The sequence below is a fragment of the Pontimicrobium sp. MEBiC06410 genome, assembly GCF_053601615.1.
In genome coordinates, this window is sequence record NZ_JBSHNT010000134.1 from 1 (window position 1) to 57,671 (window position 57,671).

Annotated in this window: 58 protein-coding genes and 1 tRNA gene (1 of these 59 running past the window's edge); 32 read left to right on the plus strand and 27 right to left on the minus strand. The window is 30.7% G+C overall.

All coding sequences use genetic code 11. The features are described from left to right. The first annotated feature begins 182 nt into the window (after positions 1-182). Positions 183-935, plus strand: a complete 753-nt coding sequence (locus tag ACVC08_RS02965; RefSeq protein WP_452600936.1) for a hypothetical protein — start codon at positions 183-185, stop codon at positions 933-935. Positions 936-1,115: 180 nt separating this feature from the next. Here the strand turns inward: ACVC08_RS02965 and ACVC08_RS02970 are convergent. Together ACVC08_RS02970 and ACVC08_RS02975 are read right to left on the minus strand one after the other, a co-directional pair. Next, positions 1,116-1,189: transfer RNA gene (locus ACVC08_RS02970), tRNA-Met, on the minus strand. A gap of 242 nt (positions 1,190-1,431) precedes the next feature. Beyond that, positions 1,432-2,964: a C1q-like domain-containing protein gene (locus ACVC08_RS02975; protein ID WP_452600937.1), complete on the minus strand. Its 1,533-nt coding sequence runs from the start codon at positions 2,962-2,964 to the stop codon at positions 1,432-1,434. Between the two features lie 532 nt (positions 2,965-3,496). On the opposite strand from ACVC08_RS02975, the gene ACVC08_RS02980 reads away from it, so the two are divergent. Both ACVC08_RS02980 and ACVC08_RS02985 read left to right on the plus strand, forming a co-directional pair. Continuing rightward, a complete protein-coding gene (locus tag ACVC08_RS02980) occupies positions 3,497-3,883 on the plus strand; it encodes an START-like domain-containing protein (RefSeq protein ID WP_452597978.1) in 387 nt (128 codons plus the stop codon). Positions 3,884-3,937: 54 nt separating this feature from the next. Then, positions 3,938-4,780: an aminotransferase class IV gene (locus ACVC08_RS02985; protein WP_452597977.1), complete on the plus strand. Its 843-nt coding sequence runs from the start codon at positions 3,938-3,940 to the stop codon at positions 4,778-4,780. On the opposite strand, the gene ACVC08_RS02990 is transcribed toward ACVC08_RS02985, so the two are convergent. The 5 genes from ACVC08_RS02990 to ACVC08_RS03010 form a co-directional block, all read right to left on the minus strand. Further along, positions 4,777-5,337, minus strand: a complete 561-nt coding sequence (locus ACVC08_RS02990; protein ID WP_452598300.1) for a YqgE/AlgH family protein — start codon at positions 5,335-5,337, stop codon at positions 4,777-4,779. The genes ACVC08_RS02985 and ACVC08_RS02990 overlap by 4 nt on opposite strands. A gap of 191 nt (positions 5,338-5,528) precedes the next feature. Further along, complete coding sequence (locus ACVC08_RS02995; RefSeq protein ID WP_452598299.1) at positions 5,529-5,801, minus strand: HU family DNA-binding protein; 273 nt, start codon at positions 5,799-5,801, stop codon at positions 5,529-5,531. Between the two features lie 191 nt (positions 5,802-5,992). Further along, on the minus strand, positions 5,993-6,940 hold the full coding sequence (gene fmt / locus ACVC08_RS03000) for a methionyl-tRNA formyltransferase (RefSeq protein ID WP_452600938.1): 948 nt from the start codon (positions 6,938-6,940) through the stop codon (positions 5,993-5,995). Positions 6,941-6,972: 32 nt separating this feature from the next. Beyond that, entirely contained in the window at positions 6,973-8,874 is a 1,902-nt protein-coding gene (locus ACVC08_RS03005) for a RecQ family ATP-dependent DNA helicase (RefSeq protein ID WP_452600939.1), read from the minus strand. Next, positions 8,874-9,416, minus strand: coding sequence for an AAA family ATPase (locus tag ACVC08_RS03010; RefSeq protein WP_452600940.1), 543 nt, complete (start codon positions 9,414-9,416; stop codon positions 8,874-8,876). The genes ACVC08_RS03005 and ACVC08_RS03010 overlap by 1 nt, the downstream gene beginning before the upstream one ends. Positions 9,417-9,510: 94 nt before the next feature. Here ACVC08_RS03010 and ACVC08_RS03015 point away from each other — a divergent pair, with 94 nt between their 5' ends. The 3 genes from ACVC08_RS03015 to murA all read left to right on the plus strand — a co-directional run bounded on the left by ACVC08_RS03015 (position 9,511) and on the right by murA (position 11,920). Continuing rightward, positions 9,511-9,804, plus strand: a complete 294-nt coding sequence (locus tag ACVC08_RS03015; RefSeq protein ID WP_452598151.1) for a DUF493 family protein — start codon at positions 9,511-9,513, stop codon at positions 9,802-9,804. A gap of 143 nt (positions 9,805-9,947) precedes the next feature. Then, positions 9,948-10,601, plus strand: coding sequence for a DUF4290 domain-containing protein (locus tag ACVC08_RS03020; RefSeq protein WP_452598152.1), 654 nt, complete (start codon positions 9,948-9,950; stop codon positions 10,599-10,601). Positions 10,602-10,609: 8 nt separating this feature from the next. Further along, complete coding sequence (gene murA / locus ACVC08_RS03025) at positions 10,610-11,920, plus strand: UDP-N-acetylglucosamine 1-carboxyvinyltransferase (protein WP_452598153.1); 1,311 nt, start codon at positions 10,610-10,612, stop codon at positions 11,918-11,920. Between the two features lie 68 nt (positions 11,921-11,988). Here the strand turns inward: murA and ACVC08_RS03030 are convergent, their stop codons facing one another. Continuing rightward, the gene (locus tag ACVC08_RS03030; RefSeq protein WP_452600941.1) at positions 11,989-13,731 is read right to left on the minus strand and encodes an FG-GAP-like repeat-containing protein; all 1,743 of its coding nucleotides are present in this window, start codon (positions 13,729-13,731) and stop codon (positions 11,989-11,991) included. 133 nt (positions 13,732-13,864) lie between these two features. Here ACVC08_RS03030 and aroQ point away from each other — a divergent pair, with 133 nt between their 5' ends. The 4 genes from aroQ (at position 13,865) to ACVC08_RS03050 (ending at position 15,935) form a co-directional block, all read left to right on the plus strand. After that, positions 13,865-14,284 carry a type II 3-dehydroquinate dehydratase gene (aroQ, locus tag ACVC08_RS03035; RefSeq protein WP_452596617.1) on the plus strand — a complete coding sequence of 140 codons (420 nt, stop codon included), beginning with the start codon at positions 13,865-13,867 and terminating at the stop codon, positions 14,282-14,284. A gap of 10 nt (positions 14,285-14,294) precedes the next feature. Further along, a complete protein-coding gene (locus ACVC08_RS03040; protein WP_452600942.1) occupies positions 14,295-14,780 on the plus strand; it encodes an outer membrane beta-barrel protein in 486 nt (161 codons plus the stop codon). Between the two features lie 173 nt (positions 14,781-14,953). Then, positions 14,954-15,463 carry an outer membrane beta-barrel protein gene (locus ACVC08_RS03045; protein ID WP_452600943.1) on the plus strand — a complete coding sequence of 170 codons (510 nt, stop codon included), beginning with the start codon at positions 14,954-14,956 and terminating at the stop codon, positions 15,461-15,463. Then, entirely contained in the window at positions 15,447-15,935 is a 489-nt protein-coding gene (locus ACVC08_RS03050; RefSeq protein WP_452600944.1) for a hypothetical protein, read from the plus strand. Before ACVC08_RS03045 ends, ACVC08_RS03050 begins: the two co-directional genes overlap by 17 nt. A 56-nt stretch (positions 15,936-15,991) precedes the next feature. Here the strand turns inward: ACVC08_RS03050 and lpdA are convergent, their stop codons facing one another. Beyond that, on the minus strand, positions 15,992-17,368 hold the full coding sequence (gene lpdA / locus ACVC08_RS03055; protein ID WP_452596613.1) for a dihydrolipoyl dehydrogenase: 1,377 nt from the start codon (positions 17,366-17,368) through the stop codon (positions 15,992-15,994). A 365-nt stretch (positions 17,369-17,733) separates the two neighbouring features. Here lpdA and ACVC08_RS03060 point away from each other — a divergent pair, with 365 nt between their 5' ends. Beyond that, positions 17,734-19,131, plus strand: coding sequence for a pentapeptide repeat-containing protein (locus ACVC08_RS03060; RefSeq protein ID WP_452600945.1), 1,398 nt, complete (start codon positions 17,734-17,736; stop codon positions 19,129-19,131). Positions 19,132-19,273: 142 nt separating this feature from the next. Here ACVC08_RS03060 and ACVC08_RS03065 read toward each other — a convergent pair whose 3' ends face one another. From ACVC08_RS03065 to msrB (ACVC08_RS03075), 3 genes are read right to left on the minus strand one after another with little or no spacing between them, the layout of a single operon-like run. Then, positions 19,274-19,825: a DUF1572 family protein gene (locus ACVC08_RS03065; RefSeq protein WP_452600946.1), complete on the minus strand. Its 552-nt coding sequence runs from the start codon at positions 19,823-19,825 to the stop codon at positions 19,274-19,276. After that, positions 19,818-20,219, minus strand: coding sequence for a peptide-methionine (R)-S-oxide reductase MsrB (gene msrB / locus ACVC08_RS03070; RefSeq protein ID WP_452599787.1), 402 nt, complete (start codon positions 20,217-20,219; stop codon positions 19,818-19,820). Before msrB (ACVC08_RS03070) ends, ACVC08_RS03065 begins: the two co-directional genes overlap by 8 nt. Continuing rightward, on the minus strand, positions 20,212-20,697 hold the full coding sequence (gene msrB / locus ACVC08_RS03075; RefSeq protein WP_452599788.1) for a peptide-methionine (R)-S-oxide reductase MsrB: 486 nt from the start codon (positions 20,695-20,697) through the stop codon (positions 20,212-20,214). Before msrB (ACVC08_RS03075) ends, msrB (ACVC08_RS03070) begins: the two co-directional genes overlap by 8 nt. Positions 20,698-20,908: 211 nt before the next feature. Here msrB (ACVC08_RS03075) and ACVC08_RS03080 point away from each other — a divergent pair, with 211 nt between their 5' ends. From ACVC08_RS03080 to ACVC08_RS03090, 3 genes are all read left to right on the plus strand, one after another. Next, complete coding sequence (locus ACVC08_RS03080; protein WP_452599789.1) at positions 20,909-21,739, plus strand: M48 family metallopeptidase; 831 nt, start codon at positions 20,909-20,911, stop codon at positions 21,737-21,739. Positions 21,740-21,802: 63 nt separating this feature from the next. After that, complete coding sequence (locus ACVC08_RS03085) at positions 21,803-23,197, plus strand: MFS transporter (RefSeq protein ID WP_452600947.1); 1,395 nt, start codon at positions 21,803-21,805, stop codon at positions 23,195-23,197. Positions 23,198-23,254: 57 nt separating this feature from the next. Next, positions 23,255-24,199 (plus strand): DUF6252 family protein, encoded by a 945-nt coding sequence (locus ACVC08_RS03090; protein WP_452599791.1) that lies wholly within the window; start codon positions 23,255-23,257, stop codon positions 24,197-24,199. Positions 24,200-24,277: 78 nt separating this feature from the next. On the opposite strand, the gene ACVC08_RS03095 is transcribed toward ACVC08_RS03090, so the two are convergent. From ACVC08_RS03095 to ACVC08_RS03135, 9 genes are all read right to left on the minus strand, one after another. Next, on the minus strand, positions 24,278-25,816 hold the full coding sequence (locus ACVC08_RS03095) for a polyamine aminopropyltransferase (protein WP_452600948.1): 1,539 nt from the start codon (positions 25,814-25,816) through the stop codon (positions 24,278-24,280). A gap of 5 nt (positions 25,817-25,821) precedes the next feature. Then, on the minus strand, positions 25,822-26,583 hold the full coding sequence (locus tag ACVC08_RS03100) for a hypothetical protein (RefSeq protein WP_452600949.1): 762 nt from the start codon (positions 26,581-26,583) through the stop codon (positions 25,822-25,824). Position 26,584: 1 nt separating this feature from the next. Further along, positions 26,585-27,070: a DUF4178 domain-containing protein gene (locus ACVC08_RS03105; protein ID WP_452600950.1), complete on the minus strand. Its 486-nt coding sequence runs from the start codon at positions 27,068-27,070 to the stop codon at positions 26,585-26,587. Positions 27,071-27,072: 2 nt separating this feature from the next. Next, positions 27,073-27,870: an ion transporter gene (locus ACVC08_RS03110; RefSeq protein WP_452600951.1), complete on the minus strand. Its 798-nt coding sequence runs from the start codon at positions 27,868-27,870 to the stop codon at positions 27,073-27,075. Between the two features lie 3 nt (positions 27,871-27,873). Then, positions 27,874-28,239: an adenosylmethionine decarboxylase gene (gene speD / locus ACVC08_RS03115; protein WP_452600952.1), complete on the minus strand. Its 366-nt coding sequence runs from the start codon at positions 28,237-28,239 to the stop codon at positions 27,874-27,876. Positions 28,240-28,646: 407 nt separating this feature from the next. After that, positions 28,647-29,378 carry a head GIN domain-containing protein gene (locus ACVC08_RS03120; RefSeq protein ID WP_452600953.1) on the minus strand — a complete coding sequence of 244 codons (732 nt, stop codon included), beginning with the start codon at positions 29,376-29,378 and terminating at the stop codon, positions 28,647-28,649. 30 nt (positions 29,379-29,408) lie between these two features. Beyond that, positions 29,409-30,497, minus strand: a complete 1,089-nt coding sequence (locus tag ACVC08_RS03125) for a hypothetical protein (RefSeq protein WP_452600954.1) — start codon at positions 30,495-30,497, stop codon at positions 29,409-29,411. Further along, complete coding sequence (locus ACVC08_RS03130) at positions 30,475-31,038, minus strand: hypothetical protein (RefSeq protein ID WP_452599799.1); 564 nt, start codon at positions 31,036-31,038, stop codon at positions 30,475-30,477. Before ACVC08_RS03130 ends, ACVC08_RS03125 begins: the two co-directional genes overlap by 23 nt. A 17-nt stretch (positions 31,039-31,055) precedes the next feature. Next, complete coding sequence (locus ACVC08_RS03135) at positions 31,056-31,613, minus strand: RNA polymerase sigma factor (protein ID WP_452599800.1); 558 nt, start codon at positions 31,611-31,613, stop codon at positions 31,056-31,058. 336 nt (positions 31,614-31,949) lie between these two features. Here ACVC08_RS03135 and lon point away from each other — a divergent pair, with 336 nt between their 5' ends. The 4 genes from lon to cmk all read left to right on the plus strand — a co-directional run bounded on the left by lon (position 31,950) and on the right by cmk (position 36,795). Further along, positions 31,950-34,400: an endopeptidase La gene (gene lon, locus ACVC08_RS03140; RefSeq protein WP_452599801.1), complete on the plus strand. Its 2,451-nt coding sequence runs from the start codon at positions 31,950-31,952 to the stop codon at positions 34,398-34,400. Then, positions 34,384-34,929, plus strand: coding sequence for a LysM peptidoglycan-binding domain-containing protein (locus ACVC08_RS03145; RefSeq protein ID WP_452600955.1), 546 nt, complete (start codon positions 34,384-34,386; stop codon positions 34,927-34,929). The genes lon and ACVC08_RS03145 overlap by 17 nt, the downstream gene beginning before the upstream one ends. A gap of 78 nt (positions 34,930-35,007) precedes the next feature. Continuing rightward, the gene (gene porQ / locus ACVC08_RS03150) at positions 35,008-36,027 is read left to right on the plus strand and encodes a type IX secretion system protein PorQ (protein ID WP_452600956.1); all 1,020 of its coding nucleotides are present in this window, start codon (positions 35,008-35,010) and stop codon (positions 36,025-36,027) included. Between the two features lie 75 nt (positions 36,028-36,102). Beyond that, on the plus strand, positions 36,103-36,795 hold the full coding sequence (gene cmk / locus ACVC08_RS03155; protein WP_452597180.1) for a (d)CMP kinase: 693 nt from the start codon (positions 36,103-36,105) through the stop codon (positions 36,793-36,795). Between the two features lie 79 nt (positions 36,796-36,874). Here the strand turns inward: cmk and ACVC08_RS03160 are convergent, their stop codons facing one another. Next, on the minus strand, positions 36,875-37,255 hold the full coding sequence (locus ACVC08_RS03160) for a LysM peptidoglycan-binding domain-containing protein (RefSeq protein ID WP_452600957.1): 381 nt from the start codon (positions 37,253-37,255) through the stop codon (positions 36,875-36,877). 429 nt (positions 37,256-37,684) lie between these two features. Here ACVC08_RS03160 and ACVC08_RS03165 point away from each other — a divergent pair, with 429 nt between their 5' ends. The 7 genes from ACVC08_RS03165 to ACVC08_RS03195 all read left to right on the plus strand — a co-directional run bounded on the left by ACVC08_RS03165 (position 37,685) and on the right by ACVC08_RS03195 (position 43,361). Next, a complete protein-coding gene (locus ACVC08_RS03165) occupies positions 37,685-37,870 on the plus strand; it encodes a hypothetical protein (protein ID WP_452600958.1) in 186 nt (61 codons plus the stop codon). Between the two features lie 199 nt (positions 37,871-38,069). Further along, on the plus strand, positions 38,070-38,249 hold the full coding sequence (locus ACVC08_RS03170) for a hypothetical protein (RefSeq protein ID WP_452598611.1): 180 nt from the start codon (positions 38,070-38,072) through the stop codon (positions 38,247-38,249). 279 nt (positions 38,250-38,528) lie between these two features. After that, a complete protein-coding gene (rpsA, locus tag ACVC08_RS03175) occupies positions 38,529-40,361 on the plus strand; it encodes a 30S ribosomal protein S1 (RefSeq protein ID WP_452598610.1) in 1,833 nt (610 codons plus the stop codon). Between the two features lie 162 nt (positions 40,362-40,523). Further along, positions 40,524-41,063, plus strand: a complete 540-nt coding sequence (pyrR, locus tag ACVC08_RS03180; RefSeq protein ID WP_452598609.1) for a bifunctional pyr operon transcriptional regulator/uracil phosphoribosyltransferase PyrR — start codon at positions 40,524-40,526, stop codon at positions 41,061-41,063. Between the two features lie 102 nt (positions 41,064-41,165). After that, positions 41,166-42,095, plus strand: coding sequence for an aspartate carbamoyltransferase catalytic subunit (locus ACVC08_RS03185; RefSeq protein ID WP_452600959.1), 930 nt, complete (start codon positions 41,166-41,168; stop codon positions 42,093-42,095). 3 nt (positions 42,096-42,098) lie between these two features. Beyond that, on the plus strand, positions 42,099-42,431 hold the full coding sequence (locus tag ACVC08_RS03190) for a ribonuclease Z (protein WP_452598607.1): 333 nt from the start codon (positions 42,099-42,101) through the stop codon (positions 42,429-42,431). Between the two features lie 24 nt (positions 42,432-42,455). Further along, a complete protein-coding gene (locus ACVC08_RS03195) occupies positions 42,456-43,361 on the plus strand; it encodes a ribonuclease Z (protein ID WP_452600960.1) in 906 nt (301 codons plus the stop codon). Here ACVC08_RS03195 and ACVC08_RS03200 read toward each other — a convergent pair whose 3' ends face one another. Then, a complete protein-coding gene (locus ACVC08_RS03200; RefSeq protein ID WP_452600961.1) occupies positions 43,362-43,793 on the minus strand; it encodes an SRPBCC family protein in 432 nt (143 codons plus the stop codon). It lies immediately after the preceding gene. Between the two features lie 72 nt (positions 43,794-43,865). On the opposite strand from ACVC08_RS03200, the gene pdxH reads away from it, so the two are divergent. Beyond that, entirely contained in the window at positions 43,866-44,513 is a 648-nt protein-coding gene (pdxH, locus tag ACVC08_RS03205) for a pyridoxamine 5'-phosphate oxidase (protein ID WP_452600962.1), read from the plus strand. A gap of 229 nt (positions 44,514-44,742) precedes the next feature. Beyond that, positions 44,743-45,243 (plus strand): CAP domain-containing protein, encoded by a 501-nt coding sequence (locus ACVC08_RS03210; protein WP_452600963.1) that lies wholly within the window; start codon positions 44,743-44,745, stop codon positions 45,241-45,243. Between the two features lie 52 nt (positions 45,244-45,295). Here ACVC08_RS03210 and ACVC08_RS03215 read toward each other — a convergent pair whose 3' ends face one another. The 4 genes from ACVC08_RS03215 to ACVC08_RS03230 are packed head-to-tail and all read right to left on the minus strand — an operon-like array spanning position 45,296 to position 52,087. Then, positions 45,296-47,242 carry an OmpA family protein gene (locus ACVC08_RS03215; RefSeq protein ID WP_452600964.1) on the minus strand — a complete coding sequence of 649 codons (1,947 nt, stop codon included), beginning with the start codon at positions 47,240-47,242 and terminating at the stop codon, positions 45,296-45,298. A gap of 1 nt (position 47,243) precedes the next feature. Further along, complete coding sequence (locus ACVC08_RS03220; RefSeq protein WP_452597895.1) at positions 47,244-48,194, minus strand: PorP/SprF family type IX secretion system membrane protein; 951 nt, start codon at positions 48,192-48,194, stop codon at positions 47,244-47,246. An 11-nt stretch (positions 48,195-48,205) separates the two neighbouring features. After that, positions 48,206-51,637, minus strand: a complete 3,432-nt coding sequence (locus ACVC08_RS03225) for a gliding motility-associated C-terminal domain-containing protein (protein WP_452600965.1) — start codon at positions 51,635-51,637, stop codon at positions 48,206-48,208. After that, a complete protein-coding gene (locus ACVC08_RS03230; protein ID WP_452600966.1) occupies positions 51,638-52,087 on the minus strand; it encodes a hypothetical protein in 450 nt (149 codons plus the stop codon). A 301-nt stretch (positions 52,088-52,388) separates the two neighbouring features. Here ACVC08_RS03230 and ACVC08_RS03235 point away from each other — a divergent pair, with 301 nt between their 5' ends. From ACVC08_RS03235 to ACVC08_RS03255, 5 genes are all read left to right on the plus strand, one after another. After that, complete coding sequence (locus ACVC08_RS03235) at positions 52,389-52,874, plus strand: SixA phosphatase family protein (RefSeq protein ID WP_452600967.1); 486 nt, start codon at positions 52,389-52,391, stop codon at positions 52,872-52,874. Positions 52,875-52,914: 40 nt separating this feature from the next. After that, a complete protein-coding gene (gene ppk1 / locus ACVC08_RS03240) occupies positions 52,915-54,975 on the plus strand; it encodes a polyphosphate kinase 1 (RefSeq protein ID WP_452600968.1) in 2,061 nt (686 codons plus the stop codon). A gap of 1 nt (position 54,976) precedes the next feature. Next, positions 54,977-55,888 (plus strand): Ppx/GppA phosphatase family protein, encoded by a 912-nt coding sequence (locus ACVC08_RS03245; protein WP_452600969.1) that lies wholly within the window; start codon positions 54,977-54,979, stop codon positions 55,886-55,888. Positions 55,889-55,982: 94 nt separating this feature from the next. Further along, positions 55,983-56,516, plus strand: a complete 534-nt coding sequence (locus ACVC08_RS03250) for a porin family protein (RefSeq protein WP_452600970.1) — start codon at positions 55,983-55,985, stop codon at positions 56,514-56,516. Positions 56,517-56,803: 287 nt separating this feature from the next. Beyond that, a protein-coding gene (locus ACVC08_RS03255; RefSeq protein WP_452600971.1) for a serine hydrolase crosses the window boundary here: on the plus strand, positions 56,804-57,671 show its 5' portion. 71 nt of this gene lie beyond the right edge of the window; the window shows 868 of its 939 coding nt (coding positions 1-868); the start codon lies at positions 56,804-56,806; its stop codon lies beyond the right edge, outside the window.

Sequence of the window (57,671 nt, forward strand, 5' to 3'; positions counted from 1 at the left end):
CTTTTGCATAACTAAGCTCTACAGCTTTATGTTTAAATTCTTTGGTGTAAAAATTTCGTGGTTTTGACATTGTTATTTTATTAAAGTTTATAAATATATAAACTCGCTTCTTACTGTCCTGTCAAATATAGCATGTCCAAATTTTTGAAATACTATTAGCTAAGACTCTACAAGAAGGATATATGTTTGTACATCCCGACTTTTTTAAGTACGTCTATGAAAAACATTTAAGTTCATTTAAAGACAACATTGAACTTATTAAAAATATTTATCTAAACTTAGATAAGAAAAGCAAGCATTTTGATTACGAATTAGAAGTTTTAAAATTAATTCTTAGTTATGATAGTACATTTATAACAGATTTACTTTTTTCTAATTTCAATGAACAAACTCGCATAAGTAAAAGAGACTTGTCAGAAAATGATTTTTCTAAATTATGGGATATGGATAATTACGAGATTATTTTTAAGCAGATCTTGGCTTACTTTATTTCTTACCCGATTATTTTTCTTCACACACCTTGTGAAGTTTCTAATGTATTTAAAGGAAATAGTCAAAAAGAAATTAAATTCTTGCAGAATGTACTAAATAAGGCCACAGATGAACGATTAATAAAACGAATATTCAATATTGTGGTTACTAAATATAATGATATGAGATTTAGTTTTTTAAAGATTATTCTAGCTAAAAATAATGATTTAGAATTCTTTAGAGAGCTAGATTTATATGTTCAAAGTACTGTTTATCATGGAGGCGAAATACCTAGAATACATTATAGAATAGAAGCATATAGGGAAACAAAGGATTTTATATTTAAACTTAATAATATTAGATACTTAGAACACATTAACTTATTAGAAAAAGCTATAACCAATTCTAGGGTAAGTATTGAGAATGCTAAAAAAAGAGATTTTATAGATAGATGGGGACTTTAATTTTCTAGCTACTGTGGAGGTGTAAATTTTAATTTGTTGTTCTTTATAAATACCCCCTTAACTTTATTAGTACGGTAACCTATGTTTTACGCATTTGTTTAAAAATAGAAATGTTTTATATATGTTTTACATAAAAATAAAAGGGACTTACATGTTTATGTATGTCCCTGTGTTTATTTGTAGCGAGAACGAGATTTGAACTCGTGACCTCCGGGTTATGAATCCGACGCTCTAACCAACTGAGCTACCTCGCCGTTTGCGGGTGCAAATCTAGTGTTTTTTAATAAATTGAACCAAATTATTTTCATTTTTTTTAATCATTTTTTTTGAAACTATAGACTTAATCATTTTTATAGTTCATACTCAATATGTTAATCATAAAATATAACTGGACTCTATTTAGTGTAAGTACTTTCAACAAGCTTTATAAATGAAAAAAAACCGAGTTAAACTTAACTCGGTTTTTTATTAAATATATTAATATTAGGTTATCGTATTATTGTAATCTCTTTATAGTTATACTAGAACCTTCTGCAATTGTGTCGATAGTAATACCGTTATTATTATTTGTTAATCTTGATTTTACTGAAATAGTTTGATTAACACTTAAGTCTAATATAACTGTTTTTGTAGCGCTATCTTGTCCAAAATTTCTTCTATGATAAGTGTAAGAAGTTGTTCCAGGAACTGTAGATCCATTTAAATCTAAAACCGTTTCAACATTAGCTCTAGAGTTTACATTCGCAGTATGATCAAAAGAGACTGTATAAGTGATTTCGTAAAGCCCTTTTTGAGGAATTGTAATAACTCCATTAGTCATTGTAAAACCATTTAAGTTTATCCTAGTTGTATTAAATGCTATAGTACTAAATGATGTAGTTATAGGAGTAGAACCTGTAGCATCGTATGCATCAAAATATCTAAAACCTAAATATGCGCCTCCATCTGAACCAACGGTTATTCTATTATTACTATCATTACTAACTACATTTGCTGTTTGAGATCCATTTTCTTCATTAACATAAGTAATAACACCGCTTACGGTATTTTGAGAAAGATTAGTTATAATATTTGTTGCTGGGTCTCCCTGAGGTCCTTGAGGTCCAATAAGATTTGGAGTAGTAAAATTAGTTCCATCAGTATAATTAAAAGTAAGTGTTCCATCACCATTATCTGTAGAATTAGAAATACCAACTCCTTGAAGACCTTGTGGCCCTTGCGGTCCATCTGCTCCAGTAGCACCTTGAGGTCCTGTTAAGTCAGATGAGGTAAATGTTGTCGTATCTGTATATGTAATAGTAAAAGTTCCATCTCCATTGTCAATTGTAGAAGTAATGCCTTTGCCATCTGTTCCAGCAGGTCCTTGCGGTCCTTCAGGTCCAACTGCGCCATCTACACCGTTTGTTCCGGCAGGTCCTTGTGGTCCTTGTACACCAGGGATTCCTTGTTCTCCTTGGAATCCTTGGTCTCCTTGATCTCCTTTAGGTCCAGCAGGTCCTTGCGGTCCTTCAGGTCCAACTGCGCCATCTACACCGTTTGCTCCGGCAGGTCCTTGTGGTCCTTGTACACCAGGGATTCCTTGTTCTCCTTGGAATCCTTGGTCTCCTTGATCTCCTTTAGGTCCAGCAGGTCCAACATTTCCTGAAGCAGCATACATAGCAAAAGGGACTGCTCTTAATTGTGATGCTCCTACTATATTATAATTAGTTCCTCCTGATTGATCTATTGCTATTTGAAGCCAGTAGTTATTGGTGCTCCAATCTATTAGAGAAAAATCACTGGAGGAGTTATTACCAGCACCAATGGCTATATCAAATGTACCATATGTATTTGTTGTTGGTGTATGATTTTCTGTATATATAACTGTGCCTGATGGTCCAGATTGTAATATAGAAATTTCAACACCTAAATTTTGATTAATAATTAGTTCTCCAGAATTATCTCTGGCAATAGCTTGATAGTTAAATGTTTGTGCAATAGCACTTGTGGCGAGGAGCAAAAATGCTACTATGAAAAGTAGTTTTTTCATTTGATTGTAGTATTAAGTTAGGTTAAGGAATTTTGAGAGTTTAATTTTAGTTTATAAACATTAATCTTTGTTAAGTTTTACATAAAGCATAAAACATTTGACTTGTTTTTTTTGTGATAATGCTTTTTTTGAAAGAAATTAAACTAAACTTGTAGTTGGGTTTTTTCATAATTTGGGAGTAAGTTTTAGTTGACTAGGGGATCAAATTTTTAAAAGATATTTCCTTAAAAATATACCTATAGAATTAAACAATATTATTACTATTAATGCTAAGCTTTGAATTTAGATGAAATGCATTTTTAATCGATAAAATGCATTTTATGTAATAAAGTTTCAAATTAATACGATAAAATGCAATTTTGCTAGTTTAAATGATGTATGATTAAAAATTAAAAAGGTTTTAAATTAAAAATTATTGCCTATATATTTAGCAGAATAAGCATTAGTTTTTTGTTTTTTTTTAAGATTGTGGTAATAATTTTTTTTACCAAAAATTAATGTATATATTGAACAAAATAATTATTAAGAATAGATAATGGAAAAAATTAAATATGAATTAGAGTTTCCTATTCATGCTTCGCCACAATTAATATATCAATATATATCTACGCCTTCAGGGTTATCAGAATGGTTTGCTGATAATGTAAACTCCAGAGGAGAATTATTTAAATTTATATGGGATGGAACAGAAGAGCAGGCTAAACTTTTAACTAAAAAAAGTGGAGAACGAGTGAAATTTAGATGGTTATCTGATGAGGATGAGCCTTATTATTTTGAAATGAGGATACAAGTAGATGAAATTACTAAAGATGTATCTATAATGATTGTGGATTATGCGGAGGAAGACGAAGTAGATGAAGCTAAGATGTTATGGGAAAATCAAATATCAGATTTAAAACAAGTATTAGGTTCTACATAATACCAAAGAAAGAATTTAAGTTTATATTTGTCCCGAAGAAATTCGGGATTTTTTATGATAAATTTTAATGGAACTTTACAGAGTGAAACAAATACTATTAGTATTAATAATAGAGGGTATACTTATGGAGATGCTTTGTTTGAAACTCTAAAAGTATCTTATGGTAAACTACTATTTTGGGAGGATCATTATTTTAGATTAATGGCTTCTATGCGTATTATGAGAATGGATATTCCTATGTCTTTTACCATGGAATTTTTAGAAGCGGAAATTATTAAATTACTTTCTGAGAGTAATATGATGAAGACTTCTGCCAGAGTAAAGTTGATGGTTCACCGTAACTCAGGAGGTTTATATTTGCCTACAGATAATACTGTAGGTTTTATTATTTCTGTAAAAACTATTGATAATGATTTTTATTTATTGAATGAAAATAATTATGAGGTTGATTTGTATAAGGACTTTTATGTTTCCCCAAGTTTATTGTCTACTTTAAAAACGAACAATAAAGCAATTAACGTTACTGGTAGTATTTATGCCAAAGAAAATATGTTAGATAACTGTTTATTATTGAATACTAATAAGCATGTTGTTGAAGCTTTAAACGGAAATTTATTTTTAGTTAAAGATAATATTGTAAAGACACCTCCTTTGGAAGATGGTTGTTTAAAGGGAATAATGCGTAAACAATTAATAGAAATTATTGGTTTAATACCAGAATTATCTATTGAAGAATCTTCTATATCGCCTTTTGAACTGCAAAAAGTTGATGAAATATTTATTACAAATGTAATTACAGGGATACAATCTGTAACAAAATACAGAAAGAAAACATATAGTAATGAAGTAGCTAAGCAATTACTTCAAAAATTGAATGTAAAGGTTAGATTAGGTTAATTATAATTAGGGTTTTCTGGAGCGTTAGACCAAATACTGTAATCGCCACCAAGTTCAATCATTTTTTCTTTCCAGAAAAATTCATAATCTTTTTCTATAATTGCATTTTTATGAACATTTTTGGTTACTACCCAGGCATTAGATTTTAACTCATTTTCAAGTTGATTAATTTCCCATCCTGAGTATCCTAAAAAGAACTTAATATCCTTTTCACTTATTTTACCTTCAGATATTAAGTTTACCACTTCAGAAAAATCTCCCCCCCAAAAAATGCCTAATGATATTTCTATACTATTTGGTATTAAGTTTGGGACTCTATGAATAAAATATAAATTATCTTGTTCAACAGGACCTCCATTATAAACTTTGTATGGTGCATCAATTTCTGGAATTAACTCCTTAATAGTATATTCTAAAGGTTTATTAAGTATAAAACCTATAGAGCCTTCTTCTGTATGGTCTGTTAATAGTACAATAGAACGATTAAATGATAAATCTCCTATTATTGATGGTTCTGCTATTAACAAATCTCCTTTTCTTGGTTTTGTTAAAATCATTTTAAGTGAGTTTTGTAATTAAATGTAACCTTTATTTATGTAATATACAATATTTTGTAAGGTAATAGTGTCCTTTTTAGAACAGAATAAAAGAATGTATGTTGTTTTTATATTAAAATTCGATGAATTATTTCTGTAATAAAAAAGCCTTCTTAATAGAAGGCTTTTTGTAAATTATTATGATGTAAAAATTAGTTTACAGCATTTGCTAAATCAGACCCTGCTTTAAACTTAACAACGTTTTTAGCTTTGATTTTGATCGTCTTTCCAGTTTGTGGATTTCTTCCATCTCTAGCAGCTCTTTTAGATACCGACCAAGATCCGAATCCTACTAATGAAACTCTGTTACCTTTTTGTAAAGCACCTTCAATTTCAATTAACGCACATTCTAAAGCTTTTTTTGCAGCTGCTTTAGTAATTCCTGCGTGTTCTGCCATTGCATCGATTAAATCTGTTTTGTTCATAATTTAAATTTTAATTATTAATAAAAAGTTGGTTAAACATAATTGTTAAATCCTTTACAAATTTATACGGATTATGCTACTATGCAAGTAATAGCAAGGGAAATACCTGTATTTGTTAATAACTTTGTTTATTTGTTAATAAAGAAAGTCGTTTTTTTCATTTTTTTGGTATCATCAATAATAATAAGGCTTTAGAGCATTTTAGCATCGTTTTTAAATTCATAACCGTTTAAGAGTGATTTTATGTCCATTGTTCGCTTTCCTGGCATTTTTATATCTATAATTTTTATAAAACCATTTTGCACTGCTACTTTAACTTCTTTTTTAGTAGCTATAATACTTCCAATTTCTAAATTATGAGTTTCTATTTCTTTTTCTACTGTATATATTTTAATGTCTAAAACATCATTATTATTTTTTAAGCTAGACCAAGCGGCAGGGTAGGGGCTTAATCCTCTTACTTTATTGTAAATACTATCTATTGTACTATTCCAATTTATTTTACAATTGTCTTTATTTAATTTGTAAGCAGTTTTAATAGTTGCATTTTCTGGTTGTGGAGTCGTTTTTACTGTATTATTTTGAATTAGTTCTACTGTCTTTAGTACTAATTTACTACCAACAGTCATTAACTTATCGTGTAAACTACCAGCATTTTCTGTAGCTTCAATGTAAATCTCTTTTTGAAGTATCATTGCTCCAGTATCTATTTTCTCGTCTATAAAAAATGTAGATACTCCTGTTTTAGTTTCCCCATTAATAATAGCCCAATTTATAGGAGCAGCACCGCGATAATTTGGTAATAAAGATGCATGTAAATTAAATGTACCATATTCAGGCATTTGCCAAACTACTTTTGGTAGCATTCTAAACGCAACTACTATTTGTAAATTTGCATTTAATGCTTTTAGTTCTTTTAAAAAATGGTCATCTTTTAGGTTCTTGGGCTGTAAAATATTTAGACCTTTTTCTTTGGCGTAAACTTTTACTGCAGATTCATTTAATTTTCTCCCTCTTCCTGAGGGTTTATCTGGAGCAGTAATTACTCCAACTACATTATATTTATTTGTTATTAGTGTGTTTAAAGTTGCTACAGCAAAATCTGGAGTCCCCATAAATACAATTCTTAAATTTCTCATAGGTATGTATTTTTAACTACTATAAAGTGCGTTTAGGTATGTGCTAATTTATAGGTGTTTGTTATTGTTATTGTAATGATATTATGTTCTAGTAATTCTTTTAGTGTATTTTTTATTTGTTCTTCGGTAAATGAAGAGCTTTCAAATAATTCTCTAGAGGATAAATGTTTTTCTTCTAGTGCTTCAAGAATATAGTTTTTAACAGATTTGTTTTTTTGTGTTTTCTTTTTACTCTTTTTTATACATACCGAACAAATGCCACAATCTTTAGTGTTTTTTTCTTGAAAATAAGTAAGAAGCTGTACGCTTTTGCATATAGTATTGTTGCTAACATAACTTAAAACAGATTCTACTTGTTTTTTGCGTAGATTGTTTTGCTGTTTTATAATAGTTGCTATTCTATTTATAGTTTTATTATCTTCTCTTGGCTCTATGTATGTAATTTGGGCATCGGTTTTTGAGCGTTTTAAACTAATAATTTCTGCTTTTTCTAATTGGGCTAAAACATTTATAACTACTGCTTCTTTTACAGATGCTTTTTCTGCTATAAGCACTGTGTTTATTTTAGTTTCTTGTTCAAAAATACCTCCATAAGTTCTTAGTATGGATTTTACTATAATATTTATTTCTGCATGAGTTTCTAAATACCTAAATAAAGATGCATTACTAACTATAAATTGAACTTGTGTTCTATTGTTAAATTGTTTAGACAGAGTAATTATACTTGTTCTGTCTAATAATAATAGGGCATTGTATGCTAATATGGGGTTAAAATTGTAAGTTTTACAAAAAAGATTGAAATTAAAATCGAAGGTTTGGTCTATGCCTTCTCCATAAGAGATTTGAAAATAGCTACTTAATTTTCTGTAGATTATTTTTATAAAGTCTACACTGGGTAATACTTTTAAAAATTGATTTGTTATTAACTGTTCGTCGTTTTTAGTTTTTAGGATAACTGCAAAAGCTTTTTTTCCGTTTCTTCCGGCTCTTCCTGCTTCTTGGAAATAACTTTCTATACTTTCTGGTAAATTTACATGGATTACTGTCTTTACATCTGGTTTATCAATTCCCATACCAAAAGCATTTGTAGCTACCATTACTTGTTTTTGGTTATGCATCCAAAGTTCTAAATTTTTATCCTTTTCTGCATTAGATAATCCACCATGATAATATGTCGCTGTAAAATTTTTTCTTTCTAGAAATTGACTAATATCTAATGTTGCCTTTCTATTCCTTACGTATATAATAGACGATTGCGGGTTTTTCTTTAAAATGGCTTCTATTCTATAAAGTTTATCTTCTTCTTCAAAAACCATGTAAGCTAAATTAGACCTAGAAAACGATTGTTTAAATATTTTTGGTTTTATAAAGTCTAACTCTTTAATAATATCATCTACAACTTCTGGCGTGGCACTAGCAGTTAAAGCTATAACGTTAACTGTTGGTTGTAACTCTCTAAGTAGCGTAATATTTTTATAGGCGGGTCTAAAATCATTTCCCCATTGCGAGATACAATGCGCTTCGTCTACAGCAATTAAATTTACATTCATTTGTCTAATGCGTTCTTTTACAATGTCTTGCTGAAGTCGTTCTGGAGATAAATATAAAAATTTGTAATTACCATATATACAGTTATCCAATAAGGTGTCTAATTGAGAGTACGAGATTCCACTAGTTAAAGCCATTGCTTTTATACCTTTATCTTGTAAGGCTTGAACTTGGTTTTTCATTAAGGCAATTAGTGGAGAAATAACAATACAAATACCTGGTTTGTGTAGTGCCGGAATTTGAAAGCAGAGCGATTTTCCCCCACCAGTTGGTAAAAGGGCAAAAGTATCGTCCCCATTTATAACAGCATCAATAATATCTTCTTGAAGCGGTTTAAAAGCGGTGAAATTCCAATAATGCTCTAATATTTGTATTGGGTGTTGCACTACAATGCTTTTACTACATTTATAATATGATCTGCCCTAGTTTCAATAGATCCAAAAGGTACATCTCTTAATTCGTAATTATACTTTTTATAAGTTTTTAATAAATGTTCATGTATCTCTACAGCTTGTTCAAAGTTTTCATAGCGTTCATTATCGCTAGTAAAAATTTCTTGCCATGGCCCTAAAATAAAGACATAATCGTATTTATATTCTTTACATGGTTTTACAAAGGTATCTGGGTAAGTATCTCCAATATAATCCATGTAAGCTACAATGTCTGGAATACCGCGATCTAAAAATACAAATTCGCTATTATTTTTATTGGCATCTATAAATTGTTGTTGTCTACTTTTTAATAATAGCTCACTAAACAATAATGGTTTAGTTAAAAATAATTGTTCAATACCATCTTTACGCGCCTCTAAAGTAATTTGCCTTGATACTTCTTCAAAACAGGTATAACCTCTTTTAATTAATTCGTTGATTATAGAGGATTTTCCTGTTCCTGGACCTCCAGTTATTACTATTTTTTTTGTATTCAATTTTAGGAAAGATTTTAGAGTGTAAAAATCGGAATTTAAATGCTATAAAAAAAATACAAAGTAAATAGTATATTTGCAGTCTATTTTAAAGTACATGAGCAAGCAACAAGATTCTAAAGCATTTTATGATAAGTTAAGAACGCAATTACAAGAAACTGCGTCTTGGCCTTCGGAATATTTATATAAATTTATAGTATTGTCTACTCCTAGTAAGGTGAAAAATGTAGAGTTAATATTCGATTCTATGGGAGCAGTAATTAATACAAAGCAGTCTAGTAATGGAAAGTATACTAGTATTTCTATAAATGTAAAGATGAAAAACCCAGATGCGGTAATTGCTAAATATCTAGAAGTTGCAGAAAAAATTGAAGGTGTTATATCTCTTTAATTTTCTTTTTGATTAGAATAAAGTAAAAACTTATAGTTTCTTATTTAATAATAAGAGTTTAACGGGAACTGTAAACATTTTTTTGTATTTTGCGCTTGCATAGATACTTCAATGCAATAGTTATTAATTCTACACATTTTATTTTGATATACGATATAGAGTACAACACAGAGCGAGAGCATTTAATTATACCTGAATATGGGAGACATGTTCAAAAAATGGTGAATTTTGCTAAAACTCGAGAAACAAAAGAAGAACGCAATAAAGTTGCTAAAGCGATTATAGCGGTAATGGGAAATTTACAGCCTCATTTACGTGATGTTCCAGATTTTCAACATAAGCTTTGGGATCAATTATTTATAATGTCTAATTTTGAATTAGATGCAGACTCGCCTTACGGAAAACCTTCTAAAGAGGCTTTAGAAGAACGCCCAGAAGAGTTAAAGTATCCTCAGAATTTCCCAAAATATCGTTTCTATGGAAATAATATTAAAACCATGATAGATGTTGCTATAACATGGGAAGAAGGGGAGTTAAAAGAAGCTTTAACATATACTATTGCTAACCATATGAAAAAGTGTTTCCTTAATTGGAATAAGGATACTGTTGAAGATGCTGTTATTTTTGATCATTTATATGAACTATCTGATGGAAAAATTAACTTAAAAGATTCTACAGAAACCCTTAGAGACGCTTCAAGCCTATTACGTAGTAACGCTAAGAAAAAGTATTCTAATAATAAAAAAGGACAGCATAAAAAAAGCAATAACTCCAATCGCAACAAAAAAAGATACTAGACTAGTACATGGGAACATTTAAAATTGAAGGTGGTCATAAATTAAAAGGAAATATCCAACCTCAAGGCGCAAAAAATGAAGCATTGCAGATATTGTGCGCAGTATTATTAACTCCAGAAGTTGTAACAATCAATAATATCCCAGATATTATTGATATTAATAAACTCATTATTCTTTTAGGAAACTTAGGAGTAAAAGTAAATAAGCTAGATAAAGGATCGTATGCTTTTCAAGCAGATGAAATAAATCTTAGTTACTTAGAATCTGAAAAATTTAAAGAAGAAGGTAGAGGCTTAAGGGGGTCTATTATGATTGTTGGACCTTTATTAGCTAGGTTTGGTAAAGGATACATACCAAAACCTGGAGGAGATAAAATTGGTCGTAGACGATTAGATACCCATTTTGAAGGATTTATAAACTTAGGCGCTAAATTTAGATATAATAGAGAAGACTATTTCTATGGTGTTGAAGCAGAACAATTAAAAGGTACAGATATGCTTTTAGATGAAGCATCTGTTACTGGAACTGCCAATATTGTAATGGCTGCTGTTTTAGCTAAAGGAACAACAACTATTTATAATGCAGCTTGCGAACCATATTTACAGCAGCTATGTAAGATGCTTAATAGAATGGGAGCTAAAATCTCTGGAGTAGGTTCAAATCTTTTAACTATTGAAGGTGTTGATAACTTAGCAGGTACAGAGCATAGAATGTTACCAGACATGATTGAAATTGGTAGCTGGATTGGTTTAGCTGCAATGACTAAAAGTGAGTTGACTATAAAAAATGTTAGTTGGGACGATTTAGGGCAAATACCTAATGTATTTGCTAAACTAGGAATTACTCTAGAAAAAAGAGGAGACGATATTTATATCCCAGAACATAACGAAGGGTATGAAATTCAAAACTACATAGATGGTTCTATACTAACAATAGCAGATGCGCCATGGCCAGGATTTACACCAGATTTATTAAGTATTGTGTTGGTTGTTGCTACACAAGCTAGAGGAGAGGTTTTGGTACACCAAAAAATGTTTGAAAGCCGTTTGTTCTTTGTAGATAAATTAATAGATATGGGAGCAAAAATTATTCTTTGCGATCCCCATAGAGCTACAGTAATGGGACATGATTTTAAATCGCAATTAAAGTCTACAACTATGGTTTCTCCAGATATTAGAGCTGGTATTTCTTTACTAATAGCAGCATTATCTGCAAAAGGAACATCAACTATTCATAATATAGAACAAATAGATAGAGGTTATGAGCATATTGTAGAACGATTACAAGCAATAGGAGCTAAAATTGAGAGATTAGCTTAATTTCTATTGTAATTAAAAAACTAAAAAAGCTTCAATAATTATTGAAGCTTTTTTAGTTTAAGTAAATTTTATTTTTTTATCAATTTGTAAACATATCTAGTATTCTCATCACTAATAATGTGAATGAAATAGATGCCATTATTTAAATAAGATAAATCTGCTTTAATAGCATTATTCTCTTTGGTAAATAATTGGTTAATTTGCTTTCCGGAAATATCGTATAATTCAGCAGACTTAGTATTTATTTCAGCATTACTTTTTATAATAACACTGTCTGTTGTTGGGTTAGGGTAGGTTACAAAATCTGCTGTATTAAATTCAGTAGTGTTTAACGTTGTCCCTTCAATGATTAGGTGAGATTGATTTATAGCAGGATTTAATAATTCATCAATATTGCCAGATGGCCATTTAACTACTATTTTTGTAATAGCAGTTTCTGTACCAAGTCCAAAATGAGTTAATAAAGAGTTCATCGTTCCGTAACTTTCTCCAGAGCGTACTTCTCTTATCTGCATTAAGCCAGTTCCATAATGTAATTCTATTCTAGCTCCAATACCATTTCTATTGCTAGGGCCACCTTGTAACCTAACTTTGCTCCAGTTATAGTTATTACCGTCACCATTATTTAAAAATAAAATGTCTGGGTTAGAGGATGGACTATTATAACCAGAAGCAAAACCAGCAATAACATCTATTAATCCATCATTATTTAAATCTCCAGTAGCTCCACTTTGTATAACTAGACCTCCAGTTGGAAATGGGTTGGCAATGGCAGTAAATGTTTTATTACCATTGTTTTTAAACAAATAATGGTTTGAGCTGCCTGTTGTTACCGTAACAAACATATCTATATAGGTGTCGTTATCGAAATCTTCCATCATAACCTGAATACTAGTCCCTAAATTTGTTAATTCGGTTACAATACCAGAACTAGCAGTAATATCAGTAAATGTTCCATCTCCATTATTCTCATATAAAGTACTTATAATATCGTGGTTAAGAACAAAACAGTCTAAATCTCCATCATTATCAATGTCTTCAAAATTAGCAGCCCAAGATTGCGCTAAAGGCCTTAAGCCTGCAGCTTCTGCTACATCTGTATAGTTTCCATTACCATCGTTTTGAAGTAAAAGATTAAGACGCCTACCATCCATAGTATTCGTTACTCCTAATCTGCATTTTGAAATGTATAAATCTTGATCTCCATCATTATCATAGTCTGTCCAGATACTTCCATAGTTACCTGAATTGTCTGAAGGTACTGTTGATGCAGTGTTAATTAACGATAAATCGTAGGTAAGAGTCCCAGTATTTGTGTTTTTATATGGAGAAGAAATGCCATCATCATGACAAGCAAAAATATCTATCATACCATTATTATCTATGTCTGCAAAGTTTAAATTTTGCACAAAAATGCTAGCTCCACCTAAAGCGTTAGAGGTGTAAGATGTTCCATTATTATTAGCGGTAATGAGTTTTAACCCATTATAAGAGCCACCAGTAAAAATATCATTATAACCATTGTGGTCTACATCTGCTATACATATACCCCAAGAATTACCACCTATAGCTCCAAAATTATAGCGTGTAAATGTTCCACTAGCTGTTTGGTATTCAATTTCTAGACTATTAGCGTTAGATAATCTAATGATGTCATCTAAACCATCAGCATTCATATCGCTTACACCAATAGCAACACCGCTAGTAAGAGAGGAATTAACTAAAGATGCATTAGCATTTGTAAATGTAATTTGGGAGTAACTCAATAAGGAGGACAATAAAAAAGCGAAAAAAAGAAGTTTTTTGTTCATAATATAAGTTAGTTTGGTGGTAATAAATATTTTTTTAAAACGGGTAGCTTATTGTAGGGATAGGTATTACTTCTGTTTTTTTTGAATACTAAAAGATACGATTTTTAAATGATAACTTTCGTATTTTTGTTATATGCAAAAACTAATTATAATAAACGGGCCAAATTTAAATTTATTAGGTAAGCGTGAACCAAACATTTATGGAAACTTATCGTTTACAGAGTTTTTAGATACTGTAAAAGAAAAATATCCTAATGTAAGTTTAGATTATTTTCAATCTAATATAGAAGGCGAATTAATAGATAAGTTACAAGAGGTTGGTTTTAGTTATGATGGTATTATACTAAATGCTGCGGCTTATACACATACTTCTGTAGGTATTGGTGATGTAGTTAAGGCTATTGAAACCCCTGTGATAGAGGTACATATCTCTAATACTTTTGGTAGGGAAGAGTTTAGGCACCAATCGTACATATCTACAAATGCAAAAGGTGTGATTCTTGGCTTCGGTCTACAGAGTTACGAATTAGCAATCCAGAGTTTTCTTAATTAAAATGATGAAGATGAGGAACGTAGTTTTTATAACCTTGTTATTGTTTAGTTTTAGTAGTACTGTATTTGCGCAAACTAATGCGGACAGCTATGGAGTAAAAGGTGGTTTAAATCTAACGTTTTTTAAAGTTGTAGAAGGTGGTTTTGGTACTAACCCAGAAGTTGCTACAGGCTTTTATGCAGGTGTTTTTGCAGATTTTAATATTGAAAGCAATTTTAATATTCAACCAGAATTACTGTACATAGGTCTAAATGATTTTAAGTTTTTAAACGCTCCTATATATTTAAAATATAACGTGGATAATAATTTTAATGTACTAGTAGGGCCAAGTTTTAATTACTTTTTCGATTTTTTTTCAAATAAACTAAAAATAAGAGCAGATATTAGTACTGCTTATAACATAACTTCCTCTATAGATGTGCATTTAAAATACACTATAGGGTTTCAAGAGATTACTCCTAACGGTTTATTTATAGGACTAGGATTTAGATTATAAAACTAGTTTGCCATATAAATACACTTATTATTTATGAAATTATTATCATAATTTTTTAATACTTTTTAATTTTAATTAACGTCCCCTTTCATTTTGTTTGTGATTTACTTGTGATTTTTTAACATTATAAGCCGATAGATTTGTGCTATTAATCATATAAAACACAAACTAATATGAAAAACAACATCATTACTCTTTTAGTATTACTTATGGCATTTATCTCTAATGCTCAAGAAGACAAAACACAAGAAAAAGAAAAAGTAACCTTTGGCGTTACTGCTGGTTTTTCTAATATGGCTTTGCAATATAACAGCGGCCAAGTTAGTAAAAACGGTTTTTTTGGAGGTGTAAATGTAGACTTCCTATTATCTAATAAATTACATATTCAACCCTCTTTATTATATGCAAAAGGAGACCGATCTAGTTTTTTAAAAGCACCTGTAATGCTTAAATATTATGTTGCAAAATCTGTAAATGTGCAATTAGGTCCCGAAGTTATTTTGGGATTAGATAGAACCTTTAATAAAGCTGCGGGTTTAAACTTAGGAGCAGGTTTAGGGTACGACCTTGGTAAACGATTTTTTATTGAAGGGCGGTATAGCTATGAGTTAACAGACAGAACGTATAATTTAAGCACTTTAAAATATAATAATCTAACGATTGGTTTTGGGTATAAATTTTAAAATAAAAAACAATTGGCTATATATTGTATGCTATTTTACCAGCATTTATCTATTTGGTCAAGAAAAAAGAGAAGTAGAATCCTCAATTTTAACAGATAATACTCCAAGTATCTATTCTAATTACTTTTTAGAATTTAAAATTAATGACAACTGGAACTTAAAATTGGAGAAACATACCTATAGTTTTAAAAAACATACGTTATATGAATTTCCATTATTATTTAAATATAAATTTAAAGACAAAGTAAGCCTATTGTTAGGACCAAAATTAGACTTACTAAAAAATAATACTAGCGGGCGGTATACAGATGTATATTTATATAGTAGTTTAGGTGTAGAAAAAGAAGTTTTAAAAAATATATCAATACAAGGACTTTATAATTATAGAGTAAAAGGAGAATCTCCACCATCAGAGTTTTATTCTTCGGGCTCTAGAAATTCTGTTAAAGTTACAAGTAAGATAAAGTTCTAATAAAAAAAGACGATTCTTAATGGAATCGTCTTTTTAATTTATAGATAAAACTTATTTTATAAGTGTATTACTTCATCATAAGCATCTGCTACAGCTTCCATAACCGCTTCACTCATTGTTGGGTGAGGGTGGACAGCTTTTAATACTTCATGCCCTGTAGTTTCTAATTTACGACCTAAAACAGCTTCAGCAATCATATCTGTAACACCAGCACCAATCATGTGGCAACCTAGCCATTCGCCATACTTAGCATCAAAAATTACTTTTACAAAACCATCTTTAGTTCCAGCTGCACTTGCTTTACCAGAAGCAGAGAATGGAAATTTACCAACTTTAATATCTAAACCTTGCTCTTTAGCTTGTTTTTCAGTTAAACCAACACTAGCAATTTCTGGAGAACAATATGTACAACCAGGAATGTTTCCGTAGTCTAAAGCTTCAACATGTTGTCCAGCAATTTTTTCTACGCATAAAATACCTTCAGCAGAAGCAACGTGAGCTAAAGCCTGCCCAGGGGTAACATCACCAATAGCATAATAACCAGGGATATTTGTTTGGTAGTAATCGTTAACTAATATTTTATCTCTATCTACAGCAATACCAACATCTTCAAGACCAATACCTTCTATATTTGTTTTAATACCTACAGCAGATAATACTAAATCGGCTTCTAAAACCTCTTCACCTTTTTTAGTTTTTACCGTAGCTTTTACACCATCTCCAGAAGTATCAACACTAGTTACTTCGGCAGAAGTCATAATTTTAATACCACTTTTCTTAAACGATTTTTCTAATTGTTTAGAAACATCAGCATCCTCAACAGGCACTATACTTGGTAAATACTCTACAATAGTAACATCAGTACCCATAGAGTTATAGAAGTAAGCGAACTCTACACCAATAGCTCCAGAACCAACCACAATCATTTTTTTAGGTTGTTTCTTTAAAGTCATAGCCTGTCTATATCCTATTACTTTTTCACCATCTTGTGGTAAACTAGGTAGTTCTCGAGAACGAGCCCCCGTAGCAATTACAATATGGTCTGCACTATACTCAGTACCATCTACTTCTACTTTTTTTCCAGTTTTTAATTTTCCAAAACCATTAATAACATCAATTTTGTTCTTTTTCATTAAAAACTGAACACCTTTGCTCATGCCTTCTGCAACATTTCTACTACGGTTTACCACCGCATCAAAATCTTTGTCATACTCTTTAACAGATAAGCCATAATCATTAGCATGTTTTAAGTATTCAAATACCTGAGCAGATTTTAAAAGCGCCTTTGTTGGAATACATCCCCAGTTAAGGCAAACCCCACCAAGACTTTCTTTTTCTATAACTGCAGTTTTAAAACCTAATTGAGAGGCTCTAATAGCTGTAACGTAGCCACCAGGACCACTACCAAGTACAATAATATCGTATTTACTCATCGTAATTTTTTTAGTCGTTTTTAACAAGCTACGAATTTACAAAACATAGCTGTAATAATAAATTGAAGTTTCATTTTTATTTAGGCGTGCCCTAAAGGTCAGGCTATCACTACTCGCTCTCTGCGAGGAGCTCATACATACCGTTCTATCCCTCACGCAGAAATCTCTAATAATATTGTTAAAATTTACTTAGCAATTGTTAAAGCTCATAGGATGCGACTTAGTGAACTTATTTAAAAGAGGTTTTGCAATAGAATGTGGTTTAAGTGTCTGATAGTAAGTGTTTTATTTTTAAAATTTTATATTGAACATGAATTAATTATTGTAAAAAAAGCATAGTTTTAAATAAACAAACATCGCTTTTAATGGAAAATGAATACAAAAAAATAACTCAAGAAGAGTTAGATCTAATAATTAAAAAACATGAATTATGGCTAACCTTCATAGAAAATGGATTATATAAAAGCCTTTCTGAAGAAGCAGAAAGAGCTAATCTTTCAGGCTATATTTTTGAAAATATAAATTTTAAAAAAAGAAAATTAGACAAAGCTATAATAAGAGGATCTTCTTTTAATAATGTAAGTGCTAGGGAATCTAGTTTTATAAATGTAGACTTTTCTGGATCTAAATTCGACAAATCATTTTTTCAATTAGCTAATTTTGATCATTCCATTTTTACTAAATGTACTTTTTTGGACATAGATTTTATAGGGTCATCATTTAAAAAAGCCAATTTCAATAATACTTTTATAGATTTCTCAGATTTTCCTGACACTAAATTTGATTATTCAAGTTTTATAGATGCTTCTATCAATCTTTGTAATTTCACAAGAGCCAATTTTAGACATAGTAATCTATTTAATGTATCCTTAAATGTAACAAATTTTAATTATGCAATATTTAGGTTTGCTAATTTAAGGCATGCAAAAATAGATAATTGTCGATTTAATGAAGCTGATTTTTCAGAAGCGGATTTAAGAGAAGTTTCTTATGATGAAATATCAAATATTGATACTATATCTAATAATAAAAAAAAGGATATAATTCTTGATTCTCAATATAAAATAGATGAAATAAACCTTGAATTTAAAGAAAAGTCTGAAGAATTAAAATCGAAAGATAAAGATGATCCTGCATATAAAAAACTCAAATTAAAATTTGAAGAATTAGAAAAAGCTAAGGGCGCAAAAGAAAAAGAATTAAATCTAATAATTAAGAAAGAAAAAGAAGCTAAAGAGAAAACAGAAAAACAAATTACAGCAGCAGTAAATGAATTAAGAAGACCAAATGATTATATAAGCTCACAATTTAATATACAAATCGCTTTAGCCGCATTACATTTTATATTTTTTATACTAACAATTGTATTTTTAAGAAGTTATATAGATACTCAATATGTTGAATTTAAAAATGCTCTAACCAAAGAAACGACCTTAGTTAATTTATTATTTTACGTTTCGCCAATCGCATTTTGTTTTTCTCTAATAGTCATATTTATTAACCAAATAAATAAAAGAGTTACAACTTCTATTCAATTAAATGAAAGCAAAAGAGAAATAGATTCTATAGAAGGTAGTTTAAAAGCACTACACGCATTAAGTATAAACAATGAAGATTCTAGAAAACAGATTTCTACAATCATGCATAAGATAATAGACAATACGATAAGTACTGCAAAAAAAGACAAGAAAGAAATTATTCAAAATGAGGAAATTGAAGCCCCCTTAGAAACACTCAAAAAAATAAAGGATCTACTTCCGTAAGTTTAATTTCAACAACATTATAAACCTCCCTAGTATAAGGTAGTTTTTTTATGTCCTATTTTAAAAATAGTAGTACTTCGAAATTAGCACCATATAAAACTGTATTTCTTTTAAAGAAGCTATTTAAACTATAGAATATATTTTACAGATCGTCTGTAAAATGTCTGCGTGTTTTCGCCTTACTAAACTTATCATTATTATAAGATGAAGATTGCCCTTTAGCTATAGATAACGATTGCCAATCTTCATTTTTTATAAGCGTACCTATATAAACTATTTGCCCAATATGATAGGAGTAATGTGCTAATTGTCTGTTAATAGCTTCGGTAACTGTATGGCCTTGATTACGTATGTATATTATACGTTCTAAATCTTTATAAGTTAAAGACTCTAGAGCATCAAATAAACAAGCCCAGCCTTTGTTCCAAGCGATTAGAACTTCTTCTTTAGAATTATAAGAATCTTCAAATTCTGAATCGCGATGACGCCATTCTTTTTCACCATCTTCGGTTAAAAAGTTAGTCCAACGCGATAACATATTACCTACAATATGTTTTGTAATTATGGTAATAGAATTAGCATAGCTATTGGGTTTGTATTGTAATTCTATAAAAGTTAATTGGTTAAACGTTTTGTCGCCTAACGCTTTGTAGTATTCAAATTGCTTTAGTATGCTTGTTAAATAACTACTCATTAGCTTTATCGAAGTTAATACTCACAGAATTTACACAATAACGTGTACCAGTTTCAGTAGGCCCATCGTTAAATACATGACCTAAATGACCTCCACAATTAGAACAAACAATTTCTGTACGAATCATACCGTGTGTTTTGTCTAAAACGTAGTTTACAGTGCCTTTTATAGAGTCGTCAAAACTTGGCCAACCACAATGGGCATCAAATTTACTAGAACTTTCAAATAATTGCTGATTGCATCCAGCGCATTTGTAAGTGCCTTCTTCAAAATGAAGATTGTACTTACCAGTATGCGGTCTTTCAGTTCCTTTTTCTCTTAAAACTCTATACTCTTCCTCAGTGAGCTGTTCTTTCCACTCCTTTTCAGATTTTTCTATATTATAATTACTCATCTTCTTTTGGTATAAATTTTAAAGCAGCACCATTTATACAATGTCTTTTGCCTGTAGTATTTCTTGGGCCATCATTAAATACATGACCTAAATGCCCGCCGCATGTTGCACAATGTTCTTCGGTACGTGCATGCCCTATTTTATAATCTGTAGAGTAAGCTACATTGCCCTTTATCTCTCTATCAAAACTTGGCCAACCTGTACCAGAATCGAATTTGTGATCACTTTTAAAAAGAGGTGTTTGGCAACCTGCACACACATAAGTACCCTCTTTGTAATTTTTATTTAATGGACTACTATTTGGTCTCTCTGTTCCAGCCTCTCTAAGTACATAATATGCTTTTTGAGACAATTCTTTTTTCCACTCTTCTTTGGTTTTTGTTACTTTATAAACAGTTTCTTTTTTAGTGTCTTCTTGAGAATTGCTTTTGCAGTTAAATAAAAGTATTGCTAATGCTAATAATGCTAATTTTTTCATATGTAGTAAAGTTATTTTAAATAATTATAATAATAACCATTGAGTCGATAAATCATATAAATGATAACATTATTATTACTTATTTTTAGGTGTTTCATAGAAGAAATGTGTTATTGAACGGTTTTAGTGTTAATATTTTAATTTGTAATGGCATCATTGTTGTTTAACTTTTTGTAAATTTATAATTCATAAAAAAAATCATCTTATTATAATGAAATTTAAATCAAGTATAATTACGGTATTAACTCTTGTAATGTTCTTATCGTGTGCAACAAATCCTTTTACAGGAAAGAAAACATTAGCTTTTGTACCTAATTCTCAATTATTCCCAACTTCTTTTGCTCAATACAATCAGTTTTTAGGAGAAAATAAAGTTGTTAAGGGTACGGCAGATGCAGAAATGATAACTAGAGTAGGGCAGCGAATTGCTGTTGCAGCAGAGCGTTGGTTGAATGCAAATGGATATCAAGGATATTTAAAAGACTATAAATGGGAGTACAATTTAGTAAACGACGAAACAATTAACGCTTGGTGTATGCCAGGTGGTAAAATTGTGTTTTATACTGGGATTTTACCAGTTGCAGAAAACGAAGCTGCCATTGCTGCTATTATGGGACATGAGGTTGCACATGCTTTAGCAAACCATGGACAACAACGTATGAGTGCTGGTTTAGCACAACAACTTGGGGCTGTAGCTGGAAATATTGCTATTAAAGACCCAAAAAAAGCAGCAATATTTAATCAAGCTTATGGTGTAGGAACTCAAGTAGGAGGTATGTTACCATTTAGTAGAAGCCATGAAACAGAAGCCGATAAAATAGGATTATATTTAACAGCTATTGCTGGTTATAACCCAGATGAAGCTGCTAACCTATGGAGAAGAATGGGAAAAGCTAGTGGAGGACAAGCACCACCAGAATTTTTAAGTACACACCCAGCAACACAAACACGTATAGAAAACTTAACAGCTTTAGCACCAGCAGCTAAAGCAGAAGCAAAAAAGTTTGGAGTTCAATCTTTTAGACCTATAAATAAATTTTAATACGTAGTTAACAAATAAATACTTATTTTCGAGGCCACTCCATTAACGAGTGGCTTTTTTATTATGGCTAAACTAGAAAAAGGAAGTAGAAAACTATTGAATGCTTGGGCATTTTACGATTGGGCAAATTCTGTATATACACTAACAATTACATCCTCTATATTCCCCATTTTTTATTCGGCACTATTTTTAACTCGTGCTCATGCATCAGACGAGAAAATAGTTAATGCTTTTGGAATGGAATTTAAAAGCACGGCACTTATAACATTTGTTACCGCTTTTACATTTTTAGTGGTAGCTTTTACCTCGCCATTATTATCTGGTATTGCAGATTATGTTGGGAATAAAAAGAACTTTATGAAGTTTTTCTGTTATCTAGGAGGGCTTGGTTGTATAGGCTTGTATTTCTTTGGTATAGAATCTGATGAAATATACTATAGTTTATTATTCTATTTTATGGGATTAATAGGGTATTGGGGGAGTTTAGTTTTTTATAATTCCTACTTACCAGATATTGCTTATCCAGAACAACAAGATAGCATTAGTGCTAAAGGGTTTTCTATGGGATACATTGGTAGTGTTATTTTATTAATTATCAATTTAGCAATGGTGATGTTTCCAGATGTTTTTGGGTTTGATATAAGTGTTTCACAATCTATATTAGATAATGGTACAACAGTTGAAATAGAAAAAGCTTTAAAAGAAGCAAAAGATTTCGCTTCTATTAAAGCTATGCGTTATTCATTTATTACTGTAGGACTTTGGTGGATAGGTTTTAGTCAATATTCTTTTTATATACTACCTAAAGGCGTATCTACTGGCCATAAAGTAACAAAGGATGTTGTTTTTAATGGTTTTAAGGAGTTAAAACTGGTTTGGAATGAGCTATTATTAAACTTAAGATTAAAACGCTATTTACTAGCCTTTTTTGTGTTTAGTATGGCAGTACAAACCATTATGTTGGTCGCTGTTTATTTTGGAGAGGAAGAAATAGCTTGGGCTAGTTCTAGTGAAAAAACTACAGGGTTAATTATTAGTATTTTAGTTATACAAGTGGTTGCTATATTAGGAGCTTTTTTAACGTCTAAAAGTTCATCGAAATTTGGAAACATTAAAACATTAATAGTTATAAATGCGATATGGATGGGGCTTTGTTTTTGGGGTTATTTTGTAGAAACGCCTATAGAGTTTTATGCTACTGCGGGTGTTGTTGGTTTAGTTATGGGGGGCATTCAATCCTTGGCGAGGTCTACCTATTCTAAATTTTTGCCAGCTACAGAAGATACCACATCTTACTTTAGCTTTTTTGATGTTGCTGAAAAGATAGGAATAGTTATAGGTATGGTTATTTTTGGGTCTATAGACCAAATAACTGGGAGCATGCGTAATGCCTTTTTGTGTTTATTTGTGTTCTTTTTAGTTGGTATAATTTTACTTTTTAGAGTGCCTAAGAAATAATTGTATTTTATTATTATCTACTTCCGTATATTTACCTCAAATTACATGTTTTATATTATGAAAAAAATAGTACCCTTTTTATCACTTTTTATATTATTATCTGCTTTTACATGCGAGAATGAAGCTTTGGATGAGGAGTTAATTATAACTAACCCTGATGTTACTGTAGATCCTAACGACCCTAATAATCCTAATCCACAGCAAGGTGTCTTTTCTGTAGATTTTGATGGACAAACGTTTGTTGCAGAGTCTGTATCTGCTACTGTTTTAGATGATGTTATGAATATTAATGGACTTAGAAATAATAATAATGAATTAGTTGTGTTAACAATAAATGGAAGTGGTACAGGTACTTATCAATTAGGTGTTTCATTTGGTAATCCGCCACTTATAAATGGTGCTGTTTATACAGAGCAAAATAATACAAGTGGAGTCTCATGGATTTCGGCAGTTCAAGGAGGGACAGAATCTCAAGGTGAGATTATAGTTACAGAAATTGATGATGTTAATAATACAATTTCTGGAACATTTTCTTTTACAGGAACTAATCCTACATTAATGGAGTCTAAAGAGTTTACTAATGGTGTATTTACTAACATCACTTATACTACAGATATAAGCACTACTAACAATAATACCTTTTTTGCAAAAGTAGATGGTGTAGAATTTGAGGAAAACTTACTAGAAGGAACTTTAACAAGTTTAGCAGGAACGGAGATACTTACTATTACGGCGACTAAGAATAATTTAGAAAGTATTGGCTTTTTCTTACCTGCAGATATTGCTACTGGCACACATACTTTTTCTACCTTTAGTCAACCATCAGGACAGTACAATATTGGTACAACAAGTTCTAATGTTGCAGACGGAACCATTACAATTAGTAACCACAATACAACAGATAAAATTATAGAAGGAACTTTTGAGTTTACTGCCGCACCGCTAACAGGTGGAGGACAGACATATAGTATAACAGAAGGAGAATTCTATATAGAATACTAATGGTGTAAAAAATACAATCTATTAGATACAATTAATATTAAAAAAGCAGTTAGTTTTATATAAAACTAACTGCTTTTTTTAGTACAAATCCCAATTCCCTTGTTTATAATAGGTATATAATTTAGGTGAAAAAATAGTGTTTACTTTAACCCCTGTAGTATCTACTAAAGGTTTCCCAAAAGAAGTAATTTGATTTATAGAATTATTTGTCATCCATTTTAAAGATAAGTTAGATATATCTACTTGTGCTAATTGTTGTTGGGTAATGTCTTGTTTAGTTCCAATAATCCAACCCCATTCTCCTAGCGTTAATACTTGGTTGTGCATGGGTAGGGTTTTAAAGCCTGCAGCACGTAATGTTTTTTCAATACAATAAAAGGCTTTAGTGGCATAATATGGGCTTCCAGATTGGGTTATTAAAATACCTCTATCTGCTAATTTTGATTTGCAGATGTAATAAAACTCTTTAGTATATAATTTATTTAAATCTACATTGTTAGGGTCTGGTAAATCTATAAAAATAGCATCGTAAGTTGTTTTACTGTCTTCTAGAAAATTAAAGGCGTCTTCGGCAACGGTTGTTAACTTGGGATTGGTCATAGAACCTTCGTTCAACTCTGTAAAAATAGAATTGTTTTTTCCTAAGTTTAGCATTTCGGCATCTAGGTCTACCAATGTTATATTCTCTATACTATCGTATTTAAAGAGCTCTCTAGCTATGCAACCATCTCCACCTCCTAATATTAATATGTTTGCTTTTTTATCGATTAAATTCATTGGCAAGTGTACCATAGGTTCGTGGTACATAAACTCATCAAACGACGATAATTGCTGATTGCCATTTATGTATAGCGAATGCCAATCCTGCCATTTTGTAATAACTATTTTTTGATATTTAGTCTGCTTACTGTATACTATTTTGTCTTTATATTTTACCTGTTCTCCATACTTAACAATTGGTTCTGCAAAAAAGAGTCCAGCCAATATTAAACTTGTAACTACAATATAAGTGATGGTTAAAATGCGTTGTGCTTTTTTTGAAATGGCTTCTTTTAAAACTAGAAATAACCAAAAAGACACTCCTAAGTTTAAAATACCCAATATAAATGGTGTGTAGGTTAAACCTAAATACGGGAGGCCCACGAAAGCAAAGAATAGTCCGCCTATTAAGCTGCCAAAATAATCCTTTTCAAGAATATTAGAAATGTTTATTCTTAATTCCTCAAAATCATCATTTATTCTGGTTGCTAACGGAATCTCTAGACCTATTAGTATTCCTATAAGTATAGATAACAGGTAAATTACCAACCATGAAATATCTGTAACGCCATAAACAATGTAGGATACTAGGGCGGAAAAAGAGACCAAAACAGATAGTATTAACTCGGTAGCAATAAAATAGAGGACTACATTTTTGGTTAACGATTTACTTAATCTACTACCTAGTCCCATAGCAAAGAGCATTATGGAGACTATTAATGTAAATTGTAAAATGGCATTACCTATAAAATAGGAGGCAAGCGTAGATAAAATATATTCTGCTACAATACCACTTATTCCTGTTGCAAATAATGCTACTTTTAAAGTAAGTGATTTTTGTTTTTTAGTGTATTTCAAAATGTTTATTTTCCAATTCCACCAGATCTAGATCTTGTAGAAGATCCGCTACTATATCTAGATGAACTTCTTGACGTTTTTTTATTTAAGTTATTCCAGCGGCTACTGTTTTGTGTTTTTCTTGAAAAAAATGAAGGCCTCGTTTTTTTCTGGTAATCGCTTCTTGTGCCGTAAGCATAAGAATTATTAGAAGCATTTCTTCCGTAGTAACTTTGTCCACTACTATTATATGTTCTATAACTATTATAATCGTTTCTGTATACACTTCTACGTGTTCCTAACCAATACCAAAAGAAAGGACTTGTAGAGTGTGTTCTCCAACGTCTATGCGAATTTGAGCTATTTGTTTTGGTAGAGTCTTTGCTTGTTTCTTCCCATTCTCCATGCTTTTCATTACCTATAGCCCAACCAAATCCTACTGGTTGTGCAGTAAATGATGTTTTACCATTATGTCTAGATATAATCTCCATACCTAAATCGTTTTGATGTTTTTGAAAGAAGGTTTTGTTTACAGATTGCCAACCTTTAGTGGTTGTGTGTAAAGAGTCGCCTTTTAATTCTAAAACTTTGTATTTATGTCTGTGGTCTAAAACATTATTTTCTTCATTTATACTCATATCATCTAATACTAAAGAAAAATCGTTTGTTGGTATAGATTTTCTAATAATTTCAGAAGGTTCTTGAGCAACTTGCTTAGATTGCTTTTCGGTATTTCCGCAAGAGAAGAGTATTAAAGGTAATGTGACTAGTAGAATTCGCTTTATCATGTTAATTCGCTGTTATATTCTTAATTTTTTTTGCTTTTATTTCTTCACCTAAAAAAGCTTCATAGGTACCATCATCCCATTTTTCAATAGTTAATATATCGTCTTTATAATAAAATAAAAAGGATTCTAGAGTTTCTCTTCTTGTAAAGGTATTTGGGTTTTTATATTGCCCAGTATAGGTTTCCTCTAATTCGTATTCTTTTCCTTCAAAATAAATAACACCTTCTCTAATAGCATCGGTTAAAAAGGCTTCGTCTATGGTTGCCTCTTCGCTGTATATTATTTCGTAATTTCCTTTTATAAATTCTACCTCAAGATAGGCTTTTTTATGAGCCGATTGTAAGGTGTATTCTATGCTAGAATTATCCATATCCCAATCGTATTCACCAATTTCTATAATTTTCCAGTCTGTTTTAAAGAGCGTTAAAGTATAGTCTAGTTTTAATTTATGTAAAGGGTAATTTTCTTTATTACTATTTCCAAACATATTTATTCTATTTCTTTATTACAATGTGGGCAGATACATTTATCTGTAGATTTTACTTTTCTAATTTCATCAATATAAGCAGAACTTATTATTCCTGTTGGCAGTGCAACAAAACCAATTCCTAATAGCGCTATAATTGCGCTCATTAGTTTCCCTAAACCTGTAATTGGGTAGATATCTCCATACCCTACTGTTGTTAATGTAGCAACTGCCCACCACATGGCTTCTCCTATATTCTGGAAGGCATCTGGTTGCGCTTCGTTTTCTATATTATACATTATTGTCGAAGCCAAAATGAGTAGTATAAACACTAAAAAAACAGTAACCATAATTTCATTTTTAGTTCTATTAACTACAGAACGTATAATGTTTAAGGATTTAAAATGTCTATTTAGTTTTAAAATTCTTAGTAAACGCAATAAGCGTAATACTCTAACTACACGTAAATCTATTTTAAAGATAAACGGAAGGTAAAATGGTAATATTGATGCTAAATCTATAATTCCTATAAACGAAGTAATATATTTTAGCCTTGCTTTAGTTTTTGAGAGTTGTGGATATATAATATCTGCTATCCATATTCTAATACCATATTCTAAAGAGAAAACGATAATAGAGAAAGCTTCTAGGTAGGTAAAAAATGTTTGAAACCGAGTATAAATGTTATTGTAAGATTCCAGTACTATTGCAATAACATTTATAATAATAAGTGCAGAGATAAAGTGTTCTACAATAACATCTCCAAAAGTATTACCTCTCTCATTATCAAAATACAAAGCAATTTTTTTCTTAAAACTCATAGCTTAAACGTTCATTTTTTTTAAGAATCCTCTGTTTGATGATTGCTCTTCTATGCGTTTAGCTTTAAACTGATCTTTAAGCCATAGAATACCTTCTTTTAGGTCTGATGTGTGATTGCATGTAAAAAAGTCTAGTGCTACATATTTATGCTCTGGCCATGTGTGTATTGCAATATGGCTTTCCTTTATTACTATAACACCGCTTACACCTATTGGTGAAAATTCATGAATAGTAGTATTAACTATAGTTAAATTCATGATATTAGCAGCCTTTTCAAGAATTTTTTTTATAGTAGTCGCTTTATTTATAATCTCTGGATCGCAATCGTAATAATCTATTGTAGTTTGTTGACCTAGACTTTTTTCCATGTTTCAAATATATGGTTTTTATGTATTTATTATATGATATTTCAAATAGCAGTTTTATAAAGGCTTAATTATGTTTGATTTTCTTTTTTAATAATAAGAAAGTTAGAATTATGGGGACGCTAATTCCAATTAATAATAATACATATTTGACTAATCCAGTTAAAATAAAGAAAAAGAATCCATAATCTATTCGATAATTATCTGCTTTTTGATTAAACTCTATTATAGATTCTGAATTCGATAATAAGAAATAGGTTATAATACAGAATATGCTAATTGTATAAAGTCCTAGGATTTTTAAATATTGTTTATTCTTCATACTATTTTAGTGACAAAACATAAGACACAAAAAAACGCTATTCGTTACAGAATAGCGTTTTTTATATTGTTATTTAAAAAACCAGATTCTATCCATCAATATCTCCAGACCCCGTTACTTTAGTATCTTTTGTTTCTGGGTTCCCTTTATAATCTATATCTCCAGAACCAGTAACACGTGCTTTTAAACGTTTTGTAGAAACAACTTCTGCACCTCCAGAACCTGTTACTTTAGCTTCTGTGTTTTTTGCTTGTAAGTAAAATCCATGAAAATCTCCAGAACCTGTTACAGTAGCAGATAAGTTTGTAGTATGCCCTTTTAATGTAATGTCTCCAGATCCAGAAACACCAGCAGAAACATCTGTAGCATTAACATCTAGAGTTATGTCTCCTGAGCCGGCTAATCTTACTTCAAATTTTTTAGAATCTATAGTATCTTTAGTTATGACATCTCCAGATCCTGCAAGCGATACCTTTTCTATGTCTTGAAAAGGGATAGTAATTTTTATTTGTTTATTCCACCCTGTTTTTAGCGTATACCCTTTTTTTGTTTTAATAACTAAAGTGCCATTCTTTACTTCTGTAATAATATAATCTAGTAAGTTAGAATCTCCTTCAAGAGTTAAATTTCCTTCTGTACCTTTTTCAAAAATAAAGTCCATAGACCCTGCGCATTTTACAACGTCGTAATCAGGTGTGTTTCTGGTTATTTTTGTAGTGTTTCCGTTACCTTTTATTTTTTTGCTTCCCCATTGTGCTTGTGCAAATGATACAAATAATAATGCTGCGATTAAAAGTGTTGATTGTTTTAAAGTTTTCATAATGTATTGATTTTTTTGATTGAGTATTAATTATTGTTTGTTTAATGTAATGCTTCCGTACTCAGAATTTATTTTCATTAAGTTACCTGAGCCTTGCGATTTATGATATCCAGAATAATTTTTGGATGTAGTTCTTACGTTTTTATTTGTAAACTGTAAAGCATCATCGTTATCTTTTAGTGAACCGTATTGCAAATCGACATCAAAATCGAAAGCATATTCGCTATCATAACCAATTTTAATACCAACGTAGTCCGAGTTTATAGTAACATTTTGTGCGTTTTTTGTAAGTCTATCTACACGTATAGAACCGTAATCTGCAATAATGGATAAGTTTTTATAAATATCGCCAAGTCTTACTGTAAGGTAATTTCCTTTACCTTCTATATTATTTACTTTATCTACGGTTAAAGCACCGTAATCGCAATTATAATTTACATCTTCTACAATTTCAATTTTAGATTTTGTATAATCTGCAACTAAATCTATTTTATTAGCTTTAGAGATAGTAAAACCACTGTAGTCTGCATTTATTTTTGCGCTTTTAATGTATTCGAAAAAACAATTATTTGTATAATCGAAAGTAATTCTATTATTATCGCCTAGTAGCTCCTTTGTTGTAATTTTTCCGTAATCGCAATTTATAATGGCCTGTCCTTCTAATCTATCTAAATTTATAGAACCATAATCATTACTTAAATCTACATTATTTGTTATTGGCATTTTTACAATGTAATTAATAGTCATGTTTACATTGTCGTTTTTGCCCCATTTCCACCAAGATTTAGATTTGTTTTTATTAAAAATAGTTTTTGCAGAAACCATATTGAGAGACCCCTCAAAATCTATAGTAATTTCATCTAATTTTTTCTGCACTTTCTCTTCATTTTTACCACTTGTAGTTATCTTTATTTCAAACTCAATTCGGTTTTCATTCCAGGTAATTACGTTTAAATTACCATAACTGTTATTAACCTTTAATGTGGCGTTTGCACTAACATCAAATTGTTTTGTAATGGTTTTCTCCTTTTTATATTTGTTTTTATCATGATTGGCAAATAAAACCAAAGGCAATAAAAGCAATATTAAGGCTATATTATATTGTGTTGCTCGTTTCATCGATATGTTGTTTAATTGTTTTTATTTCTTCTATACTTTGTAATACCGTTTTTAATAAATCTACTCTGTTTAAGAAATTATTAATCATAGCATGAATAACGCGTTTGTCGTTACCGCTTTCTGTTAAATCTATTTTTAGGAGTTGGTATTCCTCTTCAAGAATTTCTATTTGAGACATGGCGTCTGCTATAAGTAACTCTGTTTCTGGTGTTCTTTCTTTTTTTACTTTGCTCAACTCTTCTTCAATAACAGCACTAAAAAAGTGTTGTGTATTTGCCATTTCTGGAGAGACGCTTGCTAAATCTTTAATTTCATTCTCTGTATTTATAGAAAAAGTTAATGTTAAGATTAATGCAATAGTAGCTGCAATACCAATAAAAGGTTTCCATAAACGTCGTTTAAGTTTAGTAGACGCTACAGGTGTTTCGTTACTAGCTTTTAGTTTTTCTAAAAAACGATTTTCATGCCCAGTGTTAGGTATTTCGATATCAAAATCGCTCTGTAGATTTTCAAAAAGGTGATTTAAATTATCTTTATTCATTTATAATTGTATTTCTATTATCCAACTAAGGATTGTATTTTTACCCTTAAGCTATCTTTAGCTCTAGATATTGTTGTTCTGCAATTAGCATAAGAAATAGACATGATTTCGCTTATTTCTTCGTAATCGTAACCTTCAATTAAATGTAAAGTTAAAGCCACTCTGTAATTGTCTTTAAGCATATTCATGGTTTCTAAAACTTGTTTTGCTTTTAAGTTAGTAAACTCATAATCGCTTGAAACCCCATCATTGTCTTCAACTTTATATAACACATCGTCTAGAGGCACTTCATTGTATTTATTACTTTTATTATAGTGATGAATACTTTTGTTTATAACGATACGTTTTAGCCATGCTCCAAAGGTTTTTATGTCTTTTAAAGATTCCAGTTTTGTGAAGGCCAACAAAAAGGCATCTTGCATTACATCTTCTGCTTCAAAGCTATCTTTTACAATTCGGTAGGCTGTATTGTACATGGCCTTGTAATACCTATTATATATTTCCAATTGCGCGAATTGGTCATTGGTTTTACAGAGCTTAATTAGCTGTTCGATATTGTAATTGGTTAGTGTCAAAAAAAACAAATTGTTATAATAAAGAGTTAAGTTACTATTCTTTGTTACAGTTTGATGAGATTTTTTTTAATATTTTTAATGTTTAACATTTAAAATAGCTGTTAACTGTTTGTTTTTTAGAGTTTTATTTTTTCGTAAAAAACTTTTTTACAAGGATTAAACCTGTTTTTTATTTTATAATTGGCATATTAATTGATTTTTATGAGTAGATGTAAATGTATTGATTGAGTGTAGGTGCTTGCTAATCAGTGTGTTTTCGTATAAATAGTTTTAATTTTACAAATATAACATTGCGTCATGCTTTAAGTTTAATGACACAATGACTTAAAAATACATATGAAGAAATCTAATTTTATTAGTCTTGACAGTTTGTCATCACAGGATTTTGATGAAAATTCAGAATTAATCCCTTTAATGACTCCAGAAGACGAAGAAGAAATAAATAACGAACAATTACCAGAAACTCTACCTATACTATCGTTGCGTAATACGGTATTGTTTCCAGGTGTAGTAATTCCTATTACAGCTGGGCGCGACAAATCTATTAAGCTAATTAACGATGCTAATAACGGTAGTAAAGTTATTGGAGTAGTCTCTCAAAAAGATGAAGAGGTTGAGGATCCTAAAGCAGAAGATATTTATCCAGTAGGAACAGTTGCCCGTATTTTAAAGGTTTTAAAAATGCCAGATGGTAATACAACAGTTATTATACAAGGTAAAAAGCGTTTTGGAATAAATCAGGTTGTTACCGAAGAACCTTATATAACAGCTACAATTAGTGAAGTTCCAGAAGCAAGACCAGCTAGAAAAAATAAAGAATTTAATGCTATAACAGAATCTATTAAAGAGCTAGCATTACAAATTATAAAAGATAGCCCGAGTATTCCTAGCGAAGCCTCTTTTGCAATAAAAAATATAGAAAGCGACTCGTTTTTAATAAATTTTGTCTCTTCTAACATGAATCTTTCTGTAGAAGAAAAACAATCTCTGTTAGAAACAAATGATTTAAAAGAACGAGCACTTAAAACATTAAAGTTTATGAATATCGAGCGCCAAAAACTGGAGCTTAAAAACGATATTCAATCTAAAGTTCATAGCGATATGAACCAGCAGCAGCGTGAGTATTTCTTACACCAGCAAATGAAAACCATCCAAGAAGAACTTGGAGGTGTTAGTAGTGAGCAAGAGTTAGAAGATATGCGAGTACGCGCTAAGGATAAAAAGTGGGACGAAAAAGTCGCGAAGCATTTTGAGAAAGAATTAGCTAAAATGCAACGTATGAATCCGCAAGTAGCCGAGTATTCTATACAACGTAACTATTTGGATTTATTTTTAGATTTACCTTGGAATGAGTTTAGTGAAGATAAATTCGACCTAAAACGCGCTAAGAAAATATTAGACAGAGACCATTACGGATTAGACGATGTTAAAAAACGTATTATAGAATATTTAGCAGTATTAAAGCTGCGTAACGATATGAAATCGCCTATTTTGTGCTTATATGGGCCTCCTGGTGTTGGTAAAACCTCTTTAGGAAAATCTATAGCAGAAGCATTAGGAAGAGAATATGTACGTATCTCTTTAGGAGGATTAAGAGACGAAGCAGAAATTCGAGGACACCGTAAAACATATATAGGTGCAATGCCAGGGCGAATTATACAAAGTCTTAAAAAGGCAGGAACATCAAACCCAGTGTTTGTTTTAGATGAAATAGATAAACTATCTAACTCGCATCAAGGCGATCCCTCTTCTGCTATGTTAGAAGTATTAGATCCAGAACAAAATAGTGAGTTCTACGATAACTTCTTAGAAATGGGGTACGACTTATCTAAAGTTATGTTTATAGCAACATCTAATAGCTTAAATACTATACAGCCAGCATTACTAGATCGTATGGAAATTATTAATGTAACAGGCTATACTATAGAAGAGAAAGTAGAAATAGGAAAACGTCACCTATTACCAAAACAATTGGTAGAACATGGATTAACAGATAAAGATTTAAAAGTAGCAAAACCACAACTAGAAAAAATTGTTGAAGGTTATACTAGAGAATCTGGAGTTAGAGGCTTAGAAAAGCAAATTGCAAAAACTGTACGTTATGCTGCTAAAAATATCGCCATGGAAGAAGACTATAATGTTAAGATTTCTAATGAAGATATTATAGAAATATTAGGAGGCCCTAAACTAGAACGTGACAAATACGAAAATAATGATGTCGCAGGTGTAGTTACAGGATTAGCATGGACTAGAGTAGGAGGAGACATTTTATTTATAGAATCTATTTTATCTAAAGGAAAAGGAAACCTATCTATTACAGGAAACTTAGGTAAGGTTATGAAAGAATCATCTACAATAGCAATGGAGTACATAAAAGCTAATGCCGATGAATTTGGAATAAACCCAGAAGTTTTTGAAAAATACAATGTGCACATCCACGTGCCTGAAGGCGCAACACCAAAAGATGGGCCAAGTGCAGGTGTAACCATGTTAACATCTTTAGTCTCTTTATTTACGCAACGTAAAGTAAAGAAAAGCTTAGCCATGACAGGAGAAATAACTTTAAGAGGTAAAGTATTACCAGTAGGCGGTATAAAAGAAAAGATATTAGCAGCAAAACGTGCGCGTATTAAAGAAATTTTATTATGTGAAGATAATAGAAGAGATATTGAAGAAATTAAGCCAGAATACTTAAAAGGTTTAAAATTTCATTATGTAAGTGATATGAAGGATGTTGTAGATATTGCTGTTACTAAGCAAAAAGTAAAAAATGCGAAGAAATTATAAACTTAAAAGAGTAACTACAGTTTTAGCTTTTTTAGTCTCTATTTTTGTATTCTCTCAAGAAGACGATGGTTTTACCGATGTAATAATAGATGGTAAACCTGCAAAATTATCTATGTCTACAGGAGAATATAAATTTATAGATGAAAAAGTAGAAAAAGCTAAAACTGAAGTGGATTCTATTATACCAAAAAAAGAAATAGAATCCACAATAAATAAAAGTGAAGATAAATTACATATCGTTAAAGCTGGTGAGACTTTTTATGCAATTTCTAAACATTATGGAGTAAGTATAGCCCATATTAAAGAACTTAATGGAATAAAAACAAATACATTAAGCATAGGGCAAACTTTAAAAATTGGGTATGTTAAACGATCTACAAATACAGAATCAAAATTTTGGGTCGTTAAAAAAGGAGAAACCTTATATAGTATAGCTAAAACAAATGGTATAACCGTTTCAGAATTAAAAACATTAAACAATCTAGAATCTAATATAATTAAAGTTGGGACACAATTAATCTTAAGATAAAGTGTAAAAAAACGACTATTAAAAAAATAAAAATAACTTCTAGCCGTTCTAAAATAGATTTAGTTACTTTGCAACTTTATGATAAAAAAAACTGCCCTATTTATTTGCCTCATATATAGTTCCTTTTGTTTGGCACAACTTGGAGGGCAATCTACGTACCAATTTTTAAATTTAGTATCCTCACCACGACAAGCTGCATTAGGAGGTAAAGTATTAACAAATGTCGATTACGATGTTACACAAGCATTGTATAACCCCTCTACAATTAATGTAGAAATGGATAATCAATTAGCATTAAACTATTCTAGTTATTTAGGCGGAATATCATACGGAACAGCTGCTTATGCTTATACATGGGATAGAAGGCGCCAAACCTTCCATACAGGAATGACTTATGTAGATTATGGAACTTTTGAAGGTTATGATGAAAATGGAGTAGCAACATCACCCTTTACAGGAAAAGAAGCAGCTTTATCTTTTGGTTATGCATTACAAATTGGCTATTCAGATTTTTATGGAGGTGCAAACGTTAAATTAATAACATCAACACTAGAACAATACAGTTCGTTAGGTGTAGCTACAGATTTAGCATTACTATACATAGACGAAGATTTAGAATTTCAAGGAACTATAGTTGTAAGAAACCTAGGGACACAAATAACTACATACGCAGGTAGGCAAGAATCGCTACCATTAGAAATAAATGTAGGTTTATCTCAAACCTTAGAGCATATTCCATTACGTTGGCATTTAACCTTTGAGAATTTACAACAATGGCCAATAGCTAAACCTAATCCGGCAAGAGCATTAACCGATTTAGAAGGAAATCAAACTGAACAAAAAGTTAGCTTTTTAGGTAATGTTATTCGTCATACTATCTTGGGAGCAGAATTATTTCCAGATAAAGGTTTTAATTTAAGATTAGGATATAATTTTAGACGTGCTGAAGAATTACGTATAGAAGATCAAAGAAACTTTTCTGGTATATCTGCGGGATTCTCTATTAAACTTAATAAAATGCGCTTTAGCTATACACACGCTAAGTACAGTGGAGCAGCCAATTCTAACTTCTTTGGCTTGCAGATAGATTTAAGGTAGTATTCTTAAATATTTCGGGAAAATCAATAAAACTCTAAACGTATTATACTTATTTTTACACCAGAAATTCATAATATGCAAAATATTACCATAGCCATAGACGGGTTTTCCTCTACAGGAAAAAGTACCATAGCAAAACAACTTGCAAAGCATTTAGGATATATATATGTAGATACAGGAGCAATGTATCGTGCGGTAACATTGTTTACAATGCGAAACGGTTTTATAGATAGCGAGCATTTCGATGTTGTTGCTTTGGTTTCTAAACTTAATGAAGTAGACATTAGTTTTACATTTAATGCAGAGTTAGGCTTTGCAGAAGTCTATTTAAATGGAGAAAATATAGAAAAAGAAATTCGTACACTAGAAGTGTCTAGCTTTGTTAGTAAAGTAGCAGCCATCCCAGAAGTGCGTTACCAATTGGTAAAACAACAACAACAAATGGGTAAAGATAAAGGTGTAGTAATGGATGGTAGAGATATTGGTACAGTAGTATTTCCTCATGCAGAATTAAAATTATTTATGACTGCCTCTGCTGAAAAAAGAGCACAACGCCGTTATGATGAGCTAATAGAAAGAGGAGATAAAGTAACTTACCAAGATGTACTAAGAAACGTACAAGAACGTGATTATATAGATACGCATAGAGAAGATTCTCCATTAGTAAAAGCAGAGGATGCTATAGAAATAGATAATTCTAATTTAACTTTAGAGTCTCAGTTTGAAAAGGTCTTGAACATAGCTATTAAAACCTTAGAGAGTTTATAATATAACCTTAAATGGCAAAAATAGAAGTATAAAAAAAGCGAATCGATATCGATTCGCTTTTTTCTTTTATGTTGTTGTACTATAAGTTAGGGATAACAAGCTCTTGATCTGGATGTATTACATCTGGATTTTTTAAAATATCAGTATTTGCTTCAAAAATTGCATTGTATTTAGAAGCACTACCATAATAATGCGCAGCAATTTTTCCTAAAGTTTCCCCACTAGAAACAGTATGTCTGTGGTATACACTTTCGTCTGCTACTTTTATATCTGCCATAATATCTGCAGGTTCTTCACCTCCAGCAGTTTTAATAGCATTCCAAAGTAGGTTTTTTTCGTATTGCGTATTTGCAGTTCCTACTACTTTTAACACACCATTTTCCTCAGATACATCTCCATTTTGTATGTTTAATGCTTCTCCTAAACTAAGTACAGTTTGATACTTTTCTCTAACACTCATAATAATAAATTTGTTGTTTTTAATGTTAATCTTAATAATCTAAAGATAGTAATTAATACGTCAAATTCAATATTTATGAATTTTAAAAAATAGATAAATAATAAAAAACACGATAAAATGTCGTTTTTTTACGATTAAACGCATGTGGGTTTTGTAATGTTAAATTGATGATTTGGTCTTGCCACAGTTAACCACAAAATAAAACACTAATAATAACACAAAATAATCTATTTCCTAATCAATAGATAAGTTAGAGCGTTGGTTTTTTATAAAATGATGTTTGTTAGTTTGTTAAGGCATTTTGTAGGCCGTCTAATTTTATAAAATTCGTGCGATTCAACTTGTTTTAATATAATTATTAGAATTCTTTTGAATGCAGAAATAGTTAGGTATAGTATCTAACAAGTATAATATTAAAACAATTAAATTATGAAAACACAAAACAGTAAACTTAGTTTTAAAACAAATGATTTGGTAGAATTAAATGACAATCAAATGTTAGAAACAGAAGGAGGAACTACACCAGCATGTGCAGCAGCAGCAGTAGTAGCAAATGCATCATCTGCAGGATGCGCATCAGTTGCAGCAGCAGTAGTAGCTTGGTTATTTGATTAGTAATCAAAAATAGAACCTATTAAAAGTGTTGTGTGTTTTTATACATAACACTTTTTTATTTTAATGTTTTTTTGCTGTTCTTTTTTATAAAAATGGAGAGAGTTAACTTGTTTTAGAGTGTTTTTTACAATTCTTTTGAGTCTCATATAAATAGTTAGATAGAGCATCTAACAAGTATAAACATTAAAATAATTTAATTATGAAAACACAAAATTCAAAACTTAATTTCAAAACAAGTAGCTTAGTAGAATTGAATGATAATCAAATGTTAAAAGCAGAAGGAGGTAGTACACCAGCATGTTTCGTAGCAACAGCAAATATGTCATCTGCGGGATGTGCAGGTATATCAGCCGCATTTGTTGCGTGGTTATTAGAATAATAAACAAGTTTTATTATTTTAAAAGTGTTATGTGTTTGACTATTATTAGTTTACATGCATAACACTTTTTTTTTCAATCTTTTTTGGGTAAAAAATTAAATTAATTAGTTATAAATCAGATAATTTAGTGAATTTGGAAAAAAAGTAGTATTTTTGCACTCCTTTTCAGCGAATTATAGAAAGACGGAAAAAGGATACAACAAATTTTATATTTAACACTTCTGTGTGAAATCGCTTAAAACTTTCTAAAAACATACAGAATACAAATTATTATCTGCAATGGCTGACAAAGCAAAACAAGCAGAAGTTGAAGCTAAAGAAGCAACAACAGTAGAAGCTCCAGTAATTTCTGAAGCACAAGCAAACCCTGAAAAATTCTTAGCAGAATTTAACTGGCACAATTACCAAGAAGGAATTGATGAGGTAGAAGATTCTCAATTAAAAGAGTTTGAAAAACTAGTATCTGAAAATTTCGTAGATACTTTAAATGATGAAGTAGTAGAAGGAGAAGTAATTCATATTACAGATCGTGATGCTATCATCGACATTAACGCAAAGTCTGAAGGTGTAATCTCATTAAACGAGTTCCGTTACAATCCTAACTTAGCAGTTGGTGACAAAGTAGAAGTATTAATTGATGTTCGTGAAGATGCAACAGGACAATTAGTATTATCTCACAGAAAAGCACGTGTAATTAAAGCATGGGATCGTGTAAACAATGCACACGACACAGGAGAAATCGTTAATGGTTTCGTTAAGTGTAGAACAAAAGGAGGTATGATTGTAGATGTTTTTGGAATTGAAGCATTCTTACCAGGTTCTCAAATTGACGTTAAACCAATTAGAGATTACGACCAGTATGTAAATAAAACTATGGAATTTAAAGTTGTTAAAATCAACCACGAATTCAAAAACGTAGTAGTATCTCATAAAGCACTTATTGAAGCTGATATTGAAGTACAGAAGAAAGAAATCATCGGTCAATTAGAAAAAGGTCAAGTATTAGAAGGTGTTGTTAAAAACATTACATCTTACGGTGTATTTATCGACCTTGGAGGCGTTGACGGATTAGTTCACATTACAGATTTATCTTGGTCTAGAATTAACCATCCAAATGAGATTGTTGAGTTAGATCAGAAACTAAATGTAGTAATCCTTGATTTTGATGAAAACAAATCAAGAATCCAATTAGGTCTTAAGCAATTAAGCAAGCACCCTTGGGATGCATTAGGAGAAGAAGTAAATGTTGGAGATAAAGTAAAAGGTAAAGTAGTAGTAATCGCAGATTACGGTGCATTTATTGAAGTAGCAGAAGGAGTAGAAGGATTAGTACACGTATCTGAAATGTCTTGGTCTACACACTTACGTTCTGCTAACGACTTCGTATCTGTTGGAGATGTAGTAGAAGCACAAGTATTAACTTTAGATAGAGAAGATCGTAAAATGTCTCTAGGTATCAAGCAATTAACGCAAGATCCATGGACAGATATTACAACTAAATACCCTGTAGGTTCTAAGCACACAGGTATAGTACGTAACTTTACAAACTTTGGTGTATTTGTTGAATTAGAAGAAGGAATCGATGGATTAATTTACATCTCAGATTTATCTTGGACTAAGAAAATTAAGCACCCATCTGAGTTCTGTGCAGTTGGAGATAAATTAGAAGTAGTAGTACTTGAGTTAGATGTAGAAGGACGTAAATTATCTTTAGGTCACAAGCAAACAACAGAAAACCCTTGGGATAAGTACGAAACTGAGTTCGCTTTAGGAACAACTCATACAGCAGAGATTGCTGAGGTTGTAGATAAAGGTGCAACTATTGAGTTTAACGAAGATATCGTTGCTTTTGTTCCTTCACGCCACCTTGAAAAAGAAGATGGAAAGAAACTTAAGAAAGGAGATTCTGCAGATTTCAAAATCATTGAATTCAATAAAGAATTTAAGAGAGTTGTAGCATCGCATACAGCAATCTTTAAAGAAGAAGAAATGGCAAATGTGAAAGCTGCTGCTAAAAAACAAGCTGCTCAAGCTGCAGAAGCAAAACCAACTTTAGGTGATGCTAATGATGCTTTACAAGCACTTAAAGATAAAATGGACGGGAAAATATAATTATATTCCTGTGAAAACAGGAATCTCATCCTAATAGAAATGAAGCCTCTCGATTATCGAGAGGCTTTTTTTGTTTATAACTGTAACTATTGAAGTTTAATTTTATGTTTCAACTTCTAAATATTTACGTTAACTTTGTATACCAAATACGTTTGGAGAAATATGAGTCAAAAAGTGTTACTTAACGCAACCGAGGTAAACATCATTCTACATAGACTGGCTTGTCAACTTATTGAAAATCACAACGACTTTTCTAATACTGTTTTAATAGGGATTCAACCAAGAGGAAAATTCTTAGCTAATCGTTTAGCAATACTACTAAAAACAGAATATAATATTAAAGATTTACAGTTAGGGCTTTTAGACATTACCTTTTATCGTGATGATTTTAGAAGAGGAGAAAAAATACTAGAAGCTAATACTACAGAAATTAATTTTCAAGTAGAAAATAAAAATGTAGTATTCATAGACGATGTATTATACACAGGAAGGAGTATACGCTCTGCTTTAACAGCAATTCAATCTTTTGGAAGACCTAAAGAAATAGAATTGTTAACCTTAATAGATAGACGATTTAGTAGACATTTACCAATACAGCCCAATTATAGAGGGCGACAAGTAGATGCCATAAATAAAGAAAAAGTGAAGGTTAATTGGGTAGAAAACGAAGGAGAAGATTGCGTTTACCTTGTTAACAATTAATTTTAAGAGGTAAAAGTGTGGTTGTTTACAACCTTATAAAACAAAACAACAAATAGATTATATTAATTACAGGCTACAAAGCTAGTAAATAACTAAAATAATATGAGCGAGTTAAGTGTAAATCACTTATTGGGAATTAAATACATTCAAGAAAAAGATATTCAACTTATTTTTGAAACGGCAGATCATTTTAAAGAAGTGATTAATAGACCAATAAAAAAAGTGCCTTCACTTAGAGATATTACAATAGCAAACCTGTTTTTCGAAAATTCAACAAGAACCAAACTATCTTTTGAATTAGCAGAAAAACGATTATCTGCCGATGTTATTAATTTTTCAGCTGGACAATCTTCAGTAAAAAAAGGAGAAACCCTAATAGATACCGTTAACAATATTTTATCTATGAAGGTGGATATGGTTGTTATGCGTCATCCAAACCCAGGCGCAGGTGTCTTTTTATCTAAACACGTCAATGCAAATATTATTAATGCAGGAGATGGTGCACATGAGCATCCCACACAAGCCTTATTAGATTCGTATTCTATTAGAGAGCGATTAGGAGATGTAGCTGGGAAAAATGTAGTTATAGTAGGTGATATATTACACAGTAGAGTAGCACTATCAAACATATATGCCTTAAAACTACAAGGAGCTAATGTTATGGTTTGTGGACCAAAAACATTAATACCAAAATATATAGATAAATTAGGAGTAACAGTAGAAACTAATTTAAAGAAAGCATTACAATGGTGTGATGTAGCTAATATGTTACGTGTACAAAATGAACGTATGGATATTAGTTATTTTCCATCAACAAGAGAATACACACAACAATTTGGAGTGACTAAAGAATTACTAGATTCACTAGATAAGGAAATTACAATTATGCACCCAGGACCTATAAATAGAGGTGTTGAAATAACTAGTGATGTGGCAGATTCTAAACAAGCCATAATTTTAGATCAAGTGCAAAATGGTGTCGCAGTTAGGATGGCAGTAATTTATTTACTAGCTTCAAAAATAAAACAGTAGATTATGATTATAGACAAAGACGGAAACATTTCCATAATTACTCAAGAGAAAGCTACTATTATAGAATTGGTAAAAAAAATTGAAGCTTTATACCCAAAATTTAAAAACGATAATATTATTGTAAACCTTGGAGCTTTAGAGCCAATAAGTACAGAAAACATTGTTGAATTTCTACAAATATCTAATACACATAGAGGCAATAAGCTATCTTTTGTACTTGTAAATTCAAAAACAGATATCGATAAAACTCCAGATGAAATAGTTGTAGTACCTACTTTAAAAGAAGCCTACGATATTATTGAAATGGAAGAAATGGAACGCGATTTAGGGTTTTAATTACGCATAGTACTTAACTATTACATGAAATTAAACATATTAGGTTGCTACAGTGCAACACCTCGTACATTTACAAACCCAACAGCACAAGTTCTAGAGATAAATAATCACATCTTTTTAATAGACTGTGGTGAAGGAACACAGGTAGAGTTACGAAGACATAAAATTAAGTTTAATCGCATTAAACATATATTTATATCTCATTTACACGGCGATCATTTTTTTGGACTAGTAGGGTTAATTTCTACGTTTAGACTATTAACTCGAGAAGCAGATTTACACATCTACGCCCCAAAAGGACTAAAAGAAATTATAACATTACAGTTAAAAATATCTAACTCTTGGACAAATTATAATTTGTACTTTCATGAACTCTCAAGCACAACTTCCGAAATTATTTTTGAAGATGATAAAGTAGAAGTACATACTATACCTTTAGATCATAGAGTATATACTAATGGCTTTTTGTTTAAAGAAAAAGAAGGAGAACGTAAGCTAGATATGAATGCAGTTTTAAATGCAGATATTAATGTAGCCTATTACAGAAAATTAAAACAAGGAGCAGATGTTATAAATGAAGCAGGAGAACTAGTAAAAAACGAAACAGTAACTAAACCAGCTAATAAGCCCAAAAGTTATGCATTTTGTAGTGATACGGCTTATAAAGAAGACATTGTACCCATAATTAAAGAGGTAGATGTATTGTATCATGAATCTACATTTTTAGAACAGCATGCTAAGTTAGGGCCAAAAACAAAACACAGTACTGCTAAAGAAGCAGCAAAAATTGCAAAATTAGCTAATGTAGGGACTTTAATATTAGGGCATTATTCTACACGTTACGCAGATTTGAATCAATTTAAAATAGAAGCTAATGAACATTTTGATAATGTTTTATTAGGAGACGATGGAAAAGTTTTTGAGTTTTAATTAGTGTTCTTCTACATATCGTTTAAATTGATTTAACCATTTTTGCACTTGTTTTTTAAATAATCCAGGAAATAGTTTAGCAATTACTTTTATGAACAAACCATTAAAATTAATGTATTCTATTTCTGTAGTATAACGTGTAATATTATTATTTGTAATAGAAGAAAAAACGACCTTCATAGTATTGGTCATATGCTTATGCTCATATAATGCTAAAAATTCTTCAGGTAAGTTGTTATTAACTATCGTTTCTATAAGCTCTAATTTTTCATAAATAATTTTAGATTTTGAACCTTTTTCGCCTTCATTACCACTTATTAAGGTTTTTGATTTAAAACCATCTTGATAATATTTTAAAGTACTAGTATCTAAAAAAATAGATTGAACTTTATCTATACTAGCATTAATATCAACAGAACAAGTAAACTTCATAAAGAATTATTTTAAGCTAAAGTTAGTAAAATATTATGGTAAAAATAATTATAGAATCTTGTAAATTGCAGTATGGAAAAAGATTTAGGAAATTATAGAAGATCTTATGAAAAGGGAGCTTTATTATTAGAGAACACTCCAGATAACCCAATAGAGTTATTTAGAAATTGGTTTCTTGAAGTAGATGAAAAATTCCCAGAAGATGAAACTAATGCGATGACTATATCTACAATAGGAACAGATGGTTTTCCAAAAAATAGAGTTGTATTACTTAAAAAATATACCTACGAAGGCTTTATTTTTTATACAAACTACGAAAGTGAAAAAGGAAAGGCCATACAAGAAAACCCAAATGTATGTTTATCTTTTTTTTGGGCAGGAGCAGAACGACAAGTCATCATAAAAGGGAAAGCAGAGAAAATTTCTGAAAATTTAAGTGATGGGTATTTTGAGTCTAGACCTAGAGGAAGTCAATTAGGAGCACTAGCATCCAATCAAAGTGAAGTTATAGAAAGTAGGGAAGTACTAGAGTTAAAATTAAAAACCCTAGAAAAGCAATATGAAGGCAAAGAAATTCCTAGGCCAGATTTTTGGGGAGGATTTATTATAAAACCAGAGGTTATAGAGTTTTGGCAAGGAAGACCCAATAGATTACATGATAGAATACATTACAAATTAAATTCAGACTACGATTGGATAAAAAATAGGTTATCTCCGTAAAATTATTGCTATAATTTATTAATAATAGTCAAAAGCACTTAACGGTATCGTTTAAGTGCTTTTTTTTATGTTGAAAAGCTGTTTTTAACGAATTTTATACTTTATAAATCGATGAAAAGCATTAAATGATGTTAAAATGCATGTTTTTCATCGATTTTAACATTTTTTTAACATTTAACTTATTTCTGTCTCGGTATATTTGAAAAGCCCCAATCTAATTTTATCAAGTATGAAATCTATATTTAACCTATTTTTAGTAGCGTCTATATTTGTTTTTACAACGTCTTGTTCTTCGGATAGTAGTGAGGATATTGCACCAGAAACAAACCAAAGTCAAAATTTAGTTATTCCACAATCTAAAACTATAGAGATTGAAATTATGGAGCTTATTAATGAATACAGAATAAGCCAAGGATTTAATGTTTTAAATAATAATGGAATAATTAAGGGGCAAGCATATACACATACAGAATATATGGTTGTTAATGATAATGTCTCTCACGATAACTTTTATGCGAGAAAATCATACTTAATTAATAACGTAGGGGCAGAAGCAGTAACAGAAAACGTAGCTTTTGGATTTACAAATGCTCAATCTGTCGTTAATGCTTGGTTAAATAGCGAAGGACATAAACAAAATATTGAAGGAGATTTTACAGATTTTGAAATTTCTGCAGAACAAAATGCAGATGGTAAATGGTATTTTACTAATATTTTTGTGAAAAAATAGATTACCTTTTTAATTCATAAAAAAAGAAGCTTTATTTAAAGCTTCTTTTTTTTTATTCAGATTCTAACTTTTTATAATCATTTGTTATAATAAACTTAGAACGTCTATTTTCTTGATGTTCTGCCTCACTACATTTAACTCTATTTTTACAATGGTTAATTAGTTGAGATTCTCCATAACCAATAGCACTTTTAATTCTGTCTTTACTAATTCCCCTAGAAAAAATATAATCTCTTGTTGCTTTAGCACGTCTATCAGATAGTTTCATATTATAAGCATCTCTACCACGGCTGTCTGTATGAGATTCTATTTTAATAATCATGTTTTTATATTCTCTCAACACAGCTACAATATTTTCTAATTCATAGGCGGCATCTGGTCTTATATTAGACTTGTTGAAGTCAAAGAAAATTGGGTTTATTACAATTTCATTATCAACAATTAATGGCGTTAAAAATAAATCTATATTAGTTTTGTCATTATTAACAGCAGACGTTTTAAACTCTTTTAAATCTGGTCTATATGTAGGCCTTTCTGCAATAACTGTATATGTTTCCTCACAAGAAAGGTTTTTAAATTCATAACTACCATCATCATTAGAAGTCATTCGTGCTATAACTTTACCACCATCATCAACAAGTTTAATGATAACTTTAGATAGAGGTTCAGAAGAGTTTTTATTTTTAGCTATTCCATAAACAATTTGTTTACATTCGGTTTTAGTAAATGCATAAATATCGTCACCTCCTTTTCCTCCTAATCTATTTGAAGAAACATAACCAGATTGAGTATCAGAATCAATATAAAAAGCAAAATCATCATAACCACTATTGTATGGAGCTCCTAAGTTTTTAATTTCAATATCACCATCAGTTTTTAAAAAATTAGTTTCAAAAACGTCGTACAAGCCTAGATTTAAATGAGCATCAGATGAAAAATATAAAGTAGAGTCTTTAGCAACAAAAGGAAAATTCTCTCGTCCTTCTGTATTTATTTTATCACCCAGATTTTCAGGCTCTCCGTAAGACCCATCTGCATTAATAGAGACTCTATAGAGGTCTGTTTGTCCGTAACCACCCTCTCTATCTGACGAAAAATATAATGTTTTTCCATCAGGACTTAGAGCAGGAGAGCCCGTAGAGAAGTCTTCACCATTAAAAGGGAGTTCTTTTACATTTGTCCATTGATTATCTTCTTTATTGGCTCTATATATTTTAACATTAGAAGTGCCTTCTTTGTCATATTTTAGTTTGTCTCTTTTATTTAAATTGATACGAGTAAAATAGAGCGTTTTTCCATCGTTGCTAATCACTAAAGAGCCTTCGTGATAATCTGTGTTTAAATCACTAGAGTTAATAGTCTTTGGAGTTAAAAGCGTCTTTTTCGAGTCATAATCTTTAATTTCAGACTGGTAAATACTTAAATAAGGCTCTTTATTCCATTGGTATAATTTTTTTTCATCAGTTATACTATCTTTAGATCTAGTAGATGAAAAGTAAAAAACACCATCTTTTTCAAAAGCGCCGAAATCTGAATATTTAGAATTAATATCTAAGTTATCAAATGCTATTGATACTTGTTCTGTAGATTTTAAAATTTCATATTTTTGGATATCGAAAATATCTTGATCTTTAAAACGTTTATCATTTTGTTTGCGCTCTTTGAATATTTTAGCCCATTTTTCAGCCTCTTCATATTCACTTAAACTCCTCTTAGTTTGTATGTACTTGTAAATATACTCAGGGTTAACTTTTGGGTATTTTTTTAAAGCCTTTCCATACCAAATACTGGCTGCTTCAACATTAGAATTATTATAATAGCAATCTCCAAGTCTAGTTAACACATGCTCACTACTATCTCCTTTTTTAACCGCATCTAAATATAATTCTGTAGCTTTATAATAGGCATAATCTCTAAAAAAGTTATCAGCAACTTTAGTTTGTGAACCAACTGTAAGTGCATTACATGTTAATAGAAATAAAATAATTAATTTTTTCATTTTAAAAATATCTAGGTGATTTAACACGTTTATTAAATTCAAATACTTCAAACATAAGTAGTATTTCATGAGTACCTCCAGTATATGGTCTTAAGTCAGTAAGGTAATGTTCATAAGTATAACCTATTCGCATTTGACGCGATATTTGAAAATCTGTTTGAATACCTAGAGTAGAGGTGTCCTGATTGTATCTGTAACCTCCACCTATCCAAATTTTTTCATTAAATAATAAGAAGTTAGCATTTGCATCAATAGAAATAGGGGCACCACTAGTCGCTTTAATTAAAAACGATGGTTTAAACTTAGTTTTTTCACTTAAATTAAAGACATAACCAGCAGTTAGGTAGTAACTTAAACGCTCTAGAGCTATATAATCGACATTAGGATCTTGAAGACTTTCATTGTAATTTGTGTTTAGTATTCTAGGTGTAGATAAGCCTACGTACCATTTATTAGTATGTAGAAATAGACCAACACCCACATTAGGATTCCATCTATTACTAAAATTACTGAAAAAAGGATCTGTGTATACTGATTCTTGATCTAAAAATCCAACAGCATCTAAATTATAGTGTGTAAAACCTGCTTTTAATCCAAAAGCAAGTTTAGTTTTTTCTCCCGTATTAATTGTATATGAGAAATCTGCATAAGCATATACAAAGTTCTCGAAGCCTAGCTCATCATTAATTATAGATAGGCCTAAACCTATTTTTTCATTTTTTAATGGAGAGTTAATAGATAAGGTTTGTGTTGTAGGAGCTCCTTCAAGCCCTACCCATTGACTCCTATGTAAACCAACAATACTTATAGTTTCTCTACTACCAGCATATGCAGGGTTTATAGATATAGTATTGAACATATACTGCGAAAATTGAGGCAGTTGTTGTGCAAAAGTAAATGTGCAGCAGATTAAAAGAAAAACTAATACTACGTTATGTTTTGTTTTTTTCATTGGGTTTTATATTATTTTGTTCCAACATAAATTGGACCAGCAAATGGCTTTATTCCACTATCTTTTATAGTTACTACGTAATAATATGTTCCGTTAGGAACTTTATTAGAATTTCCAAGTGAGGATTTATGAGTAAAACCATTCCAATCATTTTGATAATCATTAGACTCATATATTATAGCTCCCCAACGGTTAAATAATTTTAATTCTACAGTAAAACCACAATCTCTTGTACCTTTAACTTCAAAATATTCATTATAAGCATCTCCATTTGGAGTTATTGCTTTAGATATTTCAAAATCTTCACTACCACATGGTAATACAACACAATCATCATTTATTGTTATTGTAACGATTGTACTGGTAAGGCATGCGCCATCTGTAATTGTATAACTAAAAACATAATCTCCAAGTTCTACATCTAATGGTTCAAATATTCCATTGTCAATAATTGCATCTCCAGATACAACTTCCCAGGTACCACTTGTGTCAATATCATCAGATAAATAATTAAATAAATCAATAGCTCCATCTTCATTACATCTTTCATCATCCAATTCAGTTGTAAAAGTCTCATTGTTAACTTGTACTATTTGAGTGTACACTTCAGTATTATCACAAGAATCAGTAACTGTCCATTCCCAAGTAATTTCATAATCATTTCCGTCTCCAGTGTAAGTGCTTGTCTCTTCAAAAGAAATAGTTATATCTGTACCAGAACAAGCATCAATAAATTCTAAAGATGGAATTTCTGGAATTTCTGAACAAGTAACAGATATTATTGGCTCTAAATCTGTTGTTAAAGTTGGAGCAGTATTATCAGATACCGTAATAGTTTGAACTAACTCAGTGTTATTTCCACAATCATCAGAAAGCGTCCAAGTTCTTGTAATAATACTCTCATTCGGACAATCTCCAGCTTGAGTCGTATCTGTATAGGTTGCATCTAAATTTGTAGAACAGTTATCAGTTTCATCAGTAACATCTCCTGTAAGAGTAAGGTCACTTGCATCTTGATCACACTCTATTTCAATATCAGTAGGTACTGTAAATGTTGGAGCTGTATTATCAGAGATCGTAATAGTTTGTATTAGTGTTGTTGTATTGCCACAATCATCAGCAAGTGTCCAAGTTCTGGTAATAACACTTTCATTAGCACAGCTACCAGAAGCAGTTGTGTCTGTGTAGGTAGCATCTAATGTTGTAGAACAGTTGTCATTTTCATCAGTAACATCACCAGTAATAGTAAGGTCATTAGGGTCTTGATCACATTCTATCTCAATATCTGCAGGTGCAGTAAATGTTGGTGCGATATTATCAGACACGGTAATGGTTTGCGTTTGTTCTGGCGCAGTGTTACCACAGCTATCTGTTAATGTCCATGTTCTGGTAATAATAAACGATCCTTCGCAAGTTCCAGCGACTACAGTGTCTGTATAGGTCGCGTCTAGTGTTGCAGAACAGTTATCTGCTTCGTCTGTAACATCTCCTGTAATGTTTACTCCAGCATCGTAGTTACATGATGCATCTGTAAATATCTCAATATCTGCCGGTGCAGTAAATGTTGGAGGAGTAGAGTCTTGGATAGTTATTACTTGAACAAAGTTGACAATAGTTCTACCACATGCATCAGTAAAATTCCAAGTATTTGTATAGCTACCATTATCATTACAACTAGGATCGGTTATAAAACTTCCTACTGTTTTTATTGGAATTAAATTAGGGCATGAAGCTATAGGTGCTAAACTCTGGGCATCAGCTAAGCCTGTAAGGTCATTACATTCAACAGTTCTATCTAAACTACCTAAAGCTGTAAGCCATGTTGCTTCATTAGGTTGATTTATTTGCATTATTGTTGGTAATTCATCTCCAATACCACAATTATCAACAGAACTAGAGGTCACTGTTGTTTGTAAATTAGGGTTTAATACTCCATTATAAGTGGCAGTAAATTGAGAAGAAAAACTTGAAGAACAACTACCTTCTAAAAAGTAACATTCATCTTTAACTATTATTTGATAATTAACACTTAATAGAGGGTCTCCTACATCAGCAAGCCCATTAGCTATAAAGAAAGTTAAAATCTTTGTCGAGGAATTGTAAGTATAAGTTATTCCAGTTGGTAATCCAGTAATTGGTTCAACTAAATCTACTTCTGGAGCTATAGTTGATGTTACTTGAACATTTATAGCATTATCGTTTCCATTATTTTCAATATCAAAACCAAATGACATTGTTGATCCCGGGTCTTGTGCTATTGTAGATGGAGGTGTAGGTACTAATGTAATAGGAGCTAAGTCTGGCAACCATACATCTACAGCTAATCCTACAAGAAATAATCCATATGTTTCTTGATTAGATGTAAGCCTAATAGTGGCTGAAGTTTGATCATTGTCTATAATACTATTACTAGGATTTGATAAATGAAATGTTGCTGCATCAAAACCTAATGTATTAGTACTTGCAGGTATTCTATTAGTATAGTTTGCCCCATCAACAGTTATTCTACTATTAAAAAAGTTAGTAGAACTTCTTTGAGAAGAGGAAATATCTACAAAGTTACCACTAGTATTTTGTATTTGTAACTTATCTCCACTTAAATCTCTATCACCTTCAAGAGCTCCTATAACGATTTTTGCATTTACATTACCAGTAGGTACAGTTTGAAAACCATTAAAATCAATGTCAAAATCATTTTCACTACTTGTAACATGGGCATAACCATCAAATAGAGCAATATTTTTAGCAGGCATCATAGGGCTTTCATAAACGAATACTATCTGCCAACCACCAGAAGTTCCTGTATTTCCACTAGGGTGAGCCTCAACACTTCCTGTTTTTGCTTCTACATTGGCAACTTGGTATGTTCCGTATGGATTTGTTAAATTTGTTACAGCAGTTGTTATATCTTTTACACATATATAGGGGTCATTACTAAAATGAGAGGTTTCATCTCTCCCTCTAAATATAACATCATCAGCGGTGAGTGTAGAGTATAATGTTTGCCCAGGCAACATTAATTTAACATCATTATAATTCCAATTAGCTTGGTTTTCAGAATTTAAATTCGAGTTAGGCTCTTTGTCTGCTGCTGCCCAATATAAAAGAACTTTTTTTATTGTTAAACAACTTAACGTTGGTTCAGGGTTTACAAAGTTCGCATTACTTGAATTAAAAGTACTGTTATCACTATCTATATCTACATATACATTATCTGTAAAATCATGATTTCCGTCACTACCAGTATAATTGCCAGTAGCAGATCTAGATAACATATTGTTAGCAATTATTGTAACATCTCCATTAACCGTTTCATTATAACGAGGTGTAAAAGAAGTTTTGACTTGAGCAACTATATCAGAACAAGTTAATAGCATTACTAACACTACTAATAACTTAACGCTGGTTTGTCTATAATTTTGAGTTGTTTTTATTGGTATCATTTAGTTTACATTTTTAGGATCTTGAATAAAAGAAACTATGTTTACTAATTGTTTTTCTTTTGATGATGAACTGTATAGGAAAACATTACTACAATTCCATGTTGATAATTTTGCATTAGCAAAGGCAGTAGTTTTTACATAAAACTGAGCCTTTTGTTTTGGAGCAACCGTAATGTTTTTTAACTGCTTTTTTTTAGAGGTGTCGTAGAACTCAAATTTAAAACCTGAATGTGCTTTATGATTATCATTTTTACAAATAATATCTTCGACATTAATAGTATATGTCTGTGTAGCGTTAGTGTTATTCTCTACCTGAAGAAGGTAGTGATGCACTTTTTCGCTGTTAGGCGTATCACTCCCTTTAATTATAGAGAGTTTAAAATTGTCTTGACTATATGCTAAATGTAAATTAACAAATAAAAGGATTAAAATGAGTAATGGTCTTTTCATATTCTATTATTTAATGTGAACCATATATAGTACACACATGAATTTTTTAATTTAATATGCTATAAAAACATAAACCTAAATTGTTATATTTAAGGAATGGACTTAATGGTATTATATATCAGGGTACATTATAACTATAGATAAATAATAGAATTGTAAGTCAAGTTGTTAATAGCAGCACTAATGTAAATACGAATTTACTTTTGCATCAAATAAAAGAGTTAAAGGACATATATACTCGATATAAAGTATTGGTATTTAACAAATTTAGATTAAGGGTTGCTAAAAATCGATGAACGGTATGAAAATTTTACATTTGGTAAGACACGCTAAGTCTTCTTGGAAATATAACCTAGAAGATCATAACCGACCATTAAAGAAAAGAGGGGTGAATGATACCTTTTTGGTGTGTAATTATTTAAAAGATAGTTGTTTAGATGTTGGTTTAATCTTGTCTAGTGATGCATTAAGAGCTAAAGCTACTGCCGAGCTTTTTGTTGAGCATTTAAACCTAAATCGAATAAGTTTTCAACTCGAAAATAGGTTGTATGATTTCTCTGGAAATGCATTAATGAACGTTATTAAACATTGCGATGATTCTATCGATAAACTGATGGTGTTTGGTCATAATTATGCCATTACAAATTTTGTAAACGCCTATGGTAGCTTAATAATAGAGAATGTGCCTACTTGTGGCTACATAGAAATTCATTTTGAAATAAATTCATGGAAAGAATTAAAAAAGGGGACTACTATTAAAACAGTATTTCCAAAAGATTTAAAATAGTCATTACAATAGGGTATATTTGCTTAATTATTGAATAAATATGGTTAAAAATAATCCTAATAACATCTATATTAATAGAGAATTAAGTTGGTTACAATTTAATGCAAGAGTATTACAAGAAGCTTCAGATAGTAGTGTACCTTTAATTGAGAGACTTCGTTTTCTAGGTATTTTTTCAAATAACCTAGATGAGTTTTTTAAAGTACGATATGCTACTGTAAAGCGTATTGATTATGCAGGTAAAGGGGGGAAAAATCAATTAGGCGGTATAAAAGCATCCGAGTTACTAGATGTAATTACTCAAACAGTTATTAAACAACAATCTCAAAGTTTAAAGATTTTAAGTGATATTCAATCTCATTTAGAGAATGAAAATATATTCATTATCAACGAAACGCAAATAACTAAAGCACAAAGTACATTTATAAAAAATTATTTTATTCAAAATGTAAGTCCAGCTTTGGTTACTATTATTTTAAATGAAAACATTGAAATTCCCAATTTAAAGGATAGTGCAGCTTATTTAGCAATAAACATGACTTTAGATTCTAATGAGCATCAATTTGCTTTAATAGAGATATCTAAAAATATGGATCGTTTTATCGTTTTGCCTGAGGAAGGTGGTAAAAACTACATTATCATGTTAGATGATTTATTGCGTTATTGCTTAGATGATATATTTAATATTTTCAACTATAAATCCATAAGTGCTCACATGATAAAAATCACTAGAGATGCAGAGTTAGATCTTGAAAGTGATTTAAGTAAGAGTTTTATGGAAAAAATAAGTAATAGTGTAAAGGGAAGATTAGATGGAGAACCTGTACGGTTTGTTTATGATAAAACTATAGATCGAGAGACGCTAAACTTTTTAATGGATAAAATGGGGATAGAATCTACCGATAGTATTATACCCGGTGGGCGTTATCATAATAGAAGAGATTATATGGGGTTTCCTAGTTTAGGAAGGAAAGACTTACTTTATGATAAAATAGAAGCATTGCCTATTAAAGGTCTGAGTTTACAAAGTAGTATTTTTAAGGCTATAGGAGAAAAAGATTATTTACAATATGCACCTTACCAAACATTCTCATATGTTGTTAAGTTTTTAAGAGAAGCAGCTTTAGATCCTAAGGTAAAAACAATTAAAATAACTATTTATAGGTTAGCTCAAGTATCTCACGTAGCAAGTTCATTAATAAATGCAGCTAAGAATGGTAAAAAGGTTACTGTTTCTATGGAGATACAGGCAAGATTTGATGAGCAAGCAAATATAGACTATGCAGAACAAATGCAGCGAGAAGGGATAAACCTTATATTTGGAGTACAAGGATTAAAAGTACATAGTAAAATGTGTGTTATTGAGCGAGAGGAAAATAATAAAATTAAGCGATATGGTTTTGTAAGTACAGGAAACTTTAACGAATCTACAGCTAAAATTTACACAGATTATACTTTGTTTACTGCTAATCAAAAAATTCTTAAAGATTTAAATAAAGTATTTAGCTTCTTTGAAGTTAATTATAAAATTTATAGGTACAAACATATTATTACTTCTCCCCACTATACCCAAAATTCGTTCTTTAAGTTAATAGATCAAGAAATTTCTAATAAGAAAAAAGGAAAACCAGCCTATATAAGACTTAAAATGAATAGTATCTCTAGCTATAAAATGATAGATAAGTTATATGAAGCTAGTAGAGCAGGAGTAAAAGTACAGATGATAGTAAGAGGAATTTGTTGTTTAATTCCAGGAGTGAAAGGGATGAGTGAAAATATTGAAGTACTAAGCGTTATAGATAAATTTTTAGAACATACTAGATTATACACCTTTTGTAATAATGATAATCCTAAAGTATACATATCTTCTGCAGATTTTATGACACGTAATATTGAAAACAGAGTAGAAGTAAGTTGCCCAATATATGACGAAGATATTAAGCAAGAACTTATAGATACTTTTAATATATGTTGGAGTGATAATGTAAAAGCTAGAATTTTAGACGAATCACAATCTAATAAGTATAAACAGAACAATGAAGAAAAAGTAAGGAGTCAATTTGCAACCTATAATTATTTAAAAAAGAAGTTAGAAAATTAGAATGCTTAAAATTCAAAAATATGCTGCGATAGATATAGGTTCCAATGCAGTTAGGTTACTTATATCTAATATTATAGAAGAGAAAGGAAAAGCAGCCAGATTCAAAAAAAGTTCGTTAGTAAGAGTGCCTATTCGTTTAGGGTCTGATGTGTTTTTAAAAGGTAAAATCTCTAAAGAAAACACACAACGTATGCTAGATACTATGCAAGCGTTTAAATTACTTATGAAATCTCATAAAGTGCAAAAGTATAAAGCATGTGCAACTTCTGCAATGCGAGAAGCAACTAATGGACGCTCGGTTGCAAGTGCCATATTAGAACAAACGGGTATTACTATTGATATTATTGGAGGAGAGGAAGAAGCAGCAATAATTGCAGCAACAGATTTACATCGATTTATAGATAAAAATAAAACGTATTTATATGTAGATGTAGGAGGTGGAAGCACAGAATTTACAGTAATACATAATGGAAATAAAATAACATCTAGATCTTTTAAAATAGGAACCGTAAGGCTTTTAAATGATATAGTAAAAAAAGAAACTTGGATTGATCTTGAATTATGGATAAAAAATAAAACTAAAATATATGATAAAATAGAAGTTATAGGATCTGGAGGGAATATTAATAAAATATTTAAAATTTCTGGGAAAGCTTTAGGAAAACCTTTAACCTATTTCTATTTAACATCATATTATAATATGTTACAAACCTACTCTTATGAAGAACGTATCTCTGAGTTGGATTTAAATCAAGATAGAGCAGATGTAATTATACCAGCAACTCGAATCTATTTATCAGCAATGAAGTGGAGTGGAGCAAAAGATATCTACGTTCCAAAGATAGGATTAGCAGATGGTATTATAAAAAGTATGTATAATGATACAATACTAAGTCATACACAGTTAAAATGATGCATTTTATCTTATTATTATTAGATATATACTAAAATAATATATATTAGCTTTCAATTAAATTAATCAAACAAAAAATAAGAAACTAATTATTATGAAAAAAACAATACTCTTATTAGCTTTAGTTCTTTCCGCTTTCTATGGATTTTCACAAGATTCCAAAACAGGAGTTAGAATTGGTTATAATATTTCTAACTTAGATTTCGATCCAGAAGTACCAGGTGGAATTGAAAATAGACACAGAAATGGTTTTGCTATTGGTTTTTTTGGAGAGTATAGTTTATCTAAAAGTATAGCTATTGCTCCAGAAATTCAGTTTTCAGCAGAAGGCGCTCAAGAAGAAGCTTTACGTATAGATTACATTCAATTGCCTGTATTTTTTAAATATAAAATTAGTGATTTATTAGCTATAGGATTAGGACCTCAAGCTAGTTTAAAAGCACACTCTTTTGAAGATGGGCTGCAAAACATATCTTTCTCGGGGTTAGCAGGTATAGAGTACATGTTATCAGATAACTTTTTCTTAGATGCAAGATACTCTTATGGGTTAACAAATATTTTTGATGATGAAGTTGGGCTAGATGCCTCTAACACTAATATCCAGATAGGATTAGGAGTAAAGTTCTAAACCAAACCACATATAAACCAAAAGGCCTATACATATTGTATAGGCTTTTTTTATTCTAATATTTCATAATTAAAATAAGTTAATATAATATTAACATATACAGTTGTACAACAATTAAAAAAACTATATAGACTAAAATTAATATTTATAGAGTTAAATTAACACATAAAAAACACGTTGATTTGATATGTCTGTTTTTAAAAGAAATTACAGCTATTTTTTTGTAGATTAGTATATTGTGGTATATTAATTGCACTATAATTAGTATGAAAACAAACGATAAAATTATGCATAAACTAATAATCACTAAAACTTTAATCTTTAGCTTCTTTATTGTTAGTCACTTTAGTATGGCGCAAGAAGAGTTGCCTATAGAGCCAAATGGAGAAATTGAAGTTATTGGTGAATTGCAAGATAGTATGTTGCAAAATTTACTAGAAGTTAAACTTAATAGCAATCCGAAATGGAAAAAATTAATAAAGAATAAAAAACTGTCAGTTGGTATTGTAGATTTAAGCGATGTAAACAATGTAAAGTATGCAGGTATTAATGATAAGCATATGATGTATGCCGCAAGTTTACCAAAAATTGCCATATTATTAGCCGCGATGGATGCAATAGAAAGTGGAGAGTTAGAAGACACCGCAGAACTGCAAAAAGATATGCGATTAATGATTAGTAAATCAAACAATCAAGCTTCAACACGTATGATAGATCGTATAGGCTATAAAAAAATAGAAGCAGTTTTACGAGCTCCAAAAACAAAATTATACGATGAAGAAGTAGGAGGAGGTTTATGGGTAGGAAAACGTTATGCAGCTGGAGGTAAAAGATATCCTGAACCAATGAAAGGCTTAAGTCATGCAGCAACTACAAGACAAGTATGTAGTTTTTATTACCAATTGGTAATGGGAAATTTAGTTTCTACTGAGCGCTCAAAGCAAATGTTAAACATAATGAAAGACCCAGCGTTGCACCATAAATTTGTAAACGTGTTAGATGTTATAGCTCCAAAGGCAACAGTATACAGAAAATCGGGATCATGGAAAAACTATCATTCAGATTCAGCTTTGGTTTGGGGACCAGAGCGGCATTATATTATTGTCGCTTTAATTGAAGATGGTACAGGGGAGCAAATCATGCGTAAATTAGTTA

Excerpts from the sequence above, each read along its gene's own strand:
- cmk (WP_452597180.1), top strand. The coding sequence starts at position 36,103 with ATGCAAAATATTACCATAGCCATAGACGGGTTTTCCTCTACAGGAAAA.
- rpsA (WP_452598610.1), top strand. The coding sequence starts at position 38,529 with ATGGCTGACAAAGCAAAACAAGCAGAAGTTGAAGCTAAAGAAGCAACA.
- ACVC08_RS03220 (WP_452597895.1), bottom strand. The coding sequence starts at position 48,194 with ATGAAAAAAACAAAACATAACGTAGTATTAGTTTTTCTTTTAATCTGC.
- ACVC08_RS02995 (WP_452598299.1), bottom strand. The coding sequence starts at position 5,801 with ATGAACAAAACAGATTTAATCGATGCAATGGCAGAACACGCAGGAATT.
- ACVC08_RS03085 (WP_452600947.1), top strand. The coding sequence starts at position 21,803 with ATGGCTAAACTAGAAAAAGGAAGTAGAAAACTATTGAATGCTTGGGCA.
- ACVC08_RS03185 (WP_452600959.1), top strand. The coding sequence starts at position 41,166 with ATGAGCGAGTTAAGTGTAAATCACTTATTGGGAATTAAATACATTCAA.
- ACVC08_RS03080 (WP_452599789.1), top strand. The coding sequence starts at position 20,909 with ATGAAATTTAAATCAAGTATAATTACGGTATTAACTCTTGTAATGTTC.
- porQ (WP_452600956.1), top strand. The coding sequence starts at position 35,008 with ATGATAAAAAAAACTGCCCTATTTATTTGCCTCATATATAGTTCCTTT.
- ACVC08_RS03065 (WP_452600946.1), bottom strand. The coding sequence starts at position 19,825 with ATGAGTAGTTATTTAACAAGCATACTAAAGCAATTTGAATACTACAAA.
- lpdA (WP_452596613.1), bottom strand. The coding sequence starts at position 17,368 with ATGAGTAAATACGATATTATTGTACTTGGTAGTGGTCCTGGTGGCTAC.
- ACVC08_RS03210 (WP_452600963.1), top strand. The coding sequence starts at position 44,743 with ATGAAATCTATATTTAACCTATTTTTAGTAGCGTCTATATTTGTTTTT.
- ACVC08_RS03090 (WP_452599791.1), top strand. The coding sequence starts at position 23,255 with ATGAAAAAAATAGTACCCTTTTTATCACTTTTTATATTATTATCTGCT.
- msrB (WP_452599787.1), bottom strand. The coding sequence starts at position 20,219 with ATGAGTAATTATAATATAGAAAAATCTGAAAAGGAGTGGAAAGAACAG.
- ACVC08_RS03195 (WP_452600960.1), top strand. The coding sequence starts at position 42,456 with ATGAAATTAAACATATTAGGTTGCTACAGTGCAACACCTCGTACATTT.
- ACVC08_RS02990 (WP_452598300.1), bottom strand. The coding sequence starts at position 5,337 with ATGATTTTAACAAAACCAAGAAAAGGAGATTTGTTAATAGCAGAACCA.
- ACVC08_RS03120 (WP_452600953.1), bottom strand. The coding sequence starts at position 29,378 with ATGAAAACTTTAAAACAATCAACACTTTTAATCGCAGCATTATTATTT.
- fmt (WP_452600938.1), bottom strand. The coding sequence starts at position 6,940 with ATGAGAAATTTAAGAATTGTATTTATGGGGACTCCAGATTTTGCTGTA.
- ACVC08_RS03100 (WP_452600949.1), bottom strand. The coding sequence starts at position 26,583 with ATGATAAAGCGAATTCTACTAGTCACATTACCTTTAATACTCTTCTCT.
- lon (WP_452599801.1), top strand. The coding sequence starts at position 31,950 with ATGAAGAAATCTAATTTTATTAGTCTTGACAGTTTGTCATCACAGGAT.
- ACVC08_RS03105 (WP_452600950.1), bottom strand. The coding sequence starts at position 27,070 with ATGTTTGGAAATAGTAATAAAGAAAATTACCCTTTACATAAATTAAAA.
- ACVC08_RS03030 (WP_452600941.1), bottom strand. The coding sequence starts at position 13,731 with ATGAACAAAAAACTTCTTTTTTTCGCTTTTTTATTGTCCTCCTTATTG.
- ACVC08_RS03170 (WP_452598611.1), top strand. The coding sequence starts at position 38,070 with ATGAAAACACAAAATTCAAAACTTAATTTCAAAACAAGTAGCTTAGTA.
- ACVC08_RS03060 (WP_452600945.1), top strand. The coding sequence starts at position 17,734 with ATGGAAAATGAATACAAAAAAATAACTCAAGAAGAGTTAGATCTAATA.
- ACVC08_RS03245 (WP_452600969.1), top strand. The coding sequence starts at position 54,977 with ATGCTTAAAATTCAAAAATATGCTGCGATAGATATAGGTTCCAATGCA.
- ACVC08_RS03015 (WP_452598151.1), top strand. The coding sequence starts at position 9,511 with ATGAGCAAGCAACAAGATTCTAAAGCATTTTATGATAAGTTAAGAACG.
- pdxH (WP_452600962.1), top strand. The coding sequence starts at position 43,866 with ATGGAAAAAGATTTAGGAAATTATAGAAGATCTTATGAAAAGGGAGCT.
- ACVC08_RS02975 (WP_452600937.1), bottom strand. The coding sequence starts at position 2,964 with ATGAAAAAACTACTTTTCATAGTAGCATTTTTGCTCCTCGCCACAAGT.
- ACVC08_RS02985 (WP_452597977.1), top strand. The coding sequence starts at position 3,938 with ATGATAAATTTTAATGGAACTTTACAGAGTGAAACAAATACTATTAGT.
- ACVC08_RS03130 (WP_452599799.1), bottom strand. The coding sequence starts at position 31,038 with ATGAATAAAGATAATTTAAATCACCTTTTTGAAAATCTACAGAGCGAT.
- ACVC08_RS03225 (WP_452600965.1), bottom strand. The coding sequence starts at position 51,637 with ATGATACCAATAAAAACAACTCAAAATTATAGACAAACCAGCGTTAAG.
- ACVC08_RS03235 (WP_452600967.1), top strand. The coding sequence starts at position 52,389 with ATGAAAATTTTACATTTGGTAAGACACGCTAAGTCTTCTTGGAAATAT.
- ACVC08_RS03145 (WP_452600955.1), top strand. The coding sequence starts at position 34,384 with ATGCGAAGAAATTATAAACTTAAAAGAGTAACTACAGTTTTAGCTTTT.
- msrB (WP_452599788.1), bottom strand. The coding sequence starts at position 20,697 with ATGAAAAAATTAGCATTATTAGCATTAGCAATACTTTTATTTAACTGC.
- ACVC08_RS02965 (WP_452600936.1), top strand. The coding sequence starts at position 183 with ATGTTTGTACATCCCGACTTTTTTAAGTACGTCTATGAAAAACATTTA.
- ACVC08_RS03190 (WP_452598607.1), top strand. The coding sequence starts at position 42,099 with ATGATTATAGACAAAGACGGAAACATTTCCATAATTACTCAAGAGAAA.
- ACVC08_RS03110 (WP_452600951.1), bottom strand. The coding sequence starts at position 27,870 with ATGAGTTTTAAGAAAAAAATTGCTTTGTATTTTGATAATGAGAGAGGT.
- speD (WP_452600952.1), bottom strand. The coding sequence starts at position 28,239 with ATGGAAAAAAGTCTAGGTCAACAAACTACAATAGATTATTACGATTGC.
- aroQ (WP_452596617.1), top strand. The coding sequence starts at position 13,865 with ATGCAAAAACTAATTATAATAAACGGGCCAAATTTAAATTTATTAGGT.
- murA (WP_452598153.1), top strand. The coding sequence starts at position 10,610 with ATGGGAACATTTAAAATTGAAGGTGGTCATAAATTAAAAGGAAATATC.
- ACVC08_RS03045 (WP_452600943.1), top strand. The coding sequence starts at position 14,954 with ATGAAAAACAACATCATTACTCTTTTAGTATTACTTATGGCATTTATC.
- ppk1 (WP_452600968.1), top strand. The coding sequence starts at position 52,915 with ATGGTTAAAAATAATCCTAATAACATCTATATTAATAGAGAATTAAGT.
- ACVC08_RS03200 (WP_452600961.1), bottom strand. The coding sequence starts at position 43,793 with ATGAAGTTTACTTGTTCTGTTGATATTAATGCTAGTATAGATAAAGTT.
- ACVC08_RS03165 (WP_452600958.1), top strand. The coding sequence starts at position 37,685 with ATGAAAACACAAAACAGTAAACTTAGTTTTAAAACAAATGATTTGGTA.
- ACVC08_RS03215 (WP_452600964.1), bottom strand. The coding sequence starts at position 47,242 with ATGAAAAAATTAATTATTTTATTTCTATTAACATGTAATGCACTTACA.
- pyrR (WP_452598609.1), top strand. The coding sequence starts at position 40,524 with ATGAGTCAAAAAGTGTTACTTAACGCAACCGAGGTAAACATCATTCTA.
- ACVC08_RS03125 (WP_452600954.1), bottom strand. The coding sequence starts at position 30,497 with ATGAAACGAGCAACACAATATAATATAGCCTTAATATTGCTTTTATTG.
- ACVC08_RS03230 (WP_452600966.1), bottom strand. The coding sequence starts at position 52,087 with ATGAAAAGACCATTACTCATTTTAATCCTTTTATTTGTTAATTTACAT.
- ACVC08_RS03160 (WP_452600957.1), bottom strand. The coding sequence starts at position 37,255 with ATGAGTGTTAGAGAAAAGTATCAAACTGTACTTAGTTTAGGAGAAGCA.
- ACVC08_RS03250 (WP_452600970.1), top strand. The coding sequence starts at position 55,983 with ATGAAAAAAACAATACTCTTATTAGCTTTAGTTCTTTCCGCTTTCTAT.
- ACVC08_RS03040 (WP_452600942.1), top strand. The coding sequence starts at position 14,295 with ATGAGGAACGTAGTTTTTATAACCTTGTTATTGTTTAGTTTTAGTAGT.